Annotated in this window: 35 protein-coding genes, 8 pseudogenes and 1 riboswitch; of the genes and pseudogenes, 27 read left to right on the forward strand and 16 right to left on the reverse strand. The window is 69.6% G+C overall.

Annotation, left to right across the window (positions count from 1 at the left end; genetic code table 11):
- Positions 1 to 216: 216 nt before the first annotated feature.
- Positions 217 to 2,427 (reverse strand): hypothetical protein, encoded by a 2,211-nt coding sequence (locus ACTMTB_RS28955; RefSeq protein ID WP_441149334.1) that lies wholly within the window; start codon positions 2,425 to 2,427, stop codon positions 217 to 219.
- A gap of 1,044 nt (positions 2,428 to 3,471) precedes the next feature.
- Here ACTMTB_RS28955 and ACTMTB_RS28960 point away from each other — a divergent pair.
- The 5 genes and pseudogenes from ACTMTB_RS28960 to ACTMTB_RS28980 all read left to right on the forward strand — a co-directional run.
- Entirely contained in the window at positions 3,472 to 4,863 is a 1,392-nt protein-coding gene (locus tag ACTMTB_RS28960; RefSeq protein ID WP_441149335.1) for a ferredoxin reductase family protein, read from the forward strand.
- A 63-nt stretch (positions 4,864 to 4,926) separates the two neighbouring features.
- Positions 4,927 to 5,373 carry an FMN-binding protein gene (locus tag ACTMTB_RS28965; RefSeq protein ID WP_441149336.1) on the forward strand — a complete coding sequence of 149 codons (447 nt, stop codon included), beginning with the start codon at positions 4,927 to 4,929 and terminating at the stop codon, positions 5,371 to 5,373.
- The gene (locus ACTMTB_RS28970; protein WP_441149337.1) at positions 5,370 to 6,104 is read left to right on the forward strand and encodes an FAD:protein FMN transferase; all 735 of its coding nucleotides are present in this window, start codon (positions 5,370 to 5,372) and stop codon (positions 6,102 to 6,104) included. Before ACTMTB_RS28965 ends, ACTMTB_RS28970 begins: the two co-directional genes overlap by 4 nt.
- Before the next feature lie 21 nt (positions 6,105 to 6,125).
- A complete protein-coding gene (locus ACTMTB_RS28975; protein ID WP_441149338.1) occupies positions 6,126 to 6,581 on the forward strand; it encodes a hypothetical protein in 456 nt (151 codons plus the stop codon).
- 619 nt (positions 6,582 to 7,200) lie between these two features.
- Positions 7,201 to 7,328: pseudogene (locus tag ACTMTB_RS28980) on the forward strand (N-acetylglucosamine-6-phosphate deacetylase); the annotation flags it as partial.
- A 16-nt stretch (positions 7,329 to 7,344) separates the two neighbouring features.
- On the opposite strand, the gene ACTMTB_RS28985 reads toward ACTMTB_RS28980, so the two are convergent.
- Positions 7,345 to 8,244 (reverse strand): ArsR/SmtB family transcription factor, encoded by a 900-nt coding sequence (locus ACTMTB_RS28985; RefSeq protein WP_441149339.1) that lies wholly within the window; start codon positions 8,242 to 8,244, stop codon positions 7,345 to 7,347.
- A 595-nt stretch (positions 8,245 to 8,839) separates the two neighbouring features.
- Here ACTMTB_RS28985 and ACTMTB_RS28990 point away from each other — a divergent pair.
- Complete coding sequence (locus ACTMTB_RS28990) at positions 8,840 to 9,361, forward strand: hypothetical protein (protein WP_441149340.1); 522 nt, start codon at positions 8,840 to 8,842, stop codon at positions 9,359 to 9,361.
- A 1,070-nt stretch (positions 9,362 to 10,431) separates the two neighbouring features.
- On the opposite strand, the pseudogene ACTMTB_RS28995 reads toward ACTMTB_RS28990, so the two are convergent.
- Positions 10,432 to 11,013, reverse strand: a pseudogene (locus ACTMTB_RS28995) (fatty acid desaturase family protein); the annotation flags it as partial.
- Here ACTMTB_RS28995 and ACTMTB_RS29000 point away from each other — a divergent pair.
- The 4 genes and pseudogenes from ACTMTB_RS29000 to groL form a co-directional block, all read left to right on the forward strand.
- Positions 11,013 to 11,078, forward strand: a pseudogene (locus tag ACTMTB_RS29000) (inorganic diphosphatase); the annotation flags it as partial. The pseudogenes ACTMTB_RS28995 and ACTMTB_RS29000 overlap by 1 nt on opposite strands.
- Before the next feature lie 53 nt (positions 11,079 to 11,131).
- Positions 11,132 to 11,320, forward strand: a complete 189-nt coding sequence (locus ACTMTB_RS29005; protein ID WP_441149407.1) for a DUF1003 domain-containing protein — start codon at positions 11,132 to 11,134, stop codon at positions 11,318 to 11,320.
- Between the two features lie 806 nt (positions 11,321 to 12,126).
- Positions 12,127 to 12,264: a hypothetical protein gene (locus ACTMTB_RS29010; protein WP_441149341.1), complete on the forward strand. Its 138-nt coding sequence runs from the start codon at positions 12,127 to 12,129 to the stop codon at positions 12,262 to 12,264.
- Between the two features lie 496 nt (positions 12,265 to 12,760).
- Positions 12,761 to 14,332 (forward strand): chaperonin GroEL, encoded by a 1,572-nt coding sequence (gene groL / locus ACTMTB_RS29015; protein WP_441149342.1) that lies wholly within the window; start codon positions 12,761 to 12,763, stop codon positions 14,330 to 14,332.
- A 148-nt stretch (positions 14,333 to 14,480) separates the two neighbouring features.
- On the opposite strand, the gene ACTMTB_RS29020 is transcribed toward groL, so the two are convergent.
- Positions 14,481 to 15,152 carry a BON domain-containing protein gene (locus ACTMTB_RS29020; RefSeq protein WP_441149343.1) on the reverse strand — a complete coding sequence of 224 codons (672 nt, stop codon included), beginning with the start codon at positions 15,150 to 15,152 and terminating at the stop codon, positions 14,481 to 14,483.
- A 248-nt stretch (positions 15,153 to 15,400) separates the two neighbouring features.
- Complete coding sequence (locus ACTMTB_RS29025; protein WP_441149344.1) at positions 15,401 to 16,771, reverse strand: PP2C family protein-serine/threonine phosphatase; 1,371 nt, start codon at positions 16,769 to 16,771, stop codon at positions 15,401 to 15,403.
- A gap of 398 nt (positions 16,772 to 17,169) precedes the next feature.
- Between ACTMTB_RS29025 and ACTMTB_RS29030 the strand changes: the two genes are divergently transcribed.
- The 4 genes from ACTMTB_RS29030 to ACTMTB_RS29045 all read left to right on the forward strand — a co-directional run bounded on the left by ACTMTB_RS29030 (position 17,170) and on the right by ACTMTB_RS29045 (position 18,895).
- Positions 17,170 to 17,583, forward strand: coding sequence for an ATP-binding protein (locus ACTMTB_RS29030; protein ID WP_441149345.1), 414 nt, complete (start codon positions 17,170 to 17,172; stop codon positions 17,581 to 17,583).
- A 171-nt stretch (positions 17,584 to 17,754) separates the two neighbouring features.
- A complete protein-coding gene (locus ACTMTB_RS29035) occupies positions 17,755 to 17,880 on the forward strand; it encodes a hypothetical protein (protein ID WP_441149346.1) in 126 nt (41 codons plus the stop codon).
- Between the two features lie 373 nt (positions 17,881 to 18,253).
- Positions 18,254 to 18,499 carry a hypothetical protein gene (locus ACTMTB_RS29040; RefSeq protein ID WP_441149347.1) on the forward strand — a complete coding sequence of 82 codons (246 nt, stop codon included), beginning with the start codon at positions 18,254 to 18,256 and terminating at the stop codon, positions 18,497 to 18,499.
- Between the two features lie 78 nt (positions 18,500 to 18,577).
- Positions 18,578 to 18,895, forward strand: a complete 318-nt coding sequence (locus tag ACTMTB_RS29045; RefSeq protein ID WP_441149349.1) for an integrase core domain-containing protein — start codon at positions 18,578 to 18,580, stop codon at positions 18,893 to 18,895.
- 514 nt (positions 18,896 to 19,409) lie between these two features.
- On the opposite strand, the pseudogene ACTMTB_RS29050 reads toward ACTMTB_RS29045, so the two are convergent.
- Positions 19,410 to 19,901, reverse strand: a pseudogene (locus ACTMTB_RS29050) (adenylate kinase family protein); the annotation flags it as partial.
- Between the two features lie 214 nt (positions 19,902 to 20,115).
- On the opposite strand from ACTMTB_RS29050, the gene ACTMTB_RS29055 reads away from it, so the two are divergent.
- Entirely contained in the window at positions 20,116 to 20,406 is a 291-nt protein-coding gene (locus ACTMTB_RS29055; protein ID WP_441149350.1) for a hypothetical protein, read from the forward strand.
- 185 nt (positions 20,407 to 20,591) lie between these two features.
- On the forward strand, positions 20,592 to 21,350 hold the full coding sequence (locus ACTMTB_RS29060; RefSeq protein WP_441149351.1) for an SMI1/KNR4 family protein: 759 nt from the start codon (positions 20,592 to 20,594) through the stop codon (positions 21,348 to 21,350).
- 50 nt (positions 21,351 to 21,400) lie between these two features.
- Here ACTMTB_RS29060 and ACTMTB_RS29065 read toward each other — a convergent pair.
- Both ACTMTB_RS29065 and ACTMTB_RS29070 read right to left on the reverse strand, forming a co-directional pair.
- Positions 21,401 to 21,906: pseudogene (locus tag ACTMTB_RS29065) on the reverse strand (transposase); the annotation flags it as partial.
- Positions 21,895 to 22,062 (reverse strand): annotated as a pseudogene (locus ACTMTB_RS29070) (IS256 family transposase); the annotation flags it as partial. The pseudogenes ACTMTB_RS29065 and ACTMTB_RS29070, both read right to left, overlap by 12 nt.
- Positions 22,063 to 22,326: 264 nt before the next feature.
- On the opposite strand from ACTMTB_RS29070, the gene ACTMTB_RS29075 reads away from it, so the two are divergent.
- Positions 22,327 to 23,622, forward strand: a complete 1,296-nt coding sequence (locus ACTMTB_RS29075; RefSeq protein ID WP_441149352.1) for an IS701 family transposase — start codon at positions 22,327 to 22,329, stop codon at positions 23,620 to 23,622.
- 228 nt (positions 23,623 to 23,850) lie between these two features.
- A complete protein-coding gene (locus ACTMTB_RS29080; protein ID WP_441149353.1) occupies positions 23,851 to 24,444 on the forward strand; it encodes a hypothetical protein in 594 nt (197 codons plus the stop codon).
- A gap of 762 nt (positions 24,445 to 25,206) precedes the next feature.
- Here the strand turns inward: ACTMTB_RS29080 and ACTMTB_RS29085 are convergent.
- Positions 25,207 to 25,704 (reverse strand): hypothetical protein, encoded by a 498-nt coding sequence (locus tag ACTMTB_RS29085; protein ID WP_441149354.1) that lies wholly within the window; start codon positions 25,702 to 25,704, stop codon positions 25,207 to 25,209.
- Between the two features lie 292 nt (positions 25,705 to 25,996).
- On the opposite strand from ACTMTB_RS29085, the gene ACTMTB_RS29090 reads away from it, so the two are divergent.
- Entirely contained in the window at positions 25,997 to 26,545 is a 549-nt protein-coding gene (locus tag ACTMTB_RS29090) for a hypothetical protein (RefSeq protein WP_441149356.1), read from the forward strand.
- 177 nt (positions 26,546 to 26,722) lie between these two features.
- On the opposite strand, the gene ACTMTB_RS29095 is transcribed toward ACTMTB_RS29090, so the two are convergent.
- Both ACTMTB_RS29095 and ACTMTB_RS29100 read right to left on the reverse strand, forming a co-directional pair.
- Entirely contained in the window at positions 26,723 to 34,930 is an 8,208-nt protein-coding gene (locus tag ACTMTB_RS29095) for a neuraminidase-like domain-containing protein (protein ID WP_441149358.1), read from the reverse strand.
- 269 nt (positions 34,931 to 35,199) lie between these two features.
- A complete protein-coding gene (locus ACTMTB_RS29100) occupies positions 35,200 to 43,299 on the reverse strand; it encodes a SpvB/TcaC N-terminal domain-containing protein (protein WP_441149360.1) in 8,100 nt (2,699 codons plus the stop codon).
- Between the two features lie 427 nt (positions 43,300 to 43,726).
- On the opposite strand from ACTMTB_RS29100, the pseudogene ACTMTB_RS29105 reads away from it, so the two are divergent.
- The 5 genes and pseudogenes from ACTMTB_RS29105 to ACTMTB_RS29125 all read left to right on the forward strand — a co-directional run bounded on the left by ACTMTB_RS29105 (position 43,727) and on the right by ACTMTB_RS29125 (position 47,547).
- Positions 43,727 to 44,446, forward strand: a pseudogene (locus ACTMTB_RS29105) (IS6 family transposase).
- Between the two features lie 266 nt (positions 44,447 to 44,712).
- A riboswitch (SAM riboswitch) is annotated at positions 44,713 to 44,824 on the forward strand.
- A gap of 32 nt (positions 44,825 to 44,856) precedes the next feature.
- Positions 44,857 to 45,006, forward strand: coding sequence for a hypothetical protein (locus ACTMTB_RS29110; protein ID WP_350795522.1), 150 nt, complete (start codon positions 44,857 to 44,859; stop codon positions 45,004 to 45,006).
- A gap of 102 nt (positions 45,007 to 45,108) precedes the next feature.
- Positions 45,109 to 45,969, forward strand: coding sequence for an ABC transporter substrate-binding protein (locus ACTMTB_RS29115; RefSeq protein WP_441149361.1), 861 nt, complete (start codon positions 45,109 to 45,111; stop codon positions 45,967 to 45,969).
- Positions 45,970 to 46,012: 43 nt separating this feature from the next.
- Positions 46,013 to 46,804, forward strand: coding sequence for an amino acid ABC transporter permease (locus ACTMTB_RS29120; RefSeq protein ID WP_441149363.1), 792 nt, complete (start codon positions 46,013 to 46,015; stop codon positions 46,802 to 46,804).
- The gene (locus tag ACTMTB_RS29125) at positions 46,801 to 47,547 is read left to right on the forward strand and encodes an amino acid ABC transporter ATP-binding protein (RefSeq protein ID WP_357616323.1); all 747 of its coding nucleotides are present in this window, start codon (positions 46,801 to 46,803) and stop codon (positions 47,545 to 47,547) included. The genes ACTMTB_RS29120 and ACTMTB_RS29125 overlap by 4 nt, the downstream gene beginning before the upstream one ends.
- Before the next feature lie 28 nt (positions 47,548 to 47,575).
- Here ACTMTB_RS29125 and ACTMTB_RS29130 read toward each other — a convergent pair whose 3' ends face one another.
- The 5 genes from ACTMTB_RS29130 to ACTMTB_RS29150 all read right to left on the reverse strand — a co-directional run bounded on the left by ACTMTB_RS29130 (position 47,576) and on the right by ACTMTB_RS29150 (position 54,741).
- The gene (locus ACTMTB_RS29130) at positions 47,576 to 48,625 is read right to left on the reverse strand and encodes an NlpC/P60 family protein (protein WP_441149365.1); all 1,050 of its coding nucleotides are present in this window, start codon (positions 48,623 to 48,625) and stop codon (positions 47,576 to 47,578) included.
- A gap of 37 nt (positions 48,626 to 48,662) precedes the next feature.
- Positions 48,663 to 49,148, reverse strand: a complete 486-nt coding sequence (locus ACTMTB_RS29135) for a poly-gamma-glutamate biosynthesis protein PgsC/CapC (RefSeq protein ID WP_154937278.1) — start codon at positions 49,146 to 49,148, stop codon at positions 48,663 to 48,665.
- The gene (pgsB, locus tag ACTMTB_RS29140) at positions 49,148 to 50,386 is read right to left on the reverse strand and encodes a poly-gamma-glutamate synthase PgsB (protein WP_441149366.1); all 1,239 of its coding nucleotides are present in this window, start codon (positions 50,384 to 50,386) and stop codon (positions 49,148 to 49,150) included. The genes ACTMTB_RS29135 and pgsB overlap by 1 nt, the downstream gene beginning before the upstream one ends.
- A gap of 1 nt (position 50,387) precedes the next feature.
- Positions 50,388 to 52,703 (reverse strand): HAMP domain-containing protein, encoded by a 2,316-nt coding sequence (locus ACTMTB_RS29145; RefSeq protein ID WP_441149367.1) that lies wholly within the window; start codon positions 52,701 to 52,703, stop codon positions 50,388 to 50,390.
- A gap of 196 nt (positions 52,704 to 52,899) precedes the next feature.
- Complete coding sequence (locus ACTMTB_RS29150; protein WP_441149368.1) at positions 52,900 to 54,741, reverse strand: gamma-glutamyltransferase family protein; 1,842 nt, start codon at positions 54,739 to 54,741, stop codon at positions 52,900 to 52,902.
- A 524-nt stretch (positions 54,742 to 55,265) separates the two neighbouring features.
- Between ACTMTB_RS29150 and ACTMTB_RS29155 the strand changes: the two genes are divergently transcribed.
- The 3 genes and pseudogenes from ACTMTB_RS29155 to ACTMTB_RS29165 all read left to right on the forward strand — a co-directional run bounded on the left by ACTMTB_RS29155 (position 55,266) and on the right by ACTMTB_RS29165 (position 57,552).
- Positions 55,266 to 55,877 (forward strand): DUF6230 family protein, encoded by a 612-nt coding sequence (locus ACTMTB_RS29155; protein WP_441149369.1) that lies wholly within the window; start codon positions 55,266 to 55,268, stop codon positions 55,875 to 55,877.
- 68 nt (positions 55,878 to 55,945) lie between these two features.
- Positions 55,946 to 56,443, forward strand: a pseudogene (locus tag ACTMTB_RS29160) (DUF6114 domain-containing protein); the annotation flags it as partial.
- 116 nt (positions 56,444 to 56,559) lie between these two features.
- Positions 56,560 to 57,552, forward strand: coding sequence for a hypothetical protein (locus tag ACTMTB_RS29165; RefSeq protein ID WP_441149371.1), 993 nt, complete (start codon positions 56,560 to 56,562; stop codon positions 57,550 to 57,552).
- Positions 57,553 to 57,671 lie beyond the last annotated feature (119 nt).

Raw genomic sequence — 57,671 nt, forward strand, 5'->3', positions numbered from 1 at the left:
TTTCGGCATGGCAGACATCCTTCCAGCGAGGAACGCATCCTCACAGGTCAGGAGTCAACCGAACTGGGGGCAGTCCCTCTTGACGGGTTCTTAACGCCGCCGGCCGCCGACTTGGCGCATCCTTAACCCGCCCCCTGCACCGCGCGCACCCCAGCACCCGGAATCCGCGCCTCCCATTGTCCGCAGCTGCCGCGTCGAGGGCTGGCGGTCCGAGGGTCATTCCCTTAGCTGGTTCGGTCTGGCTTCGCAGACCTGTGCGGCAAGTTCTTGGACGGCTGCCTGATAGGCCGGCTGCGTGTGGTACGGCCAGTGCCGCTCGATGGGTGGTGGCACGGTGTCGGCTGGGTCGATGGTCAGGCTGCGCGGATCGCGAAGCCGGATGTCAACCGACTCGGCCTGCGGGCTCTGACACGGCAGCTGCCCGCACGGCTGCGGAGTGAAGATGGGCCCTCCGACCGGGTCGGTCTCTCGCCACAGGTTCCGCCACCGCCAGTCCAGCCGCTCACCCAGTTCGCACAGGGTTCGCCCGCCCAGGTATGCCGGATAGAGGCCGGCGTAGAGGCGCCGCAGCGGAGAGCCGTGGGTCAGCAGTGCGATTCGGGGCAGGACCGCCGGCGGCAGTTGCAGGATCGTGGCGGCGGCGAGGACCGAGCCGTGACTGTGCCCGGAGATGATCACACCGCCTTGTGCGGCGAGGGCGGAGACGCGCTTGACGAGTTCGGGCACTGCCCGGGCGGCGTAGCAGGGAGGCGCGAACGGGTGGACCGTCCGGGGCCAGAAATCGCCCAGGTCCCAGAGGATCGCCACGATACGTCGGGTCTCGGTTGACCGGTACGAGCGGAAGCCGAGAATCATAAGGCCGATCACGAGCAGGCTGATCAGCCAGACCCCCGCGTCCGTGGCTAGAGCGGCGATCAGCGTGGCTTTGGTGTGTGGCGCGAAGAGCTCGGCCGCGAGCTGGGTGGGACCGACACCGATCAGATCGAGCGCGACGGTCACCAAACCCAGCGAGGAGATCAGAAAGGACACCGTCAGCACGGGACCGAGTTCATCGGTCACCCGAGATCTCGCGATGGCCTCCCGGACAACTTCCCGCCGCGCCGGCGCCCGCGCCGACGCCTGTGCGTAATCGCGCTGGACAACATGATCGGCCAGCCGGCGTCGCCGCCGTCGGCCGAGTAGGAGTGTGGTCAGGGCGGCGGCGACGACGATCAACAGCGTGATCAGCCCGGCGAGTACGGCCCACCAGTAGGCGACCGGCGGGTCCAGCGGCGCGCCACCTGGTGGACCTGGGTGGACCGGACCAGGAATGGCACCGCGGTCAAGGAGATCGGCGACGCGGAACGTCAGGGTGCCCGCGAAGGCACCCCCGACGGTCACCGACGCCGCCGCGACGATCGGCGTTCCGAGCCCCCGCAGGACAGGCCGAACCCCGGACGTGGCCGCCCGCCCACGTAGGGTCGTGACGCCGGCGAGTACGGCTAGCAGGACGCCCTGTCCTGCCATCAGACCACCCGCAATGCCCTCGAAGCCAGGCAACTGTCCGGCGGCGGCGGGATTGCCCGGGAGTAGAACGGCATAGCCGAGGCTCAGGCCGGTCACCCCGGTCGTGGCCACCCATAAAGAGCGCAGGATGCGCCGAGCACTCCGCCGGGTGGCCGGCACGGGTAGGCACAGCAGCACCGCACAGAACCCCAGCAGGCCGACGGCGGCGACGAACAGCAACCAGCTCGCGGAGGCCTGCCCGCGGGAGATTGCGGCGAGCAGGCTGGCATCCACGGTGCCGGCGCCGATTCCCACGTGGATCTGACGCAGCCATGCCGTTGTCCGCTCGTCATCCCAGAATCCGGCAGTGCTGAGGCTCTCAGTCGGCTCGGACGTTTCCGCACGTGGCGGCGGTGGTCCGAAACCCTCGAGCGCCCGCGCGGACCGTACGCCGATCGCCCACATCAGCCGGAGCGCGAGCAGCGGGATGAGCGACATCAGGGCCAGACGCGGGCCCATCGCCACCTGACCAAGCCAGGACAGGTAGGGGCGGCCGTCCCGGCATTGCTCGTACGGCACGCATTGCCAGCCCACGAGGTCCAGCGTGACGCCGACGATCGAGAGGACGAAGGCGGCCGTGAGCGTGCCGGCGAGCAGTCGGCACAGCGCACCGAGCAGCCCGAACCGGTCGGTCGGCGTCGGGCGCAGCCAGACCGCGAGGTTACCGAGCATGAACGGCAACAACAGCAACATCGAGGCCGTCCGCATGGTCGCGCCGGCGGTCAGGGCGCCCCAGCGGTACGCCTCCACGACAACACCATCGGTGGAGCCCCCTGCTGCGCCGCTCCCCGCCCGCGGCCGGTAAAACCCCGCGTGGGCATCACCGGCAACACGCACCACGATCGGATGGTCGAGAATCTTCTCCGCCGTACCACCGGACACCCCGTGCACCCTCAACTCGACAGCGCCACTTACCGGTGCTCTGCCCACGCCGACAGACTCACAGACAAACAGTTGGCTGGCCCCCGATATCGCACAAACAGTCAACGCTTGGGCCGTAGTGCGACAGGGATGATGACCGTTGGAGCCGACCGCGCCGCCGAAACGTCAGCAGTGAGCTACTGCATACCAGTCAGTCTCGGCCGCTGCTCTTGGGGGTGCTCGCCCCGCGTCAGGTGGTGATCGCGTCCATCAACGTCCGCGCCAGTTCGCCGGTTCGGCTGCTCACTTGGCTGCTCGTGAGAGGTGAAAGCTCAGCGCTGACCAGCATATTCGAGGGCGCATGCCGTCCTGTAGAGAATGTCGCCGCGTTGCACTGCCAACTCCTCAGCTAGGACCCGTCCCTCTCGGCGAGTTAGTGCAAGCGTGCGATGCTGGTCAGGATCTCGCCACGCGTGGAGTCGTACCGCACCGCCTCCCCGAGTGACTGTGGAAGCTGTCTTAAACCGATTCCGAGGCGTGCAGGAAAGTCATCTGACCGCGGACCCGACCCGGGCGTAACGCGCCTCCCGACCAGATAATGCAACGGCGCCTCAGAGGCCGTGGAAGCCTCACGGCTTGGTCGTCGTTTGGGTGCGCGGCTGGGCGAGCTTGCTCCGCCGCTGACATGAACGGCGCGAATGCGGGAAGAAGCGGTTTTCCGTCCTGCGCGGATCAGGTCGAGGAGGGCAGTCGTCCGAGTGACGTCTGGGGCGGGGTAACGGGACCGGGCGGGTGCGCAGAAAGCAGACGACCGGTTCCTGTCCAAGGCGGGGCGGACGCGACTGCCTACAGCTGCCCGGGAGCCGGGCGATGGGGCACGAGGACGGCTTCGTCCTGACTCGCCGGTGGATAGACGCGATCGCGCCCAATCGCTTTTGTCCGGTGCGACGTTGTCTGACCGGTTATGCGATGGCACCACGCGCTCGCCGGCGGATCCCGGAGATGGTGATAGGGAAATTCGACGGTTGATGGGCGAGCATGCGGGGTGGGTGCGGGAGGGGGTTTGTGGCTGGGAAGGCGCAGGCGGCCGGCGTGTCGGCCAGGCCCGTACGAACCGCCGTGTGGTCGTGGTGGGCGGATGTGATCGCTTCGGCCGGCGTGCTCAGCGTGCTGATCGTCGTCGCGCTCTGGGTGCGGGGCGGCGGTGTGCAGGATCTTCGTGGCTGGGCGGCGGGCCTGACGTCGCTCGGCCGGTTGACCGGGCTTGTCGCGGCCGACCTGCTGCTCATCCAGGTGCTGCTGATGGCGCGCGTGCCGTGGATCGAGCGCACGTACGGACAGGACAGGCTCGCCCGTTGGCACCGTGTGGTCGGGTTCGTGTCTTTCAATCTGATGCTCGCGCACATCATTCTGATCACGGTCGGATATGCCGCGGCCGGTGGGGTTTCTGTGACCGGCGAGGCGTGGAGCCTCGTCACCACGTACCCGGGAATGCTGCTGGCGGTGGCCGGGGCGGCCGCCCTGACGATGGTCGTGCTCACCTCCCTGCGGGCTGCGCGGCGGCGGCTGCGCTACGAGGCATGGCACCTCCTGCATCTGTACGCCTACCTCGGCGTCGGCCTGGCGCTGCCGCATCAGCTCTGGACCGGGGCCGACTTCACCAGCTCCCGGGCCGCGACGCTGTACTGGTGGACCGCGTACGCCGCGTGCGCCGGCGCGGTGGTCACCTTCCGGCTCGGGCTGCCGGCCTGGCGGACGCTGCGGCACCGACTCACGATCGCCGCTATCGTCCCGGAGGCTCCCGGCGTGCACTCGATCTACATGCGCGGACGCCACCTGGACCGGTTGCCGGCACACGCCGGGCAATTCTTCCAGTGGCGCTTCCTCAGCGGCCCGGGTTGGAGTCGCGGCCATCCGTACTCGCTGTCCGCTATGCCGCGGGAGGACACACTGCGTATCACGGTGCGATCCCGCGGCGAGGGCAGCGAGCAGGTGTCAGAGTTACGCCCGGGAACCCGTGTGCTGATTGAGGGGCCGTACGGCCGGCTGACCGCCGCCCAGCGCACGGCTCCGCGGGTAACCATGATCGCGTCCGGGATCGGAATCACCCCGCTGCGGGCGTTGTTGGAAGAGTTACCGTACGCGCCGGGCGAAGCCACGCTGCTGTACCGGGCGCGCTCGGCAGAAGACCTGGTGTTTCGCCAGGAACTGGAGCGCCTCGCGGCCGTCCGTGGCCTGCGCGTGGAGTACCTGTTGGGGCCGCGCGGGCAGGAGGGCTCGTGGTTGCCGGCCGGGTTCGGTGACGACGCGAAAGCCTTGCGTGAACTTGTCCCGGACATCGCGCAGCACGACGTGTTCGTCTGCGGACCGGATGACTGGATGCAATCGGTGGTACGGGCGGCTCGGCACGCAAGCGTGCCGGCGGAGCGCATACATCTTGAGCGCTTCACCTGGTAACCGGCCACCCATCCTCATGGCGCTCACAACCCACGCGAGGAGGACGACATGCGCAGGATCACGATGTGGTTCCTCGCCACGATCGCCGTGGTGGTACTTCTCTTCAGCTACCGGACGTCGACCGGAACCGACAGCTCGCCTTCGGCCGCGCCGGCCGTGACAGGCCCCGTCGCGCCGGTGGAAACCGGTACGTCACGGGGCACGGTCGCACGGTCCGGTTCCACCACCATCGCCGACGGCCCGGTCGTGCAGACCAAGCGGGGGAACGTCCAGGTGCAGGCCAACATCAGCGGTGGCCGGATCACCGAGGTCACGGCGATGACGGTGCCGAGCACGAACAACCGCTCCCGTGAGATCAACAAGCACGCGGTGCCGCAGCTGCGCACCGAGGCCCTCGCCGCGCAGAGCGCACAGATCGACGCGGTGTCCGGGGCGACGGCGACCAGCGAGGGCTACACGAAGTCGCTTCAGGCCGCGCTGGACGGCGCTCACTTCAAGGCCAAGCCGTGACCAGGCAGGCGTTCGTCGAGCAGATCATGGGTCTGCCCGTCAGCGCGCATCTGCGCGGTCCCGGGGCCGACTCCCCGGCGGCGGCACACGCCGTCGCCGGGGCCTTCGCCGAACTGCGCGCGCTGGACGCCATCTTCAGCCTGTACCGCCCGGACAGCCGGGTGAGCGCGCTGAACCGGGGAGAACCGGTAGACGATCCGCTGGTCGACGCGGTACTCGACCTGTGTGAGCAGGCGCGACAGCGTACCGACGGCTACTTCAACGCCTACCTCCCGGAACCGGGCGGTGGCACCCGCTTCGACCCGTCCGGCCTGGTCAAGGGCTGGGCCGTCGAGCGCGCCGCGGAGCACCTGGAGGGGTACGAGTTCTACCTGAACGCCGGTGGGGACATGACGGTACGCGGATCCTGGCGCGTGGGCGTCGAGGATCCGGCACAGCCCGATCAGCTCCTCACCGCCCTCGAGGTCGTCGACGGGGCCGTCGCGACCTCGGGCAGTGCACATCGCGGAGCGCACATCGTCGATCCGCACACCGGCGCCCCCGCCCACGGCCTGCGCTCAGTCACCGTCATCGGCCCGTCCCTGACCTGGGCAGACGTGTACGCCACCGCAGCGGCTGCACAGGGGCCTCAGGCAATGACATGGCTCGCCACGCTACCCGGGTACGAGGCCCTGCTCGTCGGCGACGACGGTGCCCTACTGGCCACACCCGGCTGGTCGCTACCCACGTAGCGCAGCCAGGACCGTGACGGCTTGAAGATGGACTGCATGTGCGGCTCGGCCCCGTGCTGGCATACTGGCCCGCCGACCCTTATAGGTCTCACGGGATCGGCCCTGCCCCTTGCCAAGCTCCGCGACGACCCCACCCGCTACGCCGACGCCAAAGCCCGCCGCAACTACGCAGGCACCAGCCCCATGACCCACCAAGCCGGCAAGCCGGCAAGCCGGCAAGAAGAAGATCGTCCTGGCCCGCTACGCGCACAACGACCGGCTCTCGACGCTCTCGCCCAGCAGGCCTTCGCCGCCCTCATCGCCTCTCCGGTCGCCCGCGCCTACTACGACCAGCAACGCACCCGCGGCATCGGCCACCACGCCGCACTGCGCCAACTCGGCAACCGCCTCGTCGGCATCCTCCACGCCGGCACCCTCTACGACGAGACCACCGCCTGGCAACACCGCCAACAGCACAGCCCGGCGGCCACTTCTTGACGCCCAAGCTCATGGCTTGTCTGTCAGCGTTGCTGTCGACAGCCGTTCCGCCGGCGACCCACGCCCCCGCCTGGCCAGTCGACGGTGCCGCACGCGAGGTCTTCGCTAACACCGCCCACCTTCCGCGTTGCGATGCCGAATGGACCTCTTAAGGCCAAGGCGGCGCCGGCCCGGCCCCGGCCTGCTGGCGACCTCCGGCCGGCATCGGCCGGGCCGGCCGGCCACGCTGAGGGACGATAAGACTCGAAGACCTCGGGGCTCCGCCCCGAACCCCCGACCCTCCTCAGAGATCAGCCGGGGGCGGATCACCTCGCCGGGCACCACAAGGGCTACCAGCCTCCCCGGACGGGGCGAAGGGGGGCTCCGCCCCGGACCCCGGCCTTCCCTCAGAGATCAGCGAAGAGCGGGTGGGGCGGGCTCCCCTCGCTCAGGCACCGCGAGGGCTACGCGAGAACCCCCCGGTCGCGCCAAGGCCAAGCCTGCCTGACCGAGGAGAGGCCAGCCGTCTGCGCTTGCTGTCGAATCGCGACCCCTCGCTTGTAAGGCGTTTCAGGCGAGAGCCATAGCGTCCGCTGACATCCGCCGGGCCCGACCCGGAGGCGACATCCGTCCGCGCTGGCCCGGTCGGGCGATCGGCCGGACAACCGGGTCCGGGCGCTCCAGGCCGGGCTCCGGGTCGACCTGGTCGTGCTGGATGACGACCTCAACGTGGTCCGGGTGATGCGGACCGGCTCCTGGGTGGAGTGACGCCCGGGCTAGCGGATCATCCGGCCTTTAGCAGCGCCAGGCCCAGCGGGGTGAGCGTGTGGTGCACGGCGTTGCGGTCGCGGGCACTGGTGACCAGACCCGAGGAGCGCAGCACGGCCAGGTGCCTGCTTGCCGACGGGACGCTGATGTCGAGCCGGTGGGCGATCTCCGACGTGGTCCCGCCTTCGGCGGCCAGCACCAGGATGGCGGCCCGGGTACCGCCCACCAGCGCCGACAGGGATCCGGCCACAGCTGCCGTCGACACCACCCGGGCGTGTGGATGGATGGAATAGATCAACACCGGCGGCAGCAGCGGATCGGCGAGCACCATCGGCTTCTCGTGCCGCTTGAAGTAGCAGGGCACGAGCAGCAACCCCCTACCGTCCAGGTGGAGGTCACGCTCGGCGATGTAGTCGGTGATCGTCAGGACGCCGCCGTCGAACCTGGCGGTCGGGTGCAGGTCGTTGAGCAGCGCCGACAGGCCCTGGTTCAGCAGCCGTCGGGACCGCAACGCCCGGTCGGCGTCGAACGCGGAGCGGATCACGTTCCACAGAGGCATGATCGCGAGCCGGTAATAAAGCTGGAGGCCGGCCCCGAGCTGGCGCAGGGCGGTCACGTCGCCGGCCGCCAGATCCGCGACGGCCGGCGAGAGCCGGACCCCCGTCGACCGGAGCGTCGCCAGGTCAGTAGCGAGTCTGGCCTTGGGCGTGCGCAGCAGGGCGTCCAGTCCCGGCTCGAACCCGCCGGCTGCCTCGATCGGGGTGAGGAAGTCCGGGAAGTAGCCCACCGGCGGGTTGATCGACAACGGCAACGCAACCTCGGCCCGGTGACCGTGGCGCTGATGCAGCAACCCGTACGTTCGTTGCCGCCACCCGGCCAGCAGCGGATCCTGGCACCGGAGCCGCAGCCAGTGCATGCTGAGCATGCTTTCCCACAGCGGATCAGGCGCACAGGCGATCCGGGTGCGGGCGAGGTCCGCAGCGGTGAAGTGAATCCGAAGCATGACGTTCCCCCGGTCGACTGGGCGTGCGTCCAGTCTGACGGCCGTCCAGCCGTGACGATTCCGCCAACCGGATCACGACGACCGACTTCGGGCCGGCACCGTCGGAACAGGGTGTCTTCCGCGGAGGGTAGAGACGTTGCGGCCCGTGATCGGCGGCCACAAAAGACCGGCGGCTATGAGTAACTTCGTACAGCTCCGCCTACGAGGGATGGCTTAGGTGCGCAGCCTGCGGCCCACCTGCGATGGCAGGAGTATTCCGGCTGTCGGTCCACATCGAAGACTTCGGTGCCCCAAAATTCTCTTCTAGCGCGGGCTTCAGCGCCTCGTCGGCATCGCGCATGGCTGCCTCAAACCGGCTCTAACTACGACGGAAGTCAATGCTCTGGCCTTAACCCAAACAAGGTCGACAACTTGCCGCTTGACCAGAGCATCGGGTCCCTGACCGGTGAGTTTGCACTACGGCGTAACGAGATCGACAGGACCGGGGCGGTCCGTCCATGATCGCGCGATGAAGAGAATCCTGCGTAGGGCCGGCATCGCGGCAGTCATCGCAACGGTGGTGGCCCTCCTTGCCCCGTCGACCGCGTTCGCCGTGTCGAACCTGCCCAACAACAGTGCGCTCCGGCATTATTCGGGCTCGCGCGGCACCGGGGTGGTGCCCATGTATAACTCCAGCAACCAAAAGATCGGCGAATACTCGCTCGAGGTCGACTACTGGTACACCCCGGGGCAGAATTGGTACAACCTCGAGGTGACGGTCTGCGTGTGGGACCGCCTCGCCAACGGGCGAGGCGTGATCGCCCGCGTCCTGATGAAGTACGGTTCGAACTCCAGTAAGGAGGTCGGCAAGTTCAAGGCCTCCGGCGGATGTACTCATCAGACGGTGTACCCGTACAGCACGTCGCCCGTCTGGGCCGTCGATGTCGACTTCGGCGAGGACTGGGCCGGTACGCCCTACCAGTACGCCGGGAACTACGACCGGTTCACGTCGGAGAGACTGCCGTACTGGCCGTACTTCGGCACCAGCTAACCCAACCAGGATGAACACCCGCGCCGGCGGTGACAGCGCAAGACACTGTCACCGCCGGAGCTGTTCATACGTCGGCCATCCGCCAACCAGCCAGCGGTCGTCGGACCAATCGTTTGGGTCATTGACGATGCCCGAGTTTGGGGGTGGGCAACGAAGGCGACTCGGTGGGTCGAACTCGCGTTGCTCGTCCAGTGGCTGATCGGCAGCGGCCACAGCGCCGAACAGGCGGAAGGGTGGCTGACGCAGTTTCCCGCATGGCCCGCGACCGACCGCACAGTGTTGGACGACTTCGCGTCAAAGAACGCATCGAAGTGGGCGGCCAAGTCCGGCAGAGCACCGAAAGCTGGGTACACGACCTGGCGGCGTGGACCGGCGAGTGGGCGGCACACGAGACCGCCAGCCATCAGTCAGGCCCGTGAGCGATAGCGGGACACCTCCCTCGTCACGCGGGGCCCGGTACCGGTAGCTCCAAGTCCTCCATTAGCCGGCCAGCCCGGTCGGACCGGTAACCCGAGGCCGCCGCCGGACGCCCCCAACAGCGGTCGGACCCCAGAGCCGAACGCCCTGCTCCCAATCTGCTCCATTTAAGGGGCAACAGCGCGGAAGCCCGTTACCGACCAGACCGGTGACGGGCTTCCTACCTGCACGTATTCATGGTGGGCGATGCTGGGATCGAACCAGTGACCTCTTCGGTGTGAAACCGGATGCCGCACCGCCTCTGAGCAGGGAAGATGTGGGATCGCAGGTTGCGGCGGGTGCCGTTGGGTGCAGTTGAGCGCGGTTCGGTGCAGTTCGTCGTCGTTCAGTGCACCCCGCTGCTCCCAATCCGCTCCCCGTCATCGGCCAGTACAGGGGTGCAGCAACGCCATCTGGTCCGGCAACTCGGGTGCGGTGAGCGACGGGAGGCCCGTTCCGGTGCACGGCAGCGCGGCGAGCCGGCTGTCGAAGGCTACCGACGCGATCGGGCATGGTTGTCACCGTTTCCGTTGGCGGGCATGGCGGCCGTTGGCTGCGACGAGGCCGGCGTCGGGTGCCTCGGCTGGTTCGGGTTCTCGATCCGGTTGTCCGCTGCGACCCACGCTGTGCAGGTGGTGCAGCGCTTGCCGGTAGGAGTCGAGGAGGGTGGTCTCGACGTGGGGCAGGCCGTGCTCGAGGCAATAGGCGCGGACGATGGGCCGGGCGTGGCGTAGTGAAGCGCGGGGCATGCTGGGGAACAGGTGGTGTTCGATCTGGTGGTTCAGGCCGCCGAGCAGGAAGTCGATCAGCCAGTTGCCGCGGACGTTGCGGGAGGTGAGGACCTGGCGGCGAAGAAAGTCCGTGTCGTCGTCTGCCGTGAGGATCGGCATGCCCTTGTGGTTGGGGGCGAAGGCACATCCCAGGTAGACCCCGAACAGGCCCTGCTGAACGACGACGAAGACCAACGCCCGCAGCGGGGATAACACCGCGACGACCGCGGTGAGGTACGCGGCGGCGTGCAGCCCGAGCAACAGCGCCTCCCGGCCACGCTCACGATAGGTAGACCGCGACAACGCCCGCACGCTGGCCACGTGGAGGGAGACAGCCTCAAGCAGCAGCATCGGAAAGAACAGGAGGCCCTGGTAGCGGGCGAGCAGCCGTCCAGCACCGCGCCGCGCACGGGCCTGTCGCTGGGTACCCGGCCGACTACGGCTTCATCGAAGACACCCTCGGCGAAGACACCGACCCCCTCGACGCGCTGCCCCGCGCCTCGCGCACCTGGGCGACATCACGGATCTGGAGCACTTCCTGATCCTGCTCAGCCAGAACCGCCAGGCCGACACCGACCGGGTCAAGGCCGAACATGACTACCAGGTCAACCAGGTCGCTCTGCAGTACCTCATCGCCTGGCACCGCGGCACCCACGGGGCAGACTGCGACTGCGTACGACACGCCGAACCGGCCGTCCACGGGATGCTCACCGCGCTCTCGCGCGACTTGTGATCCGGCATGTCCGAGGGCACGAGGCGATCGCGCACGCCCTGCGCCCACCCTTGACCCCTCGCCGGGAAGCGCACGGGGTGTGTCTGATGGGTCGTGTCACGGACCTGAACCCCGCAAGCCAAGCGCAGGCGGAGATAGCGGCGCTGCCCGCCTGCGCCGCGGGCAGCGGAGGTATGGCGAGCGGCCTGCCGGTCATCGTGGACATGCGATCGGCCAACGTTCACTGAACGCCGCTGAATACTCCCGTCTGCGCATGGAACCGGTTGCTGCAGCGCACCCACGTTCAACGCGGCCGCCGATGAGGGAACGCAACGACCCCCAAGAGCACCAAGCGCGCCAGGCCGAACAAGCGTACGATCGAGTTATCCCGGAATCGACGACATCCCACTCCTGAGGTGCCAGCCACACCGGCCCTACCCCAAGGGGATGTCATGTCCGTCAATCGCACCCGAAACGCACCGGCAGACCCGGCCACCACAGCGCCGCCGCGGGCCGCAGCAGGCCCCACCAGCCAGGTCCCCCCTGGCGCGCGCCGCCTGGATCAGCCGCGCGAACAGCCTGCCCGGGACGTGTGGAAGACCGACGGGGGACAGCCTGGCTGCCATGATTCCGATCGAGCGGCGGACCGGGCCCCGGTCCTGGGCGCGTGGATCGGAACAGTGATGACAGCAATGAGGGAAGCAGCCACCCGTGTCAGCGTCGGGCGCCGGTTTGCCGCGCACCCATCCCCGCCCTCACCCGACCCCGGCCAACGCCCCGCCGCCGGCACGAAGATCCACGATAGGAAGGAAACCAGCATGGCACCCATGGTCGACCGCATCCGCACATTCCTGCACAACCCGCAAGGACAACGGCTCACCCGCCAAGCGCGTGAGCAGCTCAACAAGCCCGACAACCAGCAGCGGCTGCGGAAGCTTGCGCAACGACTCCGGCGACGCGGGTGACTCCCGGCGAGCCCGTCAGATAGCCGGAGCCACCATGACACGTCGTCGGCCTCGCCCGTGACGTCAGCTCCGGGACCAGGGCGCGCCGCCGCCCTGGTCCCGGAGCTGTCTCGCTAACGGCACCTCTCTTGTCAACCTGCCGGCAGCAGAGAGGTCTCCGTTAGATCCACACTCCCGACCGGAGGCCCGGCCGGTGACCTGCCGGCCGGGCCTCCGGAGTGGTGCTCGCGGACATCGACGCCGCCCTGTCTCGTCGATGGCGCCCGAGGCGGCATCGTGTCGGAGTGGTCGACCGGGTGTTGGGGCCCGAGCACGGGGAGGTTGATCTTCGCATTCCTTGCACTCTCAGGTGGCGAGTGCTAAACCGTAGTTAGCACTCGCCCTGTGCGAGTGCTAGCCGATTGGGATGAGCCCTCTGGTGGGGCGTGCGCGTACGTCATCGCAGGTCGGTCCGATCAGTGCTGCAGGTCAGCACGACGAGTAGAGGACGACGCAGATGGCCAAGTTGATCGCATTCGGTGAAGACGCCCGTCGCGGCCTCGAACGTGGCATGAACATCCTCGCTGACACGGTGAAGGTGACGCTGGGCCCGAAGGGCCGCAACGTCGTGCTGGCCAGCAGCTGGGGCGCGCCGACCATCACCAACGACGGTGTCAGCATTGCCAAGGAGATCGAACTCGACGACCCGTACGAGAAGCTCGGTGCCGAGCTGGTCAAGGAAGTCGCCAAGAAAACCGACGACGTGGCCGGCGACGGGACCACGACGGCGACCGTCCTGGCCCAGGCCCTGGTACGGGAGGGGCTGCGCAACGTCGCCGCGGGCGCGAACCCGATCGCGCTCAAGCGCGGCATCGAGCAGGCCGTGGCCGCAGTGACCGAGGCGTTACGTAACCAGGCCCAGGACGTCGAGACCAGAGCGCAGATTGCGGCCACCGCGTCCATCTCCGCCGCCGACGCAAGCGTCGGTGAACTCATCGCCGAGGCGATGGACAAGGTCGGCAAGGAAGGCGTCATCACCGTCGAGGAGAGCAACACCTTCGGCCTGGAGCTGGAGCTCACCGAGGGCATGCGCTTCGACAAGGGTTACATCTCGCCCTACTTCGTCACCGACACGGAACGCATGGAAGCCGTTCTCGACGACCCGTACCTGCTCATCGTCGAGAACAAGATCTCGAACCTGACCGACCTGCTCCCGATCCTGGAGAAGGTCATGCAGGCGGGCAAGCCGCTGGCCATCGTCGCCGAGGACGTCGAGGCCGAGGCCCTAGCAACCCTGATCGTCAACAAGGTCCGTGGCACTTTCACGTCGCTGGCTGTCAAGGCACCCGGCTTCGGTGACCGCCGCAAGGCCATGCTGGCCGACCTTGCCGTCCTCACCAATGGTCAGGTCGTCAGCGACACCGTGGGTCTCACGCTGGAAAACGTCACCCTCGACATGCTCGGCCGGGCCCGCAAGGTGGTCGCCACCTTGGACGAGACCACCATCGTCGACGGTGCCGGTGACGGGGAGCAGATCGCCGGCCGGGTCGCCCAGCTCCGCGCCGAGATCGACAACAGTGACTCCGACTACGACCGGGAGAAGCTGCAGGAGCGGCTGGCCAAGCTGGCCGGCGGCATCGCGGTGATCAAGGTCGGCGCGGCCACCGAGGTGGAGCTCAAGGAGCGCAAGCACCGCATCGAGGACGCCGTCCGCAACGCCAAGGCCGCCATCGAAGAGGGCCTACTTCCCGGCGGCGGCGTGGCCTTGGCCAACGCCGCGGTCACGGCGTTCGACAAGCTCGACCTTGCCGGTGACGAGGCCACCGGCGCGAACATCGTGCGGGTCGCGTTGACCGCGCCACTCAAGCAGATCGCCAGCAACGCCGGCCTTGAGGGCGCCGTGGTGGCAGAGAAGGTCAACTCACTTCCCGCCGGCCACGGCCTCGATGCTGCCACCGGCGAGTACGTCGACATGATCAAAGCGGGTATCGTCGAACCGGCCAAGGTGACCCGTTCCGCGCTGCAGAACGCCGCGTCGATCGCCGCGCTGTTCCTGACCACCGAGGTACTCATCGCCGACAAGCCATAGACGCCCGGCGTCTATGGCTTGTCGGGCAGCGACGACCTTCGGGTCTGTCACAGACCAGGGCCGGCCAGTGCGGCTGCGTGCCGCACTGGCCGGCCCCGTCAAGGGATTGAGCTGTCGTGCCGTCAGGGACGGCGGGGTGGATCTGGAATCAGGCGGTGACGGTGAGATGGTTCTTGACGCTGGTCACGCCGGAACCTGACCACGACACCTTCTCGGCCTGACGGCGTTCGGCCCACGATCGCACGGACCCGCGCAGCGTCACCTCCGCGCCGTTGACATCAGCCTTGATCTGGTGGGAGTCGAGCTGGGCGTTGCGCAGGATCGCCCCGTCGATCGCGGCTTTCAGATCGTCGGACGCTGGAGTGGTCGCGATCAGTCTGATGGTGTTGGCGACCGCGGTGACGCCCTTGAGGTACATGACCGCGCGTGCCGCGGCCTCCCGCTGGTACTGCCAGTTGACGGTGCCGGACAGGGTGACCACGTGATCGCGGACCCCTGCCTTGACCGTGTCGGAGGGTACGTCGACCGCCCAGTTGAGCATCTGGTTCGCCGCCTCGGCGATGTCGCTGTCCTTGGCGCCGGACACGCCCGCGTCGCGGACCACGATGTCGACGGTGACGGCCTGGACGCCGGCTACTCGCATGGCCGCCCGTTTCGCCGCATGCCGCTCGGGCAGGCTGCCCACGTCGCCGGAAAGTGTCACCACGCCGCCGTTCGCCAGTACCACGAGATGCGTGGCGTCGATGCTGGAATCAAACAACAGTTCGTCGGTGACGTTGGTCTGCAGGTCCTTGTCGCTTCTCCGGATCGTCTGTGTCATAGGGCAACCATGACCCTCCGGCTGCCAACGCGCCAGCCGATTTGGTCCATATTCGAATAAGTCTTTGAGATTGATTATCAACTGTATGCGTTTAACGGGTTATGCCGGCTTATTCGGTGCGGCATTGTTTGTCACCACCGCGGGGCGACCCTCAGTCACGCCTACCCCCGGCATCCAACCACCCGCTCATGAGCATGAAGCGACAGCGGGTGACGCTACCTCCGGCGTCATGCATGTCATTGGGTTGGTCACTGGTCAGGCACGTGGAGGGCCAGGATAGCGGTGTCATCGTCGACGTGGCGTTGGCTGTGGTCGAGTACGGCGTTCTCGATGGCGGCGGCGATGTCGATGGCGTTGGTGGCGCTGGTGGCGGCAAGGAGCCGCTGGAGTCGTTCCGCGCCGAACATGTCGCGGTCTCCCGGTCGTCTGGCCTCGGTGACACCGTCGGTGTGCAGGATCAGGGTGTCGCCGGGGTGCAGGATGGTGCGCTGGTCGGTGAGGTGGGGGTTGGGCCAGCAGCCGAGGATGATGCCGGGGTGTCCGAGGGTGTCGACGCGCCCGTTGACGCGGCGGATCAGGGCCGGGTCGTGTCCGCCTCGGCTGACCCGCACGGCCAGCCCGTGGGGGTGGGGGCGGACGGTGGCGTAGACGGCGGTGAGGAAGTGGCTGTCGTCGGTGAACCATTCCAGCAAGGCGGTGTTGAGGGTGGCGAGGTTGGTGCTGGGGGTGGCGCAGCGGACCGCTGCGGCGCGCAGGGTATAGCGGGCCAGAGCGGTCGTCTTCGCCGCGACCGGGCCTTTGCCGGACACGTCGCCGACCACGATGGACCAGCTATCGCGGGTGGAGGGGAACACGTCGTAGAAGTCGCCGAGTACGTCGGCGCCCCGTCCACCGCGCAGGTAGCGGGCGGCGACCTGCGCTCCCGGGATTTGTGGTACGTGCGGGGGCAATAGGCTCTCCTGCAGGGTGCGGGCAAGCATCGCTGATTCCTCGGCCGCCGCGAACGCCAGCAGCGAGGCGGCCTGCGCCTGCGCGGTGGCTTGTCTGGCGTCTTCGGCGGCTCGCAGCGCTGCTGATGAGGCCTCGTGGGCATCGGTCAGCGCACCACGGAGCGCGATCTCGCTGGTAACCGCGTGGGAGAGGGTTTCCAGGACCTCGATGTCGTGCGGGGTGAAGTCGCGGGGAAGCGCGTCCACGACGCAGAAAGTGCCGAGGACTTCCCCGCCGGGTGCGTGGATCGGGAACCCCGCCCAGGCCGCTACCCCGGTGGACTCGATCGACGGGTTGTCGTGGGTGCGCGGGTCGGTCCGGGCGTCGGGGACGATCAGTCTGGAGCCTGAGTCGATGACGTAGCGGCAGAACGACTCCTCGACGGTGTTCTGCCGGTCGGCGAAATCGGTGGCGGCCACCCCGATGCAGCTTTTCCAGAATGACCGCCGGTCGTCGACGACGGTGACGTAGGCGAACGGGGTGCCGAGCAGGGTCGCCGCCAGCCGGGCCAACCGGTCGAACACCTCCTCCGGGCCGGTGTCCAACAACCCGCTGCGCCGCACAGCCGCCAGACGCGCCGGTGCGTACACGGGGCGGCAAGCCTGACCCAGACTGCCCATCTTGTCCATCATCGGCACCTCGACGTCGCCCCTAATCTTGGTCAGACCATGCACCAGCGCCGGTCGCCGTCTACCGACCGGGGCCGATGCGACGATCCTGCTCACAAGCGCGGCCACGGGGTCTGGGGGGCCGCAAGCACGCCCCGTCAACGTCTGGTGATCGAGCCGTTGCTACAGGAGCCATTGTCTGTCGCCCACGCGGATCCGGTAAAGCGCACAACGTCCGAACCACCGGTCACCGTCTGAACGCAACGGCGGCGATCCTCGAGATGCCGGCGGGCGGACGCAGCCAGTCGGTTTCTGTGGTCCGACGACGGGGTACCACCAAGGCGTGGCCGGGTACCGACGCGCCAGAGCCGACTGCTCACCGCTGGCGACTCCCCGACTACGAAGGGACGGCGAAGTAAATGGCGGCGACCATGGCGCTGACGCTTCCCGGCGACATCCACGCCGCGTCGCATGCCCGCAGCCTAGCCGACCTGCTGCTGAGCAGGCTCGGCGTGACCGGACAGTGCCGTGCCGACCTCAGCCTTATGATCACCGAGGCGTGCACCAACGCCGTCTCGCACGCCCGACGGGCCGGCGACATCGAGGTCCACATCACCGTTGGGCAGCACGAATGTGTCATCGACGTCGGTAACAGCGACGGAACCTTCGACGACGCCCAGCTACACGGCAACCTTCCCGACCCGTATGCCGAGGGCGGACGCGGCCTCCCCATCATCTCGGCCCTGGCCGACGCCGCCCGAACCGTACATGATCGATCCGGCTGGGTGGTTCTCCACATGGTCAAGCACATCGCCAGGGCACCGTTGCATTGAGCGTTGGCAAGATCGAGGCAGGCTTGAGCAGTGAAGCATCGACCCTGCGGGTGCCGACAATGACGTCCGCCCTGGTCACGGCCAGTTTGACTACGACGACAAGATCTTGCCCTCACCAACTTGCCCAGGCTGGTCGTATCGCTGACGACCAGTGGACGAGGATGCCTGGTCGTGCTACTTCGACTGGCCTACCTCGGCGTAACCAACGCGCTGGCGATGCTGCGGCTGCTGCCGATGAGCGACCGGGCCAAGGACGCCGAAATCCTCGCCCTGCGGCACCAGATCATGGTCCTTTAGCGGCAGCTGCACGGCCAGAAGATCCGGTTCACCCCCAGTGACCGGGCGTTGCTCGCCGCGCTGCTGCACCGACTCCCCCGCGCCGTGCTACGCCAGATCCGGCTGCTGGTGCGCCCCGAGACCGTGCTGCGCTGGCATCGCGACCTGATCGCCGCACGTCATGCTCGCATCTCTCGCCCGAAGCGTGTCGGCCGGCCGCCCACGGTGCGGTCCATCCGCGCGCTGGTGCTACGCCTGGCGCGGGAGAACAGTTCATGGGGATACCGGCGCATCCACGGTGAACTACTCGTCCTCGGTGTCAAGGTCGCCGCATCCACGGTCTGGGAAATCCTCAACGACGCCGGCATCGACCCGGCACCCGAACGAACGTCAGATGGCTGGGCGGTGTTTCCTGCGCTCCCAAGCCGAGGCCCTCCTCGCCGCCGACTTCTTCGAAACCGTGACCCTGACCGGCGCCCGAATGCACATCTTGGCGGTCATCGAGCACGCCACCCGCCGGGTACGCATCCTCGGCGCCACCGCCCACCCCACCGCCGCCTGGGTTTACCAAGCCGTGCGCAACCTCGCCATGGACCTGCAGGACGCCGGCTGCCGCGCCCGCTTCGTCATCCGCGACTGAGACGGCAAGTACCCGACGCTGTTCGACACCATCCTCGCCGACACCGGCATCAAGGTCGTCCTCAGCGGCGTGCCCCGAATGAACGCGGTCATGGAACGGTGGATCCAGACCTGCCGCCGCGAACTGCTGGACCGGACCTTGATCTGGAACCAGCCACATCTGCTGCACGCGCTGCGCCAGTACGAGCGGCATTACAACACTCATCGCCCGCACCGCGGCATCAACAACGCTCGGCCCCTGCACCCGCTACCCGCACCGATCACCGATCCCAGCACGATCACGCACCTCAACATCCGCCGTCGCGATCGCCTCGGCGGACTCCTCCACAGGCCGCCGCCCGGTCCGCCACGTCAAGCGGGCCTTGACGCACGTACGGGCGCTGCCGGAACAGCCTGAGTCGGCTCTCGTGTCACGGACCGTGCCCCCGGCGGACACCGCCACAGTGGCGCAGTTGACCCAACCTCGCCCGGCACGGCCCGGCTCCCGGGGTCGGAGCTGGCCACCGGCGGCCACCCTCCCCTCCCAGGTGAGCGGTTGACCTGACCCTGAGCGGCTGTGGAGCCGGCTCCTGGACGACCGGCATGCCTTCACGCGGCCACCGCCCCCATGCTTGGGGCTTGCCGCGCGGACCCGGTGCGTCGGTCCCTGCGCCGCGCTGCTCAGGCGCGGTGCGGCCGGCTGCCGGCGACGAACCTCCACCACTCTCCCCGCTATCCCGTCTGCGGCGGCTCACCGGGCTCCCCGCTTCCCGCGCCAGCCGCCGGGCATCCGGCGTGACGGCCGCAGAGCGACAGCGGCAGCGGCCGGCGCGCGCCCAGGCGGCGGCGCGTGCGGCCCGTTGCGGGCCGCCTTGATGGATGTAAAGAAAGTCCTCCCACGTCGGCCGGCAGCCGGCCTACCCTGCCCGATCTCACGGGCGGCGTTGACCGTCGGAGGCGATCGGGATCAGCCTGGCGGCTACGTCCTCGAAGCCACCGAAGCCGCTGACGGTTCGCAACAGGCCATGGGTCCGGTAGTAAGCGCGCAACGGCTCGACCTGCTCCTGGTAGTTCTTCTGCGAATGCGAGTACATGAGCAAGAGTTCCTGGCGTCGCTCGGCTTGCTGGGGGTCCAGTGCTATCTGCCGTTCCACCCGGCGGTGGACGGCGAGGCGAAGTTGGTCCTCAGTAAGGACGAGTTCGATCACTGCGTCGGGGACATGGCCGCTCTGCGCCAGCAACTCAGCCTGACGGACCTTGCGAGGGAAGTTGTACAGCACCGAGCCACCGTCGACGTTGGCTAGGGCGTCAGCGATGGCTCTGACCATTAGCTCATCCGGGACAAGATGTCCGGCCTGCATATGCCGGTTCGCCTCTTTGCCCAGCGGCGTTTGATGCTGCACGTGCTCGCGGAAGACATTGCCTGCGCTGACGACCTACGAGTGGGCCGCTAGGGACTCGAACCCTGAACCTATGGATTGCCGGCGAGGCGGTCGCTTGACCGCTCGGTACGGAGGTGGGGAGCCTCGGTCGGCCGGTCTGGGGTTCCAACGGTTCGGCTCGTTGCTGTACTTCCGTGCTGTACGGCGATAGCCCTTGACCCGGGGTTGCCTTGGCGGCGTCTGCGACAGTGGTGGCATGGACAACCGGTTCCGGCGGCTGCCGCCGCGGATCGAACCTCGGTACGAGACCCATGACGTCTCCAATCCGCCGCCGTTGCCGGAGGTGGAGGAAACGAGTTGGTTGACGCCGGCTGGGGAGGTAGCCGGTTTCGAGCGGTTGGCCTCCGCCGTTGCCCGCAACTCCGATCGGACCGGCTCCGAACCGGTGCGGCAGCGACGGCGGGGTCGAGCGCTAGTGATCTTCTACATTGCCCTGACTCTGGGGATAATCGCCGTGGGCTTCGTCCTGCGCGTCCACGTCCGTTGATCATCCTCCGGGAGCTCGACGTCCGCGGTCGTCTGTAAGCCCCTCGCCTCTACCGGGAAGGACCCCCGTCGGGCGGGGGGGAAGCCTGGTCCCCAGTAGTTAGGCAGTGTCAACAGGCACGGTCCTGTGCGCTCCCGCTCGGCCGGCTTTGTCGCTCCTTCCGCCCGTCATTGTCGCGTAGGGCGATGTTTGCTGACTTACTGCTGACTCGCCAGAAGATGGGGCAGGCCGACCGCCCGCAGGAGCGTCCCTGCAGGTGCTCTGTCAGTCTCGGCTACTACGATCACCGGGACGACCAAAGGGCGGTAAACATCTTGAATCATCCCCACGTCGACGCGCTCGTCCGGATCATGCCGCCGGAACACGGCGCCGACGAAGAGGTGGACTGGGACGCCGTCGAGGCGCAGCTGGGTACGCGACTGCCGGCCGACTACCGCGCGTTCATGGCGACTTACGGCGCTGGGGGGATCGAGAATCTGGTCATCCTGGCGCCACTACCCGTCGACTTCCCGCAATGGAGCCCCGGGACCATCGTCGACACCACTTTGACATTGCGTGAGCTGTGGGACATGGACGGTGGGGTACCAGGCACGGGGCGCGGAGCGGATGCCGTGCTGGCCTGGGGCACCGGCTGCAACGCCAACGAACTAGGCTGGCTGATGACCGGCTCCGATCCCGACCAATGGCCGGTAGTGGTATGGCGGCGTCATGGAAGTCCGCACTGGGCACAGTTCGAATGCGGGATGGCGGAGTTCGTCAGGCGGCTGATGCTTGCCGAATTCGACGAGTGCCCGCTCAGTGATCTCTCCCTGTGGGGCCGCATTCAGCCCTTCGTGCACTGGCGGGAACAGCATCGTCGCTTCCGGGCCGGCCTGGACCCCATGACAGGCGAACCCGACCCATACGCAAGCATGTTCGACGGCTGGACCGACAGTCCCGCCTGACGCGCGACCCTGCCTCGGGTCCAGTCAGGCCGCGTGACTACACCTGTCACCTACTGGTGCAGCGCAATTGGGTGCATGATGCTCTCGAGTTCAACAGGGGTCAACCGAGACAGCGACCGCTGCCGTCTGCGGCGGTGGTAGGTCCGTTCGATCCAGGTCACGATCGCGATCCGTAGTTGCTCGTGGGTGGCCCATGATCGTCGGTTCAGGACGTTGTTCTGCAGGAGGCCGAAGAAGGATTCCATGGCGGCGTTGTCGCCGGCGCCGCCGACACGGCCCATCGATCCGGCCATGTGATGGCGGTCGAGGGATCGGACGAACTTCCTAGATCGGAATTGGGCGGATTCAACCGGTCGGTGTGCAGGATTCAGTCGGCCAGGTCACCGTGCCTGGCGGCGGCGTTGTCCAGCGCGGCGACGGCCAGGCGGGACTTCATCCGCGAGTCGATGGAGTAGCCCACGATCCGGTTGGACCAGACGTCCTTGACCGCGCACAGGTAGAGCTTGTCCTCGGCGGTGTGATGCTCGGTGATGTCGGCCAACCACAGATGGTTCGGCCGCCCGCCGTCGCCGGTCAGCTGCAAGCCCGATGCGCGGGCCTGCTCGACCAGGCGGCCGACCAACTCCGCGTCCACACCGTCCGCCGGCTTACCCACCGCGTTGTTCTTCTTCGCCACCGCGGAAGTATCCACGGCCATCGCTGTGTCGGTCATCACGTGCCGATCCATGTTCAGGAGTTGCACCGTTGTTCTTACAGACCCTCCGGTGGCGCTCCACCTTGTCCCCGTCCAGAGGCTGGGCGGTCTACCGACTGCCCGACGAGGAGATCCGTTGCTCGCCGCTGGTGTTACTGCCAGAGCCAGGGCGGCCCTTAGTACTCCAACGTCACTTGGCTTCGGCGTTGGGCGTGGCGCGGGCATGAAGACGGCCACCGCGTTGATCATCGATGGTTTGTGAGGACAACCGAAGATCGCGCGATGGCCGTGGGCCACAGCCTAAACCCCGGCGGGTGGCGGGTCATCCTCGACGAGGCGGCGGCCCGTGTCGCTGACCGGTTCGTGCGGGCGGAGCCACGCCGGACCGCCGGGCAGTTCGTGGAAGGACTGCTGTCGGGCGTGGAACGCAAGACCTGCTGGTCCCTCGCCGAACGGGCGGGTCACGCCGATCCGCAGGCGATGCAGCGGCTGCTGCGCACAGCGGCGTGGGACGCCAACGCCGTCCGCGATGACGTGCGTTCCTGGCTGATCGAGCGGCTCGGCCGCCCCGACGCTGTCCTGGTCACCGACGAGACCGGCTTCCTGAAGAAGGGCCTGTGCTCAGTCGGGGTGCAGCGGCAGTACACCGGCACCGCCGGCCGGATCGAGAACAGCCAGGTCGGGGTGTTCCTGGCCTACGTGACACCCGCTGGCCGGGCGCTGATCGACCGCAGGCTCTACCTGCCCGAGACGACCTGGTGCGACCAACCCGACCGCCTCGCCGCCGCCGGCATCCCGGACGACATCGGGTTCGCGACGAAGCCGGCCCTGGCCCGGCAGATGATCGCCGCCGCGCCGGACGCCGGCGTTCCGGCGGGGTGGGTGACCGGCGACGAGGTCTACGGCGCGGACCCCGGTCTACGCGCCGACCTCGAACACCGCGGGATCGGCTACGTCCTGGCCGTCGGATGCGACCGACGCGTGCACGTCAACGACGGCCGCACCCTCGTACGCGTCGACGAGGTCGCCGCCCGGATCCCCACCGCCGAGTGGCAGCTGCACAGCTGCGGCCCAGGAGCGAAAGGACCACGCGAGTACCTGTGGGCCTGGATCACCACCGCCACCCAGCCAGGTGAGCACCGGTGGCTGCTGATCCGCCGCAACCGCACCACCGGCGAGCTGGCCTTCTACCTGTGCTGGTCACCCCGCCCGATGCCGCTGCACACCCTCGTCACCGTCGCCGGCTCCCGATGGAGCATCGAAGAGCTGTTCCAGACCGGCAAAGGCCAGGTCGGTCTGGACCACTACCAAGTCCGCGGCTGGACCGGCTGGCACCGCTTCATCACCCTGGCCATGCTCGCCCTGGCCGTCCTGACCATCCTCGCCGCCACCACGCAGCGACCCCACGCCGACCCGGAGATCATCGCGCTGACCATCGCCGAGAGCCGCCGACTCCTCAACGCCCTCGTCCTCGCCGTGGCGCTCCCACCAGAGCACATCCTGCACCGGTCGATCTGGCGGCGAACATCCCAAGCCCGAGCCCGCCGATCCCACTACCAGCGCAGACAGGCCAAGTGACGTTGGAGTACTAGGGCGCAGTGTCGGCGCTGGTCCTCTGAGGTTCCCCATGTACGTTCGCGCCGGCCGCCGATGCACTCGCTGCTTTCTGCTGAACGCTGCTCAGTTGAGCGGCGGTTCGTCTCATCTGCCGCTGCACGTTTGCCTGGATCGGCAGTCTAGCCTCGTTGGCATTCGCCGAGCTGGAGGTGGCCAGTGACGACGTGGAGCCCGCGCCGGCGTTGGGCGGTGGTCATCGTGGTGTCGGTGGTCGCGGTGGCCGCAGGTGTGGTCACGACCGCCTGGGTCCGGCGCACCGCGTCGCCCTGGCCGGCCGTGGCAGGCACTCCGTATGAGATCCCGCTCGGATCGGACGGCTGCCCGGTCATCGAGGAGCGGCACCAGTTCGTCGACGCCCATGGTTCGCTGGTGCCGCCCGGCGCAACGGAGGTTCTGCTATGCACGACGCCCACGGCGCTGCATATCCCGGGCCGCAGGGTTGCCGATCCGCCGCGTCAGCGGGTGCTGCACGCCGGGGCCGCCGACTTCGTCGCCCTGCTCAACCGACTACCCGACCGCAACCAGTCCTGGCGGCACTGGCAGCAGCGACACAGCGGCTGGTGGCCCGATGCCGCCCCAGAGCCAATGGGCGAGGCCTGCCCCATGATCGGATACACCCACCAGCACTCGTTCGTGCTGCGCTACCCGGACCAGCCACCGGTACCTCTGATCTACACATGTGGCGGCCAGGCCGGTGGCCTCACCTCGGGCACTCGGACCCGAATGGATGACGCCAAGCCCCACCTGGTGGATGAGTTCCTGAGCCGCCTCCAGGGGGATTGATCTGTGCTGATGGTAGGTGTCGCAGGTGAGGTGGTGGTGGTGGAGTGGCTGCGTTGGCCGGAGACCACTTTGATGTCGACGCCGGCGTCGAGGGCGAGGGTGGCGTGGCGCAGGTCCTGCAGTCGAGTGGGTGACAGCCCGGCTTGTCTGACGAGGCGGCGGCAGGGTTGGGGGTGACCGAGTCGGGGTGCCACGGTTGGCCGTCGGGGCGGAAGAAGAACAGCCCGGCGTCGGGCCAGTCAGCGCCGGGGGCGAGGCGCTAGGCGGCGCGGCGGGCCCTGTAGGCGGTGAGGACGGCCCCCAGGGTGGCAGGTTCGGGATGCTGCTGACCACATCAACGGTGGGTATGCAGCGCCTCAACCAAGGGCAAGGGCTGCGGCCGTGTCGTTGGCGGCAGCCCTTGCCGCGGGAAGCCGACGATCTCGATCTCTGTCACGCAGACCGTCTGCCAGCAACGGTCTGCGCCACCAGCGCCTGCTTCCAAACTGCCTCCAAGATAGGGGGCACAAGCGAAGAAGCCCGTTACCGGCAACGCCAGCTCTGCGTCGAAGCGCCAACCTCCTGTTGGGAACTGGGCTATCAGGGCGGCAGCTCGGGGCCTGGTAGATCGCTGCGTCCCAACCTTCAGCGGGGATGTCGAGCAGCATCAACGGCGGCGGCTGTTGGCGAAAGTCGTAGGTGAGCCTCCCGCGGCTACCGTCACCCCCGATGATCACCCCACCCGCTGACCTCGGCGTGGCTACGACGTGTGCTTGGCGTTGCCTACCGAACGGCGAAGAGCTTGGCCTGGACTCGGTCGTGACGGGACTCGACAGGCTCCGCAGACGCCAACAATTCAAGAGTAATCTTTTCGTCCCAGTGGGCGTAGTCGTCGTAGTGGGCCGAGTACCTTTTCCCGGGAGTGCTCTCGGCGGTCGGGTCGGCGTAGACAAGGACAATGTACTTGGACAATCCGTGCATCGATTTTCGACCGTAAAGTTGATCAACGCATCGGCAGAACTCAGACAGGTTCTTGCGGCCCGGTCCGCCTTTGAAGCCCGACCGACTTCCTGTGTATGGATCAAACTTTGGCGCGTGCAGGTAGAGCTTGAACTCGATGAACGCCTTCTCCTTGGCGTGGTGCAACACCAGGTCGATCCGGTCGCACTCCACGAACTGCGTGACGTCGGGGTGGGCCTCTGCGAGACTGCGACAGAAGAAATACCGGAAGACGGATTCGTTCCAGAGGCTGAGGGGCATTCGCGAGAGCTCGTCGGACACCCCCGACATTGCGCTGGAAAATGTCGATCGAACTATGTCATCCATGGTGCGCCCCATCGGTGCAACGTATGAACGGCGGCTAGGTGCAGCTGGTTGAGGTACGGCAGCAGGCCCATGAGGGTACCGCCCGACGGCGTCGGGTGGCTGCGCCGTACCACGACGGATGGTGGAGCGGGCGTTGAGTGGAGGGCTAAAGTTGGGGCTGCAGGCGTCTCGGGCTTTAGTCGCTGCGTTCACTCAACCAGCTGATAGGCCGTCCCCCACTCGGTCACTCTCGTGGCATTCTTCCCCTATGAACGATCGACGTGTTGCGCAGATTGCAGAGATCCTGTCTCGGCGCAACGCTCTCGATGAACAGATCGCCGCGATCATCCAACGCCCGATGACCGCCGGACATCTCGGCGAGTGGATCGCGGCGAAGATCTTCGGGATCGAGCTCGAAGCCTCGGCGGTAGCTCCCGGGATCGACGGCCGATTCACGTCGGGCCCGCTTCAAGGACGAACCGTCAACGTGAAGTGGTACCTCAAGCGTGAAGGCCTACTCGACCTGACCGACTCGGAGACGCTCGACCACTACCTGGTACTGGCGGGGCCGGCATCAGCGCTCTTGTCCTCGCGCGGCAGCACCCGCCCGTGGTGTATCGCCTCCGTCTACTTTTTCGATGCCCGGCAGGTGCGCGGCGAGCTGCTTGCCCGAGGCGTGTGTATAGGCACGGGGTCGAGCGTGAAGGCTGCCCAGTGGGCCACTGCGGAAATCTACCCCCGGCCGAACAATCCACTGCTGACAGTGAAGCAGGAACAGGCCGACCTGTTGCGGCTGTTTGCACCAGCTGCCGGATAGCACCCAGCGTAATCGGCGATCGGTTTGTCGGCCGTAACCGCAGGTTAGCCCGGTTTGCCCGATCTCCCGGGCGGTTTGCCGGCACGTGCCGGACCGCCTGGTCCGGGCACGTGCCGCCAGACCAGGCCGCGGGGCAGGCCGGTCGCGGGCCCTGCCTTCGAATCAGGCTGGTCCGGATCAAGCCGCGGTGTAGGTGAGCACGAGCAGCACGTCCTCCAGCAGGTCATGATCGATGACGGCGACGTCACCCGGCACCGGGTCCACCACGCCGAGCGCCCCGGGATTGACCACGGCGAGCGTGTGGGTGCCCACCAGCGAGGCGCCGAACGCCGCCGTCACGTCGGCCGTGGGCAGCCCGCCGAGCGCGGTCGCCGGCGGGAACTGGCTCGTCGCCACCTCGTCCACGGCCAGGGTCACCGATCCGGGCGCGTGTCCGGTTCGGGGCACCAGCGCCAGCGAGACCCCGGCCGGGGTGATCGCCTTGCGGTCGAGGTACATCGGGAAGTGCTCGGGCCCCATCCGCAGCGGCACCACCGTGCCGGCGGGGCTCGCCAGCAGCCGCCGATACGCCGAGGAGAAGTCGTGCCGCAGGCTGAGCACCCTGGTCATGGGCGTGTTCTTGAGCCGGTGCAGCAGGCTGCCCGCCTCGGTCACGGGCGCCTCCATCCGCTGCCGCAGCAGCTCCTCGGACTCCGCCGTGTAGGTGACGTGCAGGATGACATCGGTGATGGTGCGGTAGTCGAACGCCCGCAGCGTGCTCGGCAGGGTCAGCCGCCACCTGCTGGCCGCGCCCGCGCCCTCGAAGGGCATGTAGCGCTCGTCGCGGAAGCTGAACTCGAACACCCCGGCGTCCTGCTGCGCGGTGCTCGTCGCGATCGACACGCTGCGGCGCAGCGGCACCTCCACCACCGCCGTCGGCGCCGTCTTCGGCTCCCGGCGCAGCGAGCTGCCGAGCAGCGTCAGAGTCGCGCTGACATTGGTGTACGGCCCGGTGACGCATGGGATCGTCAGCCGCACCGACTTGACCTTCCGCCGGTAGTGGCCCGGATAGAGCAGGTCCAGATGGAACTCGTCCACGCTGAAGTCGCAGGTGCCCTTCTCCCGCAGCTTCACCAGCGCCTGGGGGGCGAGCATGGTGAGCGAGAACGCCTGGTCGACCTCGAGGGTGCGGTAGTTCGTCTCAATGAAGCGGCGTTCCATCGTCTGCAGGTCGACGAGCAGCCGCTCGCCGGCCAGCAGACCGACCCGGCCGGCGTCCCAGTAGGACACGTCGAGCAGGGTGCTGGTGTCGTCGCCGCGCTCGAAGCGGAACGCCTGCTCGGCCAGGCGGGCCATGGCGTAGGCCCCGTTGTAGGCCTCCCGGTAGGCGCGCTGCAGCGTGCTCGCGAGCCAGGTGTAGAGGCCCAGCCCGGTGAACTTCTCACCGTAGAAGGCGAACACCTCGTCGGCCTGCGCGATGCTCGCCTCGTGCAGCTCCAGTGACCGCTGTGCGATGTCGCGGCGGATGCGGGCGGCTTCCAGCTGCTTGTCGAGCTGGCCCAGCTCGTGGTGGATGAGCTTGGTCTGGTGCAGCCAGCCCTCGCGGCGGCGTTCGAAGTTGGCGCGCAGGCCCGCTGCGGCGGCGTCGGCCTCGTACATGCTCGCCATGGTGCGCAGCACGTCGGAGAAGCGGGCGCTGCTGTGGCCGACCTCCATGCCACCGAACTTCATCGCCGTCGGCGCGCCTGCCTGCGGGACCAGGTGCGTGATAGCGGCGATCAGGTCCATCGCGCCGGCGGCCTTCTGCAGACCAGAGGCGGCGATGCGGGAGTCGGACTGCTGCTGCTCGGAGGGGATGAGGTTCTGGTCGGCCAGGCCCTGGTAGTAGTCCCGGCGGTACTCGGCGGCGGTGCGCTGGCGGGCCAGCACCTCGATGGCGTCGTCGGCCGCCGAGATCTCCCACTGGCGGGCCTGGCTGGCCAGCTTCAGCAGGTTCTGCTGCTGCATGGCGCGCAGCTGGGTCAGCTCCTCGACGTCCTTCTTCTCCAGCGCGCCCAGCAGCGCCGATCCGAACGACTGCACCAGCGCCGCGTGCGCCTTGGCCCGGTCGACGAGGTAGAGGAACCGGTAGGGCGGCAGGTTGCCGGCGGTCGCGCCGAGCACGTCGTCGAGGGAGAGCCCGGCGGCGCGGGCGCGCACCAGCAGGCGCGGATCGATCTCGGGCGCGAACAGGGCGACCTGTCGCCGGGCGCCGGTGATGTCAAGGCAGTTGCGGATCTTGAAAAGCTGCTCCTCGACCCGGTCCCAGCGCCGGCCCAGCTCCGGGTTGGCGGGCACGCAGAACACCGGGCTCACCTGCGTGACGATGCTCCAGCCGAAGCGCCCGGCCACCGCCGAGCTGCCGTTCTTGACCAGGATGTGGTCCAGCTGCGGCTGCTCGGCCGTGCCGGCCGGCTCCCAGCGGGCGATCGTCGCGCGGCGCCAGCCGTACACCTCGCTGGTGCCCTTGACCTTCCTCCCGTCCTGCGTGGCAGCCGCCGTCTGCTCGGCCGAGGCCGCCGAGGCGGCGGCGACGTTCCGCACCCGGCGGTGTTCCGGCTCGTCGTCCAGGCTCATCACCAGCTCGTCGGTGTCGCGGCGCTGCTGGTGTTTGAGCCTGCCCTGCCGGCCGACGACCGTGGTCTCCAGCTCGGCGAGGAACTGCGAACCCTTCTCCAGCAGGGGCAGGATGGCCTCGTAGGTCTTCGGGACGACGGCTCCGTCGCCGCAGTCGCCGAGCCGCGCCGGGCGCTCGCCCAGAATGGCCTGCGCGGTCGCGTAGAGCAGCGTCGCCTCGTTGATCGACTCCGTGGTGAACTGCGCGAACAGGCTGTCAGCCCAGTCAAGCAGGTTGTCCACGTACTTCATCACGATGTTCTTCTGGTAGGAGCTCAGCCGCAGCCGGGCAATGGCGTGCGGGTTGAACGGATCCCGCTGGTAGGCCTCGATGGCCTGTGGGTCGGTCAGGATCGCACGCAGCGCCGGCACGTCCAGCCCGCGGAACTCCCGGTAGCGCCAGTTGCGGTCGAGCTCGCGGTGGGCGCGCTCGGCCGGGCTCACGCCGCCCGGCACCGTGATGGTCTCGTTCGCGGTCGGGTCGAACAGGTAGTGGTACCAGCGCTGCGCCGCGCCGAAGCGCTGCTGGCTGCTCAAATGGTTGGCGAGCAGGTACGGGATGTGGAAGAAGATCTCCCGGTAGTAGGTCCCGTACGGCCCGGTGAAGTCGACCTTCCCGGCCGCGACGTCCCCGGCGACGTCGTGCAGGTCGGACACCGGCAGTGCCGCCTCAGCCAGGCTGAGCTGGTGGGCGGTGTCGAGCAGCCCGTCCACACCGCCCAGGAACAGTGTCTCGGCCAGCGCGGGAGCCAGCGTGGTGCCGACCCGGCGCAGCAGGTAGCCGGGCGCGGGCCGCACCGACCCCTGCAGCAGCAGGACGTCCCCGGCGACGTCGATCAGGGCGTCGCTCAGCGAACCGTTGACGAGCTGGAGGTTCGCGCCCGGCGGCAGGGTCAGGATCGGCAGCGGGCCGAAGTCGCGCTCGACGAACTCGCCGGGCGTGTAGGCCACGCCGCGTAGGCCGTCCAGCTTGTTTCCGTCGAGGTACATCGACCGGATGTCGAATCCGGAGGGAAAGTACGCCTTGGTGAGCCGGCTCAGCGTGCGCGGCCCGCCGCCCCGGTAGGCGTAGACGTGCGCCAGACCGGCCTCGGCCGGGTCGAAGGAATCCCAGGCGTCGGCGCAGGCACGGGTGCGCAGGTCGACGTAGGCCTCCATCTGGAAGCCGACCGAGCCGACCTTCAGCCTGCCAAAGTCGGTGAAGCCGGGGTAGACCACGTCGTAGGCGAAGCCGCGCGGCCGGTAGTCCTCGATCGGCTCCTGGTGCGTCCGCCCGAGCGGGTCCAGATCGGTGGTGAAATTGCTGTAGACGGTCTCCTCGAAGATCCCGTCGCTGATGAAGGGGTACACGTTCTGCAGGCTCATCCGCTGCGGTGCCGACCAGCTGCCATCCAGCCGCAGGGTGGTGCACTTGAACGCCATCGTGTGCAGGTAGGCGGAGAAGACCGAGTCGCCTTCGACGATCCGGCTCTTCGGCTTGGTGGTCCACTCGTTCCAGAACAGGTGCAGCCGGCCGCGCACCACGATGGGCGCGACGTGGCGAGATCCGATCTGGACGTCGATCTTGCGCCACGGCTCCCAGACGGTGCCGCGGTCAGTCTCGCTGACGCCGTAGTGCGCGTTGCGGACCGCCCGGTGGTAGAAGACCGCCGGGTCGGCGGAGCTGACGCCGATCAGGTGCAGCACGTCGGTGCGCCCGGCCGGGTCCTTGTCGTGGTAGCTGCCGGTGATCTGCAACCCGGCCAGCTCCTCGAAACCGGCGAGATAGGAGGCGTAGGCGTCGAGCACACTCTGCTCGTCGACCGGGCTCTGCAGCAGCGCCGTCTCCAGCTCGGCGAACAGCGGTGACTTGTCGTCGCGCAGGTGCGGCTCGAGGTAGTTCTCCGGCCACAGGAAGACCTTGCGGTTGGCCTCCCAGACCCGGTAGTTGCGCCGCCACGCCCACTCGTCGGCCGGGATGGCGCCCGGTGACACCGCTACGTGCGCGGGGTCCGACGGCGCCCGCCGGTCGGACTCCAGGTTCATCAGGACGCGGTGCACGTAGAGCTGCACGCTCGAGACCGCCGAGACCACCCGCGAGGTGCGGACGCAGCCCTCCAGCTCGACGTCGATCAGGAAGTGCTGGTACAGATCGTTGCGCGTGGTGAACTGCGGGAACGACGAGTGGATCAGGAAGTCGACCAGGGCATCCCGGCACCGTGAGCGCAGCACGTCCTGCAACGGCTCGATGCGCTCGGCCGCCTGCGCCTGCGTGAAGCGGGCGTGGATGCCGGCCCGCAGCGCGTCCGCGGCGGCGTCCAGGTCGCCGTAGCTCGCCGAGCCGATCAGGGCCAGCGTCTCGCCGCCGACGCCGAGCCGCTGCGCCAGCGCCGCGCATTCAGCCAGCCGGTGCAGGGCCGCCGCGCTCTCGATCGCGGGCTGGCTGCCGCCGGTGGGCGGGGTCAGCGCGCGCAGCAGGCCCGGCAGCAGCCCCACCGGGGCGGCCACCACCCTGGCCAGCTTCGCCGGGTCGGCTGCGGCGAAGCCACCCGCCTGCGTGTACGACGCCAGCACCTCCAGGGCGTCGAGGGCGGTGGCGTCGGGTCCCGCGGCGGTGACCACGGTCAGCGCCCGTACCGTCGCCATGCCGATGTGCCGGGGGTCGGTCAGCCCGACCGTGGCCGGGTGCGCGGCGATGAAGCCGACCGCCGCGGTGTCCAGCCTCGGCGGCGCGAACAGCACCATCAGCGGCACCAGCTCGGTGACCAGCGTGACCAGCGCGGCCGGTGACGCGGTGCCGTGCAGGGCGGCCGGCAGCGCCCCGGCGGACAGGTCGGCCTGGAGCAGCTCCAACAGGGTGCGGACCGTCTCCACCGGCAGCCGCAGGCGACCGGCGAGCCTGGTCGACAGCACCGCGCTCGGGTGGAAGGCGGTGAGCAGGTCACGCACGTCCGAGGGGACCAGCGTCACCCCGGCCGGCATGGTCAGCGGCGTGTCGAGGTCGAAGTCGTCGGCGAGCCGGAAGCGGCCGGTCCCGGCCGGGCTGAACCGGGTCGGGTTGGCCGCTATCACCGCCCGCGAGCTGTCCTCGGTGACCCCGTCGAGGAAGCCTAGGACCGTGTCGGCGAAGGACAGGGCCTGCTCGGTGGCGGTCTCGGTGAGCAGTCCGGTGACCAGCGCGGCCGGGTCGGGGTAGCGGCTCGGATCGACCGGTGCCCGGTCGGCGAGCACGTCCAGGTCGTCGAGCGTCCGGCCGCTGCCGGACCACCACCGGTGCTGGTCGAGCAGGGCCGTGAGGCCGGTCAGCCCGGCGGCGGGGCGGTGCGCGTCGGCGGCCGGCGGGGTGGTCGCGGGGGTGTGCGACAGCAGGCGCAGCAGCTCCACGACGGACAGGCCGAGCAGCCGGGCCAAGCGGGCGTGCCGGTAGAGGGCGGACAGGTGCGCGGCGGTGAGGGTGAAGGCGCGGGCGGCCGGGTCGGTCGCGGCGGGATCGACGTCCAGCTCGGCTTTCAACCCGTAGATCATCACGAGCAGTTCGGACTCGGTGACGCCCAGCGCGGTCTGCAACCGGTGCTGGGTGAGGCCGGCGATCGGCGCGGTGGCCGCCCCGCGCAGCGCCGGGTGCAGGAACGTGGTGGTGTCCTTGGGGTAGGCGCCGTCCTGCGCCACGAACGCGGCCAGGTTGAACAGGCGGTCGAACAGCGACGGCGCGCCCGGCTCGGCGGGCACCCGCGGCAGCGCACCGGCCAGCGCGCACACCTCGGCGGCGGGGATCTCCAGCCGCAGCTGCACGTCCTGGAGGGTGGCGACCAAGGCCAACTCGTCGGGGGTCAGCGTGGTGACGGCGAGCTGGGTCAGCACCAGGTCGAGCTCGCCGACGCCCCAGTCGAGGCTGCGCCACAGGCGGATGAGGCGGTGCAGCCGGTCGAGCGCGGCGGCGGTGAGCCCGTGCACCCGCTCGACGTCGTGCTGGACGCTCGCCGCGCTCGTCTTCTCGGCTCGGATCGTGACGGCCGCCCCGGCGGCGCCGACGAACCTAGTGGCCAGCAGCGCGCCCAGCTCCTCGCGGGTCACCTCGGCCGCCCGCACCAGCTCCTGCGCGTCGAAGCCGGGCACCACACCGGCCTGGTCGGGCACCAGCGGCAGGCCGTACCGGGCCCGTAGCGACACCAGATCCACGTCCGGCGTGACGATCAGATGATAGTCCTGATCGGACAGCTCAAGCCGCGCGGCGACCTGGGCGCGGGCCGGCGCGCCGGTGGCCAGCACCACGTCGGAGCGGGTGACGTCGCCGTCGCCGAGATAGACCCGCACCCGCTGGGTCGGCAGGCTGAACGGCAGCCGCAGCGACTCCTGGGACACGGCCAGCGCCTGGGCGTAGACGGCGTGGCGCACCGCGGTCCGATCCGCCAGGCTGCCGATGTGCCCGCGGCTGGTGGCGGTGTAGTTCTCCAGGATCTCGTTGATGATGTCCAGGGACGGGATCATCGTCGAGGTGTTCTGGCAGGTCAGCGGCGTCGTCCACAGGTCCGGGCGCCGGGTGCGCAGGTGCAGCGGATGGCCTGCGCGCGCGCCGGCGAAGACGCTGTCGGAGACGTGCCGCTGCACGAACAGCATCAGGTCGGCGAAGTAGGCCGGTGGTCCCAGGATCGACTCGCAGTGACCGCAGTCGCAGGCGGCCTGGCTGCCGAACAGCTCCCGGTAGCCGTCGAGGGTGCGCAGGTAGTCGAGCACCCCGGGCGGCGGGCTGGTCGCCGTGCCGGTCCCCGCGATTGCCGCCGTCGCGGGTGCCGACACCTCGAGGTCGAGGATGCCGCCGAAGAGCCCTGTGACGGTGGACAGCATCCGGGCGGCCTTGTGGTGGTGCAGCTCCGCCACGTCCGGTGGCAGGCCGGTGCGGTCGATGAGGTCCTGCAGGGTCAGACGCGCCACCGCGACTCCGCTGTCCAGGCCCGACGCAAGCAGGGTCCTAGCATCCTCCACATCGGAGGAAAGCTGGTAGACGCGCTGATGCGCCTTGAGGGTGGCGAGCACGCCGTCCCGGTCGCGCTCGTCGAGCACCTTCAGGTTCAGCCCGGCGAGGTCGCCGCTGCCCGGTGCCAGGTCCAGCGCCAGCAGCTCCACGTCCGGGTTCGCCTCGCGCACCCGGCGCAACCCGTCGATGCCCGCGCCGATGTGCTCGACCTTCTGCCGGGGGGACAGCTTTTCGTCGGCCAGCACCTGGTCAAGGCCCAGTCCCGGGTACGACGCGCACAGTCGCCGCAGCCGTGCCCTCGCCGTCTCGTCCTTGCCGGCGTTCAGGTCCTCCGCGACATGCTTGAGGTCGGGGGCGAGCCGGGCGGCCAGCGCCTCGCCGGGGAAGATCCGCTCGAACCGGGTCCGCAGCGTGTCGGCGTAGCCGCGCACGGAGAGCTCACGCGGCGGGGTGATCCCCGACCGGGTAATCAGGCCGGCCCAGTCGCCGCTGTCCAGGGTGGCCAGCTCGCGCAGGGTGCGGGGCGGCTCCCCGCGACCGGGTAGCTCGGCCTTGAGGATCACCGCGCCGAGCGCGGTCTGCCCGTCGGTGAGCCCGACGATGCCGTTGAGCAGGTGCAGGTTGGCGGCCTGCGCGGCGCTGAGCTGCCCCGACTCGACGAGCGGGCGCAGCGCCCGGCCGGTCAGGTCGACCGGGTCCGGGTTGCTCGTCATGAGCCTCGCGGCCACCTCGTCGTCGAGTCCTGCCGTACGGACCAGCTCGACCGCGAGGCCGCGCCGGTCCTCGCGCTGCCGCAACTGCCGTTCGGCCAGCCGGTCACGATTGATCCGCCCGCTCTGCCCTGGACCACCGCTGTCAGGACCCGGCGCTGGACCGCCGCGCTCCGGACCGCTGAGGTCTGGACCGCCCTGGTCTGGATTGATGATCCGGCCAGGACCGCCCTGCTCCGTTCCGCCGTGGCCTGCACCGCTGCCGGCCGGTCGGGGGCGCGGCAGATCGTCGGAGTTCCTGGGCTGCATCGTCATGTCACGGTCCCGGCTCAGAGGTGGAGATCTCAGAGGTGATGTCAGAAATTGAGGAATAGATTGGGGTGGTTCTTCTTGAGGTAGTTCAGCTCTTTCTTCGGCAGGACGCGCTGCTTGGGCGGGAGCATCCGATCCTTGATCGCCTTCGTGGGCCCGCTGCGGTAGTACTCGAGCAGCTCCAGCATGCCCTTGTTGAAGTAACGCGTGGACCCTTTCTGCTCCCTGCTGATCTTGCGCAGGTCGTAGAAGTCCCGGGTGAGGGTCTGGCGGAACGGCAGGTTGCGTTCCTTGATCTTGGTGATCAGGCCCTTCCACCCGTAGGTGCGGGTGAGTTTGTGGAATTTGCGCCACGCCAGCATCGCGCCGCCCTTGGCCCGGGGCGCGAAGTTCCGCGCGGCCTGGGGCATGTGGTGCGAGTCGAGGCCGGTGTTGCGGGCAGTCGGCTTGACCTTGCCGTGCGCGCCCGCGTCGCCGGGCTGGCCCTTGCCGACGACCTTCCCCTTCCCCTTCCCCTTGCCCACGGCGGACACGCCGCCCGCCAGCATGCCGAGATAGATCGACTGGATCACGACGTTGGCGTAGGCCTGGCCGCTCGCCTTAGCGTGCGCCGCCGCGGCCTCCTTGTCACCTAGCGAGTTCAGGTAGAGGGCCTGCTCGGCCTCCTGGTCGGAGGTGTAGCCAGCGCGCAGAGCAAGGGACAGCGGGTTGAACATGTTGACCACACCCAGCACGCCGTAGCCGCCGCCACCCTCCTCGTGGTAGGTCTCGCTGATTTGCACGCCGAGCTGCGCGAACCCGCGTGCCGGGGCGGTCGGGTCGACCCTCCTGACGAACACGCCGACGATCGCGTCCGTCACCTGCTCCAGCGCCTCGTCCAGGAAGCCGTCGAAGAAGTCGTCCCGCAGTCCGCGGGGCCGCCCCTCCTGCTCGCCGTCGAGCTGGTCGTCGGCCGGCTCGGACGGATCGACCTCCAGCCGCCACCCCGACTCGACCGAGCCCACCAGCGGCACGCCGTCGCCGGCGGACTCCAGGCCATCCTCGACGGGCACGCTCTCGTCGCCAGGCTCGCCGGCTCCGAACGCGCCCTCCATCTCGGCCAGCAGGTCCTCCAGCAGCGCAAGGTCGGCCGGGTCCAACGACTCGAGCTCCGCCAGATCCTCCGGGGTCAGCCCCAGATCCTGCGGCACCGAGGCGCCGTCGAGGTCGTCGAGGTCCTCGGCGCTCTCCTCCGGAGCCTGCGCGGCCTGAGGCGACGGGGTCGCGCCACCGAGGTTGGGGTCCTGCGCGGGCACCGCGTTCGGGGCGTCGGACGCCGTTGCCGCCGGAGCGGACGACGGCGGCTGCCCGGGTGGCGCGGGCGGCGGCGCGGCTGCCGCAGGGGCCGGCGGGCGCTTGGCCGGTGGCGGCACGATCACCGCGCCCAGCTCGCCGACCTCGGCGCACGGCTGCGGCGTGCCGTACGCGACATCCAGCGTGACAGTCTCGGTCGTCTCCCCGTTGACCACGGTGGTGGTGACGGTCAACCGCGCAGCGGTGGCCGTGGACAGGTCACCGGACATGTCCTTGAGCACACGCTCGGCGAGCGCACGATACGGTGGCTTCATGTCTGCGATTTGGTTGCGCAGCACGCTCTCCAGATTCGTACGCGCCGGAGGTGCGCCGGCCTTCTTGGCCGCCTTCGCCGGAGCGCGCTTTATCGAGGCGAGGCCGTCGGGGTCGCGGTAGACGATCGGATTGGAACGGCAGTACTCGTAGTGGTTGAGCGAGTCCGCCGGGCCGAGCGGATCCGGGCTCAGCCAGCGCCCGATCCACGCCGCGTAGTAGCGGTGGCCCCCGTAGTAGAGGCCGGTCAGGTCATCGCGCTCGGCACCCCGGAAGCGGTGGTCCTTGGCGCCCACGTCGCGCAGGTCGTCACCGGCGAGAAAGGAACTTCCGCCGTACGGGAAGAACTCCTCGTAGCTGACGACGCCCCCGCCGCCGTCGAGCTCCAGAACCGCCGAACCCATCTGATCGCCGAGCTGGTAGCGGGTGCGCAGCACGGCCGCGCCGGACGGAGCGGGCTGCACTTCGCGGGTGGCGGTGTCCACGGTCCAGCGGTGCACGACGGCCACCCGCTGATCCCCGTCGTCGACGTGGGACGAGATCCGTTCGAGCACCAGCCGCCCGCCACGGCGGATCCGGACGATCTCGCAGCCGTCGAGGTAGACCTTGTCGACGGTCTCGACCTCGCCGGTCTGCACGTCGACGACGCGCTGGCTCACCTTACGCACCCGCAGGCCGTCCGCGCCGTAGGTGTAGTACTCCGCGTCGTCGGGCCGGTTGGCCGCAGACCGGTCCACGATTACCGCGTGCCGTACCTGGTTCTCGTGCCCCCACTCGACGGCGGCCAGGTGGGAGAGCCTGCTCAGGTTGCCCACCGGGTCGAAGTGCCGCTCCGGGTCGGCGATCGGCACGCCGGCCGGGTCGAGGCTGGGCAGTGATCGGTTGGAGCTGCCCGAGGTCCAGAAGTCGGTGGTCCAGCCGCGGCTGACACCCTGATGGCGCAGCCGGGTCAGGTTGTTGGCGAGGTCGTAGGTGTAGTTCTGGGTGTAGCGCTCGACAGCCTGGCCGTTGTTGAGGCTCAGATGCCGGGTGCCCCGGTAGCCGCCCGGGGTGAACGAGCCCGCGCTGTAATCGGGTTCGAGCAGCGCCTGGTGCACCCGGCCAGTGGCCGAGACGAGCCGGTAGAGCGCGTCGTAGCGGTAGTCGCTGTGCGTCGACGCGGTCGACCCGGTCAGCAGGGGCGTGACCGCCAAGGGCTGCTGCGCGTGGTCGACGCTGTGAATGAGGTTGCCGACCGGGTCGTAGGTGTAGGCCAGGTCCTGCAGCGGCGTGCCGTCGGGGCGGTCGGCGGTGATCCGGGTGGTGCGGAACGTCTCCGGGTCGAAGTCGTGGCTGAGCCGCACCCCGTTGCCGAGCACCGCGCTGGTGCGATCGCCGCGGGCGTTGTAGACCGCCTGCGACAGCAGCGTCTGCTCGGGCGCAGAGCCGTCGAGCAGGGCCAGCCGTACGCGCGTGACGCCCCCCTCCGGCGCGTGGTCGAAACCGCGTCGGGTCCCGTCGGGCAGCACCCGCCACAGCACCCGTCCCAGCCCGTCGAAGCCCTGCTCGGTGACGTGCACGGTCGGGTCCATCAGCACCGAGGCCGGGTCGGCCCAATCTGGCCCGGTGACGTAGTCGGCGCACAGCTGCCGGGTGCTGCGCATCAGCGCGCCGTCCGGCGTGTAGTGCGTCACGACCAGCACACCTGCCTGGTCGCGGTGCCTGATCAGGCGGCCCCGGGCGTTGCGGGCGGCGGCGTCGGTGATGCCCGGATCCTCGCCGTAGAGCATGTCCTCGATCAGGCGGCTCGCCTGCCCGGAGCCGTCGTCCAGGCGCACCGTGATGGGGCGGTCGAGGTTGTCGAAGGTGGTGCGCAGGTGCACGCCGCGACCGTCCCAGCGGTGCACCGGGCGGCCCGCCGCGTCGGGCAGCAGCCACACCTCGCCTGCGTCGGCGCTGTGCTGGTGCAGCAGCCTGCCGTCGAGGTCACGGGTGTAGGTAAGCGCCACGATGCCCCGCGGGTCGATGACCTGCCACGGCTCGCCGTGGGCGTCCAGCCTGGTCTGGGTAACCACGTCCTGGGCTGACGCGCCGAACTCGGCCCCGGTGTTCTCGACCTGGCGCACCTGGCGGCCGAGCGGATCGAGCATGACCACCAGCGGGGTGCCGGCGTGCTCCTGCGCCGTGCGCAGCGCCTCCTTTGCCGGCTCGCCATCGGGCAGGGCCTCCCGGGACACCCGGTAGAGCGACTGCTGCACGGTGTCGTTGCGATCGTAGTGGCTGCTCTGCCACGGCAAGAACACGTTGCGCGCGTGGCTGCCGTCGGGCTCGTCGACCCGGACCACGCGGCCCACCGCGTCGTAGCCATGTGACCGGGCGACCCCCACCAGGGTGGTCTCCAGGTCCGGGGTGGCGCTGAACCAGGGCTCGTATTCGCGGACGGGATGCTGGCGGGCGTCGTGCGTGATCGTGCCCGAGGTTAGCCAGCGACCGGCGGACATCAGCGACTTTGCCTGCGCGGCGCGGCCGAAGCCGTCGAGATGCAGCACGGAGACCTGCCTGCGGCCGGACTCGCCCGCGCCGGATGCGGTGCCCGTGCCGGGTGCGGTGGGCGTGTCTCCCACGCCTGGTGCGGTGGGCGGGCCGGTTCCGTCGTGGACCAGGCGCTCCCTGGCCACCCGCACCATTCTCGGCGCGATGCCCAGGTTCCAGGAGCCGACGTCGTAGGCGGTGACCTCCCCGGCCTGGTCCAGCCCGGCCGCGCCGAGCACGGCGCCCGCGTCGGCGAGCAGGGCGTCGACCACGTCGGCCGGGTCGCCGGAGGGCCAGGACACCACCATCGGAAGTGGACCGTCACCGTAGGGCAGGACCGTCGCGCCACCTGACCCACCAACTGTGCCGTCTGACCCGGCACTCGCGCCTGACCCGGCACCCGTGCTGCCGAGGGCCAGGACGCTGCCCCGGCTGCCGCGCGCCACGATCACGCCGAGCGGGTCGTGGCGCACCTCCTCGACGGCGCCGTTCGGGTCGGTCAACCGCTTCGGGGTGCACAGGTGATAGTCGACGGCCGCCGAGCTGCGGTTTCCGGCCGAGTCGACCTGCTCGACGGGCTCGAGGTGGTAGGCGTCGTAGCGCAGCACCTCCGTCGCCCCGTCCCACCGGATCGTGCCCGCGGGCTGGGCGAACTCCGCCGCGGGCGTATGCGTGCGGACGGGCTCCGACCGCCACCAGAAGCCCTCTCGCAGCCGGTAACCGAGCCCGTTGAGCAGCGAGTCGTCGACCCTGGTCCGATCAGGAGTGTTCAGCGCCCCGGTCACCTGGGCCGGGGTGAAGCAGGCGATCTCCACGTGGTGCGGCAGCGCCGGAGCGCCGACCTGGCCCGACGGCAGTGCCGAGGCCCGGTCGGTGGACCAGTAGCTGTGCCGTGTGCGGCCGGCGACGCGCGCCGTCACCACCGGACCGGAGCCACGCGGTGCCGGTGCCGTCGCGGGCGGGGGCAGCGGCTGGTGCGGCAGGAGCGGGCTCGCCACCGCTGCGGTGACCGCGGCGATGAGGGCGTCGACCGGCCAGGTGTCACCGGGCGCCGCGCCAGACAGGGCCAGCTCGAAGCCGGTGCCCTGGGCGGGCAGGCCGCATTCGAACCGCTCGGCCATGTCGATGTTGATGACGTGCAGCTGCTGGGCGGTCGCCACCGCCGTGGCCTGCGGCGGGAGCCGGTCCGGACCCGGGCGGCGGGGGCAGCCCACCTCGACGGCGAGCAGCACCGTGCCGTACTGGTCGACCTCGGCGTTGACCTGGTGCGTCACGCGGGGGTCGAACGGCTGCTGCTCGTAGACGTGGTGCACGGTCTCGCGGACGTGGGTGCGCAGCACCGCGGGCTGTGCCGGGCCTCGCCCCGGCGGGGTGCCCGGTTGCAGGAGCCGGGCACGGTGGTGCGTCTGCGTCACGTGGCAGGGATGCGGAGCGCGCTCGCCCGACGGGGTGACCGCGTACGTCTCGACACGGACGACCCGGCCGGCGAGGCCGCGCAGGCCCGCCGCGACGTCGTCCGCGTCCAGCACGCCGGACTCCGCCACGGTCGCCGATGGCAGGGTGACCAGCCCGGGATCGGCGCGGTAGCCGTCCGCGAGGCTGCGGTGCCAGTCGGCGGCGCCGGTGTGCGACCAGGTGCGCACGCAGGAGACGGCCACCGGGTCACCCTCGGCCAGCGGGTCCGCGGCGGTGTCCGCGTCATAGCGGTCAACCAGGGCGAATCCGCGGAACTCCTGCTCGTCACCGTCGAAGTGACCGTCGTGGTAGTCGTACCGGCTGACGGCCCGCTGGCCGAGCACGTGGTCCAGCAGCTCGCGGCGGTCGACCACCACCGGGTGATGGGGCAGCCTGGTGTGCCAGTCCCGGCCCGCCGCGCGATCGCGCACCAGGTGCCGCACCGACGAGCCGTAGTGCAGCCGGATCTCGCCGCCCACCGAGTTCGTGACGCCGGTGAGCAGCCGGGGGGGCACCGGACCCGCCAGCGGGGCGCAGCGCACGGGGGCGGACTGGCCGGGCAGGGGGGAGGACCACACCAGGCAGGGGCGGCCGTCGCCCAGGAAGTCGAGCACGTCGACCGCGGCGAGCCGGTCCAGGTAGGGCATCCCCTGCATGGCGGGCAGCGGGAGGAAGCCGTTGCCGGCGGCGTTGATCCAGCGGCGCAGCTCGCCCCGGCCGAGGTAGATCAGGTCGGCGGTGCCACTGCCGTCGAGGTCGACGAAGCGCAGCCGGGCGGGGTCGAACCCGCCGTCGGGCTCGAAGACCGGGGCGCCGTCCATGGTCACCACGTCGCCGAACCGCCCGTGGCCCAGCTGCGGCCAGTAGCGCACGCTGCCGTTGCGCACCTGCACCAGGTCGACCAGCCCGTCGCCGTTCATGTCGACGAGGAACAGGCCCTTCTCCGGCGCTTCCAGCACGGCGGGCGGCGCGTCAACGCCCGCGCTGCGGCCCACCCCGGCCGGTGCGCCGAAACCGTGCCCGCCGCGCGCCTGCCCCGAATAGCATGTCAGCCCGGAAGCGCCCGCGACCAGCAGCTCGGCCAGGCCGTCACCGTCGACGTCGAGCCAGGTGCCCGGCCGCGCCAGGCCGTCGGTGCGGGGCATCGCCGCGAACGGGCGGTGTCCGGACCAGCGGCCTGTCGTGCGGTCCAGCGACGCCGCGCCCGCCCAGCGACCGGACACGCTGACCAGGTCGGTGTTGCCGTCGCGGTCGAAGTCGCCGAGGCTGGCGCTCGCCCCGGCCCGGGTGGGCCGGGCGGCCAGCAGCACCTGCGCCCCGAGCCGGCCGCCACCGTCGTTGGGTTTGTAGTACCAGGCGTCGGGGGTCTCGGTCAGCAACCCAGGCAGCCCGTCGCCGTGCAGGTCGATCCAGCGGCTGCCCGGCTCGGCCAGCCCGTGCGGCGCGTTTCGCAGCGAGTCGGCCGGCACGTCGGCGAAGTCCGCCGTCACCTGCGCGGCCGAGTAGGCGAACTCCAGCGGGGGCAGCGAGCGGCGCGAGACGGCGCCGCCGTCATGGCGTACCCCCGTGTGGACGACCCGGACCAGCGTCGTGCCCGCCGGCTGCTCGTCGTAGCCGAAGGAGGTCTCGCCGACCAGCGCGGCCTGCGGTCCTAGCTCGGCGAAGCGGTGGAACATCAGCACCCGGCGGCACAGCCGGTGGGTGCGAAGATCGAACCCCGGCCGGTACGAGGAAAACGGGTCGAGCCGCGCCGGCCACGTCCCTGACGGCAGCGGCCGGTCGTCGGCATGGTCGCCGTAGTCGAAGACCGCCTCGAACAGCCAGGAGTTGCCTTGAGGCACCGCCTCGTCGGGTCCGAACGGGACGGTGTTGCCATAGCGGACGCTCGCCGGATGCCGCTGCGGCCAGCCGTCGCGGCGCGAGTGCGATCGCGCGGCCGAGGTGCACTGCACCACCCCGGCCTGGTCCTCGGCCCGGTAGACGAAGTGCACGACGTTGCCGTGCGAGTCGTGGCGCGACTGGGGCAGCCAGGCGTAGACGCGCTCGGGCTGGTCCGGATCGGAGATCTGCGCGGTGGCCTGCCGGCCGAAGACCGTCACCACGTCGTGCCGGTCACGCATCCGCCAGTGCTGCTCGCCGTCGGCGCGCACCCATCGCTCCAGCCGGACGGGCCCGATGTCCGCGCGCGTGTGGAAGAACTGCACCCTGTACGGCCCAACCGTCGCCGTCCGCCGCCGCCACCCGGACGGCTGGGCCGGCTCGAGCGCGGGGACGAGATCGCAGTCGCCGTAGCGGTAGCCGTCGCTGTCGTCATAGCTCGGCAGGCGCCGCCTCAAACTCCTGGTGACAGGGGTCATGCCGGCGAGGGACCAGCCCAGCCCGAAGATCGAGTTGGCACCGCCGGAGCTGTAGGACAGGGCCAGCGACGGACCGTGATCCGCCCGGCCCTCCGTCAGCGGCAGTGGCACCCGGACCGAGGCGGCACCGGTGAAGGGATCGACGTCGACGTCGTGGGCGACGTGCAGATCGGCGAGCTCGGTGCTGATGACGGTGAACGGAGCGGCCTCGTCCACGACACCCTCCCCGGCTGTACGCGATGCGACAGCAGTCGCTCGTGCGCAAAGTATTGTCTCCGGGCGATACCCGGTCTCGACAGGGTCAGCTGTCTGACAGACCTCTGACCGAGTGGCTGACGCGCTCCGGCTCATGATGCGCCCGCGCTCCGGCAGTCCGTTACCTGGACAAGAGCCGGAAGTCCATGGAGTACGTTTCCAACTCGGTCCATGCTCGACCTTCGCACCGGCAGGCCCAACGCCCCAACCAGCTCCGTTCGCGTCATCGGGCCCTCCGCAGAGTCTGCCCCGGTTGCGCGGAGGCGGATTGTTGGGATCTTGTGTCACTCGATGTTGAGGAAAGTGGCATGGGGCGACGGGGCTACCCGCCGGAGGGGTCTGTTGCGTTGCCCGTGTCCATGTCCAGGGACCGAGGCAGGCTTGACGGGTGAAGCGGTCGAGTCCTCGTCGTCCCTGGTCGCCGCCGAAGTCGGCGTTCACCGGGTTCCGGTTCCCCGCGGAGGTGATCGTCGTCGCGGTCCGCTGGTACCTGCGCTACAGCCTCTCCTACCGGGACGTGGAGGAACTCCTGGCTGAGCGCGGTGTCGAGGTCGACCACGTCACCGTGTTCCGGTGGGTACAACGGTTCACCCCGCTGCTGGCCGACGCCGCCCGGTTCGCCCGCCACTCCCCCGGTGATCGGTGGTTCGTCGACGAGACCTACGTCAGGGTCAACGGCGTGTAGCGCTACGTCTACCGCGCGATCGACCAGCACGGGCAGGTCATTGACGTGCTCGTCTCGGCCCGCCGTGATGCCGCCGCGGCCCGGCGGTTCTTCCAGCGGGCGCTGAAGGCGCTGAAGGTGACGCCCAGCGAAGTCGTCACCGACGCCACCCCGGTCTACCCCGCCGTGCTCGACGACCTGATCCCCTCGGCCTTGCACCACGTCGAGCAGCACGCCAACAATCCGATCGAGGCCGACCACAGTCAGCTCAAGCACCGGTTACGACCGATGCGCGGGCTCCGGACCGACCAGACCGCACAAGTGATCATCGCCGGACACGCATTCATCCAGAACCTCCGCCGCGGACACTACGAACTCGGGCTCGACAGTCAGCCCAAGCTCCGAGTCGCTTCGGCGTTCAGCGACCTCGCCCGGGTCATCTGACGCGGACCCGACCCGGGCGTACCGCGTCTCCCGATCAGATAACGCAACGGCACCGCGACGGGCGCGCCGGTGTCCCCACCCTGGCACCGGCTGGTGCGGCGCGCGGCGGCCAATTCCGCCGTGGTGGCCTGCGCCGCCGAGGGCGGTGGTGGTGGCGAGCACTGCCCCTCGAGACGCCCGGGTGACGGTGACCGGTAAGGGGCGGACGTGAGGGCCGTCATAACGGCTGGACGATCGGCCCGGCCCTGCTGCTAGCCTTCTCGGCAGGTCATGAGCGCCAGCGTCAAGCCCCGGCTCGCTGGCCGGCAACCCTCCTCCACGGTGGGGTGCTCCGGGTGAGGACCAGGCACCGGTGTGGCACCGGTGCAAGCGTGGCCTGGTTCCCAGGTCAGCACCGACCCAGGAGAACCATGTCTGCTGATCTTTTCGCCCCGCCCGTCGGCGGCGCCGTGCCCGCGGCCCCGTCCGACGCGCCGGCTGCCGGCCTGATGCTGGTCAAGCGGCGACACGTCGACCTGATGCGGGTCTGCAGCGACGGCTGTCGCCGCCCGACCGCGTAGTCGACGACCCCTTCCTCGTACCACCCGCAGCGGTGTGCCGGTCCGGCACGCCGTCTCCCGGCGCGCCTGTGTGCCCGCCGACCGATCGATCCGGAGACACCTGTGCGATTCCTTCCCGCTCTGTCCAAGGTGGCCGCGCTCGGCGCCGCCGCCGTCCTCGCCGCCACCGCGCTGACCGCCTGCGGCGACGACTCGTCCGAGGCCGCCGACAACCCCTACGGCCTGCTCCAGCCGGGCGTGCTGCGCGCCGGCACGCTGACCGACGCACCGCCGAACGTGTACCTGAAGGACGGCACGTTCACCGGCTTCGACAACGACCTGCTCACCGCGGCCGCGGCGAAGGTCGGCCTGAAGGTGGAGTTCGTCGGGACCGACTTCTCCGCGCTGCTGTCCCAGGTCAACAACCGCAAGTTCGACATCGGCAGCTCCTCGATCACCATCACCGAGGCGCGCAAGAAGACCGTCGACTTCGGCAACGGCTACGACTTCGGCTACTTCGGCCTCGACGTGCCCGCCGGTTCCCCGATCACCAGCTTCGACCAGCTCGCCGGCAAGCGCGTCGTCGTCGTGCAGGGCACGGTGCAGGACGACTACGCCACCGGCCGGAACCTCGACCCGGTCCGGGTGCCCGACTACAACGGCGCGATCAACCAGCTCAAGGCCGGCACCGCCGACGCCTGGATCGCCCCCGCCGAGATCGGCGAGAAATCGGCGGCGGACAGCAACGGCAAGATCACCGTGGCGGCCAAGCAGCTCAGCCCCGCCCCCACCGCGTACGCGTTCGCCAAGGGCAACGACAAACTGCGCGAGGCGCTGAACAAGGGCCTCGACGAGGTCATCGCCGACGGCACCTGGACCCGGCTCCAGGCGCAGTACTACCCGGGCCGGCCGATCCCGGCCGACTTCAAGCCCGGCAGCGGCACCGTCGCGTTGCCGGCGGCGTCGGCATCGACCACCTCCTGACGGTACGGATGACGAGCGAGCAGGGCGGACGGGGACGAGACCGATGGACACCTTGAGCAACCTCTGGGAGACCTTCTTCGACGGGGACTCGATGCGCGAGGCGCTGCCCGAGATGCTGACCGTCGGGCTGCCCAACACGCTGATCCTGGCGATCTCCGCCGCCCTGCTCGGCTCGATCCTCGGCATGCTGCTGGCCATCGCCGGCATCTCACGTACCCGATGGTTGCGGTGGCCGGCGCGGGTCTACACGGACGTCTTCCGCGGCCTGCCGGCCGCGGCGACCATCCTGCTCATCGGTGTCGGCCTGGCGCCGCTGGGCATGGAGGTGTGGGGACCCAACCCGTACCCGCTGGGCATCCTGGCGCTGTCGCTGATCGCGGGCGCGTACATCGGGGAGATCTTCCGCTCCGGAATCCAGAGCGTCGAGGCCGCGCAGCTCGAGGGGGCCCGGGCGCTCGGCTTCTCCTGGGGTGAGGCGATGCGGCTGGTGATCATCCCGCAGGGCGTACGCCGGGTCCTGCCGGCCTGGGTCAACCAGCTGATCGCGTTGATCAAGGACTCCAGCCTGGTCTACTTCCTCGGCCTGGTGGCCAGCCAGCGGGAACTGTTCCGGATCGGCCAGGACTACGCCGCCACCACCGGCAACGAGTCGGCGCTGCTGCTGGCCGGCCTGTTCTACCTGGCGTTGACCGTGCCGCTGACCCACGCGGTCAACTGGATCGACCGGCGGCTGCGCCAGGGCCGGTCGGTGACCGTCGACCCCGACGACGACGGCGGGCTGGCCCTGGCCGGCGAGACCGCCCTGCCCCCGCAGACCGGAAAGGACCACCGATGACCGGCACCGCCACCACCACCTCGGTCAGCCTCGCCGTCCGGGACGTCCACCTCGCCTTCGGCGCCAACCGGGTGCTGCGCGGCGCCGACCTGGACGTCGGGCGCGGCGGCACCGCCTGCGTGATTGGCCCCTCCGGCTCGGGCAAGTCCACCTTGCTGCGCACCATCAACCGGCTGATCGAGCCGGACCGGGGTGACGTGCTGCTCGACGGGCGCAGCGTGCTGCGCGACGACCCGGACGCGCTGCGCCAGCGGGTCGGCATGGTCTTCCAGCAGTTCAACCTCTTCCCGCACATGAGCGTGCTGCGCAACATCACATTGGCGCTGCGCCGGATCAGGAAGCTCTCCGAGGACGAGGCCGCCGCGGTCGCCCGCGCCCAGCTGGAGCTGGTCGGGCTGGCCGGCAAGGCGGACTCCCGACCGGCGCACCTGTCCGGCGGGCAGCAGCAGCGGGTGGCCATCGCCCGGGCGCTGGCGCTGCAACCGCAGGTGATGCTCTTCGACGAGGCCACCTCGGCGCTCGACCCGGAACTGGTCAAGGGCGTCCTCGCGGTGATGGCCGACCTGTCCGCAGGCGGCATGACCATGGTGGTGGTCACCCACGAGATGGGCTTCGCCCGCGAGGTCGCCGACACCGTCGCCTTCATGGACCACGGCGTGGTCCTGGCAGCCGGGGAGCCGGCCGCGATCTTCGAGGCGCCGGAGCACCCCCGGCTGCGCCGCTTCCTGTCCCAGGTGCTCTGAGCAGCGGCGGACACCCCGGCGGGGCCGGTCAGAGCCGGCGGGCGGTGAGCCACCTGTCCGGCCAGTAGCCGACCCCGTCCAGCAGGGGTGCACCGGAGACGTCGCCCATGGTGGGACCGTCGGTCTGGGACCGGCTGGAGATGAAGCGGTGGTGCCCGCCGTCGTCGATGCCGAGGTAGATGCCGGAGTGGTCGATCTGGCGGTTCGGTACCGGCTGGGCGTTGAAGAAGACCAGGTCACCGGGGAGCAGCTTGTCGATTCCGCGGGCCCGCTGGCCCGAGTTGGGCATCAGCTGAACACCCGGGCCCAGCTCCGCCATGGCGTACGCTCGGCGCGGAAGACCCTCACCCGGGGTGTTGGTACCGCGCAGCGGATATCCGAGCCGGTGACCGTAGACCATCCGCAGGTAGCCGGAGCAGTCCAGGGCCAGCTTGCGCTGCGGCTCGGGCACCGCCGCCTTGCCGTCCAGGAACGACCAGGGCAGACCCAGGTAGTCGTAGAAGTCGGAGCGCTCCTGACGGCCGTCGGGGTCCGCCGGGTCCGGCGGCCCGAACGAGGCGTCTCCGGAATACTGCTGTCCCTGGTTGTCCCGCTTCACCGGGGCCCCGTCGACGTACTCGAAGGAGATCGCCAGCACGTCCGGCGAGCGGTCCCGGCGGGCCGCGGCGAACCAGTCGATGAACCACTGCTCCTGTTCGGCGCCGGCCCGCCACGGCTGCGGCGCGAGCCGGACCCACATGTCGGTCTCGACCTTCGCGTCCGTGAAGCTCGGCTCCTCGAACGTCCGGGACGGACCGTAGATGTGCGCGGTCCGCGCGCCGTCGGTCATGACCGCGACCGGCTCCCCCGACGAGTCGATGATCTCCGTACGGTCCGGTTCGGACGACCGCTGGTAGTGGTAGCCCGACGCGCCGGCCGCCTGGCCCTCGGTCGCCTTTGCCAGGCCCAGGGTCAGCTCGCGTTCGTCGGCCGGCGACGGCCGGGCCACCAGGTAGGTGAGCATGCTCGCGGTGATCAGCAGGACGAGCCCGATGACGCTCGACACGGCCGGCCTGCGGAGGTACCTGCGGTAGCTCATTCCTGCTTCTCCTTTCAGTGACGTTTGCGAGGAAGGGTCAGGTCACCGGCACGAAACCCGCGACCACGCCGCTGTACGTAATGCCGAACGTGATCGCCGTCACGATGACGGTGGCCAGGATGGTCGCCCTGGGCGGCTGGCGCACCAACTGGTAGGCGATGAGGCCGGGGATCACGAAGCCCAGCGTCTGGTGGGCGAACAGCAGTGGCAGGTCGCGCTGGACGAGCACGAACATGGTCAGCTGCAACAGGACGCTGACCAGCACGATGGCGGCGAACAGCCGCTTCCCGTACAGGATGATGACCCGGTGCATCAGCCGGGCGATGAGGTAGGTGACGATGGTGACCCCGACCACGATCACCGACTGGAGCTGGTCCTCGATGAGGGTCAACGCGATCCAGCCCGGGGTGATCATGCCCCCGGGCGAGAGGTTGGTGGTCAGGTAACACAGCAGGGCGAACACCAGCCCGATGCCGAGGCTCGCCGTGGCCAGCTGGGCGCTGAGTTCTCCGCCGAACGTCATCACTGGCTCCCTTCTCCGGTGGACGTACGAAGGGTGGAGGCGGAGGGAGAGCCGTCCTCACAGGTCCAGCCCGGCAGTGTCGCCAGCTGGTGGACCAGCACCTCACCCTGCCCGTGGATGTTCCCGACGGCGACGATCGAGGAGTCGTCCGGGGTCGCCGCGCTCACGCCCTGCAGCAGGCTGTCCGGGTCCGGTTTGCCGCCGAGGTCGACCACCCGGTCCTGCAGGTCCGCGGGCACGGTCGTCCGGGCACTCTTGGTGACCTCTCCGATCAGGACGATGGTCTCCGGTCGCACCCGGCCGCTCAGCTCGCCCATCTGCCCGTTGCGCTCGATCCGGTCCGGCCGGCAATTGATCACCATCGTCAGCGGCCGGGTGATGAGCTGCTGGTCCTCCAGTTGCTGGATGTTCATGAAGGTCGACTCGGGGTCGTTGGCGGCGAAGATGTTCGCGAACCGGAACCGCTTGTCGCCGTGCATCACCCGGGCCACGGAGAGCACGCCCGGGTCGGGCGGCGCCTCCCACATGCCCCGCAGCGCGCTCTGCCGGTCGACGCCCAGTTCGCCGGCGACGGCCAGCGCGATCGCGACGTTCTCCTTGAAGGTGATCCAGCCGAAGCCGTTCATCTCGTGGTCGCTGACCGATTCCGGGTCGACCGCGATCAGGCGGCAGTCCCGCCGGTCGGCCTCCTCCTGCAGGATCGCGAGCCGTTCCCGCTCGGCGGTGATGCAGGTGCCGCCGATCGGCATGGACCGGCTCAGCGACCGGGCGACATCGTCCAGGGTCGGCCCCATCTCGGCGAGATGGTCCTCGCGCACGTTGCACAGCACCCCGATGTTCGACCGGATCAGCTTGCTCTGATTGACCTCCTGCAGCGCCGGCATCACCGCCATGCACTCCATGACCAGAGCGTCCGGGTGGTAGACGGCGGCCCGCCGCACGATGCCGATCTGCTCGACCACGTTGGCGATGCCGAACTTGCGGTGCACCGGCTCCTCGCTGGCGTCCGGAAAGATGAACCGGGCCGCCGTGCCGGTGGTCTTCGCCACCACCACCCGCCCACCGCCACGCAACGCGCCGGCACAGAGCCGGGTGATCGAACTCTTGCCCCGAATGCCGTTGACCAGCACCCGGTCCGGAATCATGTTCAGGTTGCGATAGTGGTTACGCTGCTCGACCATCCCCGCGCCGAACAGGGCCACACAGCAGAGGACGAAAACGACGTAGAGGTATACCACGTCAGCTCCTTTCGTCTCGGTCGTCGGCGCGGGTGTCGGCACTCTCGCTGTACCAGAGGGTGGCCCGACCGGCTTCGGGCTGCGGCGGGACCTCGGGCAGCACGACGGTGCGGTCCTCCTCCGTGCCGCGCAGCCGGCTCGCACCGCCCAGCCGACTGGAGCCGGTGTGCCGGACCTGGCGGCAGACCTCCAGGCACATCGCCAACGCCCCGATGTCGTCGTGGCGTTGCGGCGAGATCGGCTCCTCCACGTCCCCGTCGCTGATCCGGTCGGCCTGCACGGCGAGGCGGCGCAGTGGCCGCGCGAAGACGAAGTACTGCCACGTCTGGGTCAGCAGCACCACGCCCGTCGTGGCACCGGCCACGAGCAGCGTCCACCGCCGGCCGTCGCTCTCCGGCAGCCGCAGCCCGGCCAGGTCCTGCTCCACGACCAGCGACCACTTCAGCGGAGCGACGGTGTTCGGCTTGTTCAGGCCGGCGGCGGCGATCAGTGCCGGCCTGCCGTCCGGCGTCTTCGCCATACCCACGGTGCCGCCCTTCAGCGCCTCGGAAGCGGCCACCCGGGCGGTGCCCTCCAACTGCTGGAAGGCGCGGAAGCCGTTGGAGTCGAAGACGGTGCGCAGGTCCTCGTCGACGACCCGTACCTGCCCGTCCACCGCCCGGATCATCTCCAGCAGGTAGTCGATGTCGAACTCGCCGACGGTCGCGACGCCGTTGGGAGCGACCCGGAAGGCGTACACCAGCGGCACGCGCGCGGTTGCGCCGTCCAGCTCGATGCCGGTCTCACCGCGCAGCGGCTCCTTGCGCAGCGGGTCCCGTCCCGCGGCGCTGACGACCGATCCGTTCGGGTCCATCAGGTAGAGGCTGCGGAAGCGGTGTTTGTCGGCCAGCTCCTGCTTCAGCTGCGGGGCCAGTTGAGCCGGGTCGGGCGTCACCTCCGATGCCTGGGAGATCCGGGTAACCGTCTGCAGGCCGTTGTTCAGCGCCTTGCCCATCACGTTGCTCGCCGCCTCGGCCCTGCTCTCCTCGTCCCGGACGAGTTGGTTGGGGATCTGCGGCTCAGGTGACCTCAGCGTGTAGGCCACCGCCGCCGCCGGCCAGAGCAGCGCCACGACGGTGGCCAGGGCCAGGCCCTGGTTCGCGGTCGGTCGCCACCGCCACCGCCAGCGCTTCCGGCCGCCGGTGCCGGACGATGGATCGTCGGACGTGAGGGACAGTGCCCGGGCGATGCGGTGGGCCTCCGCGATGCGCAACGGGTACCGCTTGCCGGGGACCTCACCGCAGGCGTCAGCCTTGGCCCGCTCCAGCAGCGACCGGACCGGGCTGACCAGCGCCAGCCGCATCAGCAGGAAGCTGGGCACCGCCATCGCCAGCAGGGTCAGGCCGAGCAGGAAGCCGTGCAGGGTGGAAGTGCCGCCCGTCTCCTCGGCGACGATGAGGGTCGCCACCGTCGCCCCGGTCTCCCCCACCGGAGCGGAGGAGACGACCAGTTGCTTGTTCAGCCACTCCGTCACCCGGATCGGGTGGCCCTCCGTGGACTGGGACTGCGCCAGCCCTTGGAAGACCACCGGCAGGTGGACATCGGGTACGGCGCTGACCCCCTGCATCAGGGTGCTCTTGCCGTCCGGTGTGATGACGAAGATGCCCTGTCGGGCGTTGGGGTTGAGGCGGAGTTCGTCCACGTCGAGCGGTTGGGTCGCCAGCAGCGTCCGCGAGCCGTCCAGCGCGACGCTGCGGACCAGCGTCGGCCCGTCCGGAGTGGTGATCGGGAACGTGTCCTTGGCGGGAAGCGTCGGTGGCAGCAGCTCCATCGGTACGCCGGTGCCGGCGGTGGCCAACGGGCGCCGCGAGGCGGTCTCCACGATCACGGCCCCGGTCCACTCCGTACCGTTGCCCACCACCTGCTTGACGAACTCCGGGTCGGGGGTCGTCGGGGGCCGAGCCGCGATGCGCTGGTCGAGGTCCTCCACGTAGTGGTTGATGGTCAGCCGCATGCTGGAGGCGACCTTCGACACGTTGTCCCGCTGCGAGTCGACGACGGCCGGGGGGACGCCTCGTTGGTTGTTGATGGCGAATCCGAGCACGATGGCGGCCGCCAGACCCATGATCGCCCAGAGATACAGCAGTGACGGCTTACCGGAGCCGGCGGGAAAGCCGGCTGCCGGGAGCTGCTGGTCCAGCGCGCGCCGCCGCCACGGGACCGCCTGTTCCTGTGGTGGGTCCGACGGCACTGACGGCACGGACGCGCGTCCGCGGAAGGGCTGCTGATCGCGACCCCGGTCGGGGGCGGGCTGCTCGCCTCCGTTCTTGCTCTTCATGGCGACCCTTCGCTCTCGGCGACATCGGAACTTGCGCGTCGTGTCGATCATCGAACTCGGCAGGGTGAGGAGACTTCACCCGACCGGGATGAACTCGGCGGGGGTCGAATCCGCGTCGCGGCCACGTCGAGCGGTGGCACCAGCGTGGCGGCCGGCGGGGTGAGGGCGGCTCATACCGCGGAGGTGAACCGGTACGTCAGCGCCCGATCGCGCTGCCGTCGCGGCGCTTGTCCGCCGCGCCGAGCAGTTGGTCGCCGCGTACCTCGATCGCGGTGAGACCGCTGTCCAGTGCGATGAGCCGGGGACACGGATGCTCCCGGACCACGAGTTCGGCCATGATCGCGCTGATCCGCCGGCCCGCTTCGAGCTCGGAAGGCGCCCCGACAGACCCCCCGCACTTGCGCGTGATGTCCTGCCCGCTGAAATGCCCCTGGTCGATGGCCTCGGCCGGCCCCATGCCGTCGACGATCACACCGACCAGCGCCTGGGTCACGTAGTCCGGGATGTGCGAGCCGCCGGCCGCGCCCACCACCAGCTTCAGCTGCCGTCCCTGTTCATCGAGGACGATGGTCGGCGCCATCGACGCCGTGGGGCGCTTCTTCGACTGCATGACGTTCACCGGCTTGCCGGGGGAGACCGACGACGTGTCGGTGAAGTTGTTCATCGCGTTGTTGAGGATCATCCCCCGCGCCTCGATGTGCGCTCCGAAGTGCGTGTTGATGGTGGTCGTCATCGAGATGGCGTCGCCGTCGCTGTCCACGATGCTCACGTTGCTGGTCGGGTCGCCGACGTCGATGGTGCTCGGGACGTCCCCGGTGGGCCCGGGAGGGATCCGCTCCGGCGGCTCTCCCGGCCTGATCGGGTCGATCGCCCGGTCCGGAGAATAGAGGGAAAAGCGCTGGTCGAGATACTTGCTGTCCAGCAGACCGGCCGCCGGCACCTTGTGGTAGGCCGGGTCCCCGATGTACGCCCGACGATCGAGGTTCGCCAGGCGGCTGGCCTCGACGAAGAGGTGCATGCGATCGGCCGAGTCCGGCTCACTCTCGCCCACCTTGCCGCGGTCGAGCAGGCCCAGCATCTCCAGTACGGACACTCCCCCGAACGCGGGCGGCGCCGACGTGCACACCAGCACGCCCAACACCTTCCGGCACAGCGGTTTGCGCTCGACGGCGGCGTATTCGGCGAAGTCCTCGGCGGTCATGAGAGTGGGGATCACGACCGGTCCGGCGGTGTTTCCCTTGAGCTTGATCGGGCCCTTGGCCGCGTGCTGCACGATCGCCGGGGCGATCTTGCCGTTCGGGTCGTAGAAGGCGTCCGCCCCGCCGTCCCGCACCTCCCGCAACACCTCCGCGATCTCCGGGTTGCGAATCGTCGTACCCGGCTTCTTGGCCTTGTCACCGTTGCAGTAACGGGGGCGCAGATCGGGGTAGTTGCAGCGCTTGCGCCCGTTGTTGCGCTCGTCGAGCCCACTGCTCAGGGCTTCCGGCATGGGGAAGCCGTTCGCGGCCAGGTTGATGGCGTCGTCGAAGAGCTCGTCCCAGGGGAGGTCCCCGTACACCTCGTGGACGTCCGCAAGCACCCGCAGCGTGCCCGGGACGGCGAACGCCCGGGCCGTCGCCGACGCCGCGTACGGGAAGCGGTCGACACCGAGCGCCTTGCGCTCCTGCTCGGTGGGACTCATCAGGTTCTGCGGCACGTTCTTCGGTGCTCGGGACATGCCGTCGAAATACCGCACGGTGTGTTTGTCGGGATCCCAGTAGTTGATGAGCGTGCCACCGGTCAGCCCGGAGGCGTGTGGCTCCACGACGGCCAGGACCGCCTGCACGGCAACCGCCGCATCCGCGGCCGTGCCGCCCTTGGCGATGATTTTGCAGCCGGCCTGGACCGCGAAGGGATTGGCCGCCGCCACCATGAACTTCCGTCCCACGGCGTCGGCCTCCCGGCCGGTGGTGGGATTCGCGCACGAATCGGCACGCGCCGCAGCCGTGTTCGCTCCGGTGACCGCTGACGACAGGGCCGGAAAGACGAGCGTCAGCACCAGCGCGGACAGGTAGAGGCGCCGCTTCCGTGCGTACATACAACAACCTCCCGGGATTGATGCCGCGGCCTCGGAACACGAATCTGCTCGGATCGCGTGAGGCCTTCGCCCTGCTGTCCGTTCCGAAGGGACGGCTCCCGCCGTTGGCTGGCACATTCGGTTGCACGCGGGCACAGTCGTCGACGCACCGACGTGGAGAGGCAGTCGACACCGGCATCATGGTTCTCGTTCGGGTGACCCCGCAGGGCATCGCGAGAAGTCGTGGCCGCTGGGACGAGGGTGTCGAAGGTGGCACCGGGCAGTACGGCGAACGGACCGCGGCGCGTCGAGCCCACCCGGAACGTCTAACGCTAGGTGACGAATCCGCACCCGGCTGTCTACAGCGTGTTAGCGTCGGGGTGGCGGTGCCTGCTGGCGCACGCGCAGGGACGGCCCATCTCGGCCTCCGTCATCGCCCAGCTGGCCACGAGCCCTCGTTGGCGCTCGTCCGACCACCGGCACGACATCCACCCTGAGGAGGAACCGTGCAGGAGAGGTCCGACATCCCAGGACGTACCCGCTGGCGGCGCTTCGCCGCCCTGGCGATCCCGGCGACCGCGGTCGCCGGCGCGATCGTGCTCGGCATGGCCAACGGCGCCATGGCCGCCTCGTTCGCCGTGTCCGGGCAGACGTTCAAGGTCTCCGCCTCGGAGCTGCGCGGCGAGGGCTTCGTCCAGTACGGCGGCGTCGCCACGGAGGTAGACGGGACCAGGCATCCGGTGGCGACCACCGGTATCCGCAGGGCGCAGCTCTTCGACCTCTGCCAGTCGGTGAAGGCGCCCGGCGCGCCCGTCGTGATCACCATCAACGCCGGCGGCGGTGGCCGGCCGGCCACCGCCACCGACCTGCTGATCGACGCCGAACAGCTCGAGGGTGACGCCCGGTTCACGAACATCCAGATCAATCGGGACGCGTCGACCCTCGAGGGCGGCCCCCCCAACGCGAGGGGTCCCCGGGGGACGTTCGGCCAGCAGGCCGACACCGTCACGATCACGAACCTCCGCCAGGTGGCCCGCTCCACCGAGGCCCGGACGTTCAACCTCACCGGATTGAAGCTGAAGGTCAGAACGGGCGCGGCCGCCAAGGAGTGCTTCTGAGCTGACCACCGCCCCGCTCTCCGTGTGGCGGGGGCTGCGCTCGACCCCTCACTCGGCAGGAGGCATGGGTGGACAACGGCGAACCGCGGAACGCCCGGCCGGAGCGGCTCCGCGACCTGCGCGGCTTCCGCCGCTGGCGGCGGACCCGACCATTCTGGGGCGGCCTGTTCACCGCACTGGCCGGTCTGCAGATCTTCGGCACCACCCAGATGTCGCTCGCCGGTCTCACTCTCCAGACGGGGACGACCGGCTTCCTGTCCTGGCTGATCCCCACCATCCTGGTGACCTGTGGGCTGCTGATGTGGTTCAAGCCCCCACACCGGGTCCTCTACGCCGTGGTCGCCGCCGTGACCGCGCTCTTCTCGCTGATCGGGGTGAACCTCGGCGGCTTCTTCGTCGGTCTGCTGCTCGGCCTGGTCGGCAGCGCCCTCGGCTTCGCCTGGACGCCGGACACCCCGCCGAGCGCCGCACCGGCCAGCGAGCCGGCCGGCGCGGCAGGGACGCGCGACGAGCCAGCGGACGACGCGGCCGTGCCCGACGAGGCCGCGGGCGACGAGACGGCGCGGCCCGGGACGCCGGCGGACGGGACGGGGCCGGACCAGCCCAGGCCAGGTGCGGGAGCTGACCTGTCGGCCCCCGACGCTGCCCCCAGCACGGGCAGCCGGCCCTCGTCGACGAACTGATGTTCGGCCGGGACAGCCTGGGGCTGCACCTCACCCGGCCGTCGCCCGGCGCGTACCAGGAGTCCGCTGCGGCCCTGAGGCTCTGGCCGGCCGAGCGGACGAAGCCCGAGCAGCCGGGGCCCCCACAGCGCGGCCTACGGTTCTTCGCGGCACTGCTGGGGCTGCTCGGGATCTCCGCCACCGTGACGCTCGCCGCGCCCGGCCCGGCGAGGGCGTCGGCCGTACCCGCCCCGGCTCGGGACGGACCCACCTGCCCGACCGAACCGGCGCCGGACGGGCCGGCCGGCTCGTCCTCGATCAGCCCGAGCGGGTACGCCAGGGCGAACCGGAACGTCCTCGGCCTCGGCGGCCTCGGCGGCCTCGGCGCGTTCCACGGGGGCCAGGACGACGAGGAAAGTGCCCGGGCGCAGTCGGAGCGTGCGGCTGCGCCCGGCCCGCCACCGCTGTCGACCCTGCTGGCCGCCAGCTCCGGGCCGATCGTCCTGGCTCTCGACTGCGCCCGCCCCGAGCCGACCCCGGCCGCCCCCGGGGCCGGGAGAACCTTGCCGCGGATCCCCGCCGAGCCCGGCCAGCCGCTGGTGGCGAAGAGCCCGGTCCACCTGACCGGCTCCACCATGACCATGACGGGGCTGCGGATCGAGGGAATCGTCGAGCTGCCCACCGCCGGCGGCACCCTGCGGGCCTTGAAGTTCAGCATGGATCGGGTGATGACCGACGACGCCCGACTGCGCTCGCCCGGCCCGGCGGGCCGCACCATGCGGGTCGCCACCGATCAGCTGACGCTCAGCGGCGAGGTCGCCGTCTACGCCACCCGATTCGTCGGACGAATCCTCGGCGTGACGATCACGCTGAGCCCGGACCTGCCGCTCCCCCCGGGGATCGCCACCACCTCGCCGGGCCCGGTCACGTTCAGTGGCGTGGCAGTCGACCTGGCCTTCCTGGACGGCCACTCGCTCACCGCCCGGCCAGCGCTAAAGCTCAGGGTGAACTGACGACCACGAGGTTGCTCCGGGCAGCGCTGGACCCCTCGTCAGCCCCCCGGGATGCGGTCCTCACCGCCGGGCGCAGTCGGGCCGAGGGACGCCCTGCGGGCACCGTGGCTCACGTACGC

The sequence above is a fragment of the Micromonospora sp. L32 genome (assembly GCF_052068055.1).
GTDB lineage: Bacteria > Actinomycetota > Actinomycetes > Mycobacteriales > Micromonosporaceae > Micromonospora > Micromonospora purpureochromogenes.

Coding starts and splice junctions, on each gene's coding strand:
- ACTMTB_RS29030 (WP_441149345.1), top strand. CDS start 17,170: ATGGCGGCGACCATGGCGCTGACGCTTCCCGGCGACATCCACGCCGCG.
- ACTMTB_RS29075 (WP_441149352.1), top strand. CDS start 22,327: ATGGCCGTGGGCCACAGCCTAAACCCCGGCGGGTGGCGGGTCATCCTC.
- ACTMTB_RS29090 (WP_441149356.1), top strand. CDS start 25,997: ATGAACGATCGACGTGTTGCGCAGATTGCAGAGATCCTGTCTCGGCGC.
- ACTMTB_RS29025 (WP_441149344.1), bottom strand. CDS start 16,771: ATGGACAAGATGGGCAGTCTGGGTCAGGCTTGCCGCCCCGTGTACGCA.
- ACTMTB_RS29010 (WP_441149341.1), top strand. CDS start 12,127: ATGGTCGACCGCATCCGCACATTCCTGCACAACCCGCAAGGACAACGG.
- ACTMTB_RS29130 (WP_441149365.1), bottom strand. CDS start 48,625: ATGAGCTACCGCAGGTACCTCCGCAGGCCGGCCGTGTCGAGCGTCATC.
- ACTMTB_RS29040 (WP_441149347.1), top strand. CDS start 18,254: ATGGCTGGGCGGTGTTTCCTGCGCTCCCAAGCCGAGGCCCTCCTCGCC.
- ACTMTB_RS29020 (WP_441149343.1), bottom strand. CDS start 15,152: ATGACACAGACGATCCGGAGAAGCGACAAGGACCTGCAGACCAACGTC.
- ACTMTB_RS28965 (WP_441149336.1), top strand. CDS start 4,927: ATGTGGTTCCTCGCCACGATCGCCGTGGTGGTACTTCTCTTCAGCTAC.
- groL (WP_441149342.1), top strand. CDS start 12,761: ATGGCCAAGTTGATCGCATTCGGTGAAGACGCCCGTCGCGGCCTCGAA.
- ACTMTB_RS29055 (WP_441149350.1), top strand. CDS start 20,116: ATGGACAACCGGTTCCGGCGGCTGCCGCCGCGGATCGAACCTCGGTAC.
- ACTMTB_RS29045 (WP_441149349.1), top strand. CDS start 18,578: ATGAACGCGGTCATGGAACGGTGGATCCAGACCTGCCGCCGCGAACTG.
- ACTMTB_RS28990 (WP_441149340.1), top strand. CDS start 8,840: ATGAAGAGAATCCTGCGTAGGGCCGGCATCGCGGCAGTCATCGCAACG.
- ACTMTB_RS29135 (WP_154937278.1), bottom strand. CDS start 49,148: ATGACGTTCGGCGGAGAACTCAGCGCCCAGCTGGCCACGGCGAGCCTC.
- ACTMTB_RS29110 (WP_350795522.1), top strand. CDS start 44,857: ATGTCTGCTGATCTTTTCGCCCCGCCCGTCGGCGGCGCCGTGCCCGCG.
- ACTMTB_RS28985 (WP_441149339.1), bottom strand. CDS start 8,244: ATGCACTGGCTGCGGCTCCGGTGCCAGGATCCGCTGCTGGCCGGGTGG.
- ACTMTB_RS29120 (WP_441149363.1), top strand. CDS start 46,013: ATGGACACCTTGAGCAACCTCTGGGAGACCTTCTTCGACGGGGACTCG.
- ACTMTB_RS29145 (WP_441149367.1), bottom strand. CDS start 52,703: ATGAAGAGCAAGAACGGAGGCGAGCAGCCCGCCCCCGACCGGGGTCGC.
- ACTMTB_RS29165 (WP_441149371.1), top strand. CDS start 56,560: ATGTTCGGCCGGGACAGCCTGGGGCTGCACCTCACCCGGCCGTCGCCC.
- ACTMTB_RS29125 (WP_357616323.1), top strand. CDS start 46,801: ATGACCGGCACCGCCACCACCACCTCGGTCAGCCTCGCCGTCCGGGAC.
- ACTMTB_RS29060 (WP_441149351.1), top strand. CDS start 20,592: ATGTTTGCTGACTTACTGCTGACTCGCCAGAAGATGGGGCAGGCCGAC.